The organism is Bradyrhizobium sp. CB3481, from assembly GCF_029714305.1.
In the GTDB taxonomy this organism is placed as follows: Bacteria; Pseudomonadota; Alphaproteobacteria; order Rhizobiales; family Xanthobacteraceae; genus Bradyrhizobium.
On record NZ_CP121647.1, the window covers coordinates 3,447,183 to 3,503,499 of the forward strand.

53 protein-coding genes, 1 tRNA gene and 2 pseudogenes are annotated in these 56,317 nt (G+C 63.2%); 38 read left to right on the forward strand and 18 right to left on the reverse strand.

Features of this window, described 5'->3' with window-relative positions:
• Positions 1–65 precede the first annotated feature (65 nt).
• Positions 66–374 carry an NIPSNAP family protein gene (locus QA643_RS16665; RefSeq protein WP_283034185.1) on the forward strand — a complete coding sequence of 103 codons (309 nt, stop codon included), beginning with the start codon at positions 66–68 and terminating at the stop codon, positions 372–374.
• Between the two features lie 67 nt (positions 375–441).
• Positions 442–1,254 (forward strand): isocitrate lyase/phosphoenolpyruvate mutase family protein, encoded by an 813-nt coding sequence (locus QA643_RS16670; protein WP_283034186.1) that lies wholly within the window; start codon positions 442–444, stop codon positions 1,252–1,254.
• Positions 1,255–1,318: 64 nt separating this feature from the next.
• Here the strand turns inward: QA643_RS16670 and QA643_RS16675 are convergent, their stop codons facing one another.
• Positions 1,319–1,729 carry a hypothetical protein gene (locus tag QA643_RS16675; RefSeq protein WP_283034187.1) on the reverse strand — a complete coding sequence of 137 codons (411 nt, stop codon included), beginning with the start codon at positions 1,727–1,729 and terminating at the stop codon, positions 1,319–1,321.
• 280 nt (positions 1,730–2,009) lie between these two features.
• Positions 2,010–3,245, reverse strand: coding sequence for a cytochrome c (locus QA643_RS16680; protein WP_283034188.1), 1,236 nt, complete (start codon positions 3,243–3,245; stop codon positions 2,010–2,012).
• Between the two features lie 277 nt (positions 3,246–3,522).
• Between QA643_RS16680 and QA643_RS16685 the strand changes: the two genes are divergently transcribed.
• The 10 genes from QA643_RS16685 (at position 3,523) to QA643_RS16730 (ending at position 17,701) form a co-directional block, all read left to right on the forward strand.
• A complete protein-coding gene (locus QA643_RS16685) occupies positions 3,523–7,029 on the forward strand; it encodes an indolepyruvate ferredoxin oxidoreductase family protein (RefSeq protein ID WP_283034189.1) in 3,507 nt (1,168 codons plus the stop codon).
• Between the two features lie 892 nt (positions 7,030–7,921).
• Entirely contained in the window at positions 7,922–9,079 is a 1,158-nt protein-coding gene (locus QA643_RS16690) for a thiolase domain-containing protein (RefSeq protein WP_283034190.1), read from the forward strand.
• Positions 9,079–9,468, forward strand: a complete 390-nt coding sequence (locus tag QA643_RS16695) for a Zn-ribbon domain-containing OB-fold protein (RefSeq protein WP_283034191.1) — start codon at positions 9,079–9,081, stop codon at positions 9,466–9,468. Before QA643_RS16690 ends, QA643_RS16695 begins: the two co-directional genes overlap by 1 nt.
• Positions 9,469–9,663: 195 nt before the next feature.
• Entirely contained in the window at positions 9,664–10,524 is an 861-nt protein-coding gene (locus QA643_RS16700) for a MaoC/PaaZ C-terminal domain-containing protein (RefSeq protein ID WP_283034192.1), read from the forward strand.
• A gap of 148 nt (positions 10,525–10,672) precedes the next feature.
• Positions 10,673–11,551 (forward strand): SDR family oxidoreductase, encoded by an 879-nt coding sequence (locus QA643_RS16705; protein WP_283034193.1) that lies wholly within the window; start codon positions 10,673–10,675, stop codon positions 11,549–11,551.
• Positions 11,552–11,572: 21 nt separating this feature from the next.
• On the forward strand, positions 11,573–12,025 hold the full coding sequence (locus tag QA643_RS16710) for a GNAT family N-acetyltransferase (RefSeq protein WP_283034194.1): 453 nt from the start codon (positions 11,573–11,575) through the stop codon (positions 12,023–12,025).
• Positions 12,026–12,093: 68 nt separating this feature from the next.
• Positions 12,094–13,047, forward strand: coding sequence for a dihydrodipicolinate synthase family protein (locus QA643_RS16715; protein WP_283034195.1), 954 nt, complete (start codon positions 12,094–12,096; stop codon positions 13,045–13,047).
• A gap of 4 nt (positions 13,048–13,051) precedes the next feature.
• Positions 13,052–13,852: an NUDIX hydrolase gene (locus QA643_RS16720; RefSeq protein ID WP_283034196.1), complete on the forward strand. Its 801-nt coding sequence runs from the start codon at positions 13,052–13,054 to the stop codon at positions 13,850–13,852.
• A 96-nt stretch (positions 13,853–13,948) separates the two neighbouring features.
• On the forward strand, positions 13,949–14,860 hold the full coding sequence (locus tag QA643_RS16725; protein ID WP_283034197.1) for an EamA family transporter: 912 nt from the start codon (positions 13,949–13,951) through the stop codon (positions 14,858–14,860).
• 162 nt (positions 14,861–15,022) lie between these two features.
• A complete protein-coding gene (locus QA643_RS16730) occupies positions 15,023–17,701 on the forward strand; it encodes a PAS domain S-box protein (protein WP_283034198.1) in 2,679 nt (892 codons plus the stop codon).
• A gap of 30 nt (positions 17,702–17,731) precedes the next feature.
• Here the strand turns inward: QA643_RS16730 and QA643_RS16735 are convergent, their stop codons facing one another.
• Positions 17,732–18,082 (reverse strand): GrlR family regulatory protein, encoded by a 351-nt coding sequence (locus tag QA643_RS16735; protein ID WP_283034199.1) that lies wholly within the window; start codon positions 18,080–18,082, stop codon positions 17,732–17,734.
• Between the two features lie 349 nt (positions 18,083–18,431).
• Here QA643_RS16735 and QA643_RS16740 point away from each other — a divergent pair, with 349 nt between their 5' ends.
• On the forward strand, positions 18,432–18,761 hold the full coding sequence (locus QA643_RS16740; protein WP_283034827.1) for a hypothetical protein: 330 nt from the start codon (positions 18,432–18,434) through the stop codon (positions 18,759–18,761).
• A gap of 33 nt (positions 18,762–18,794) precedes the next feature.
• Here the strand turns inward: QA643_RS16740 and QA643_RS16745 are convergent, their stop codons facing one another.
• A complete protein-coding gene (locus QA643_RS16745; protein ID WP_283034828.1) occupies positions 18,795–19,178 on the reverse strand; it encodes a VOC family protein in 384 nt (127 codons plus the stop codon).
• Positions 19,179–19,519: 341 nt separating this feature from the next.
• Here QA643_RS16745 and QA643_RS16750 point away from each other — a divergent pair, with 341 nt between their 5' ends.
• Positions 19,520–20,083 (forward strand): hypothetical protein, encoded by a 564-nt coding sequence (locus tag QA643_RS16750; RefSeq protein ID WP_283034200.1) that lies wholly within the window; start codon positions 19,520–19,522, stop codon positions 20,081–20,083.
• Positions 20,084–20,225: 142 nt separating this feature from the next.
• On the forward strand, positions 20,226–20,702 hold the full coding sequence (locus tag QA643_RS16755) for a hypothetical protein (protein WP_283034201.1): 477 nt from the start codon (positions 20,226–20,228) through the stop codon (positions 20,700–20,702).
• A 15-nt stretch (positions 20,703–20,717) separates the two neighbouring features.
• Here the strand turns inward: QA643_RS16755 and QA643_RS16760 are convergent, their stop codons facing one another.
• Positions 20,718–21,089 (reverse strand): hypothetical protein, encoded by a 372-nt coding sequence (locus QA643_RS16760; RefSeq protein WP_283034202.1) that lies wholly within the window; start codon positions 21,087–21,089, stop codon positions 20,718–20,720.
• A 323-nt stretch (positions 21,090–21,412) separates the two neighbouring features.
• Between QA643_RS16760 and QA643_RS16765 the strand changes: the two genes are divergently transcribed.
• From QA643_RS16765 to dapB, 5 genes and pseudogenes are all read left to right on the forward strand, one after another.
• A complete protein-coding gene (locus QA643_RS16765; protein WP_283034203.1) occupies positions 21,413–22,585 on the forward strand; it encodes a cupin domain-containing protein in 1,173 nt (390 codons plus the stop codon).
• A gap of 475 nt (positions 22,586–23,060) precedes the next feature.
• The gene (locus QA643_RS16770) at positions 23,061–24,068 is read left to right on the forward strand and encodes an alpha/beta fold hydrolase (protein ID WP_283034204.1); all 1,008 of its coding nucleotides are present in this window, start codon (positions 23,061–23,063) and stop codon (positions 24,066–24,068) included.
• 325 nt (positions 24,069–24,393) lie between these two features.
• Entirely contained in the window at positions 24,394–24,714 is a 321-nt protein-coding gene (locus tag QA643_RS16775) for a hypothetical protein (RefSeq protein WP_283034205.1), read from the forward strand.
• 679 nt (positions 24,715–25,393) lie between these two features.
• On the forward strand, positions 25,394–25,795 hold the full coding sequence (locus tag QA643_RS16780; protein WP_283034206.1) for a GNAT family N-acetyltransferase: 402 nt from the start codon (positions 25,394–25,396) through the stop codon (positions 25,793–25,795).
• Between the two features lie 41 nt (positions 25,796–25,836).
• Positions 25,837–26,563 (forward strand): annotated as a pseudogene (gene dapB, locus QA643_RS16785) (4-hydroxy-tetrahydrodipicolinate reductase).
• On the opposite strand, the gene QA643_RS16790 reads toward dapB, so the two are convergent.
• From QA643_RS16790 to QA643_RS16800, 3 genes are all read right to left on the reverse strand, one after another.
• Positions 26,560–27,273 (reverse strand): hypothetical protein, encoded by a 714-nt coding sequence (locus QA643_RS16790; protein ID WP_283034207.1) that lies wholly within the window; start codon positions 27,271–27,273, stop codon positions 26,560–26,562. The pseudogene dapB and the gene QA643_RS16790 sit on opposite strands and share 4 nt — an antisense overlap.
• 136 nt (positions 27,274–27,409) lie before the next feature.
• Positions 27,410–27,486: transfer RNA gene (locus QA643_RS16795), tRNA-Arg, on the reverse strand.
• 50 nt (positions 27,487–27,536) lie between these two features.
• Positions 27,537–27,794, reverse strand: a complete 258-nt coding sequence (locus tag QA643_RS16800) for a hypothetical protein (RefSeq protein ID WP_283034208.1) — start codon at positions 27,792–27,794, stop codon at positions 27,537–27,539.
• 331 nt (positions 27,795–28,125) lie between these two features.
• Between QA643_RS16800 and QA643_RS16805 the strand changes: the two genes are divergently transcribed.
• The gene (locus QA643_RS16805; RefSeq protein ID WP_283034209.1) at positions 28,126–28,572 is read left to right on the forward strand and encodes a hypothetical protein; all 447 of its coding nucleotides are present in this window, start codon (positions 28,126–28,128) and stop codon (positions 28,570–28,572) included.
• 24 nt (positions 28,573–28,596) lie between these two features.
• On the opposite strand, the gene QA643_RS16810 is transcribed toward QA643_RS16805, so the two are convergent.
• Positions 28,597–30,855: a cation:proton antiporter gene (locus QA643_RS16810; protein WP_283034210.1), complete on the reverse strand. Its 2,259-nt coding sequence runs from the start codon at positions 30,853–30,855 to the stop codon at positions 28,597–28,599.
• 147 nt (positions 30,856–31,002) lie between these two features.
• Here QA643_RS16810 and QA643_RS16815 point away from each other — a divergent pair, with 147 nt between their 5' ends.
• The 4 genes from QA643_RS16815 to QA643_RS16830 all read left to right on the forward strand — a co-directional run bounded on the left by QA643_RS16815 (position 31,003) and on the right by QA643_RS16830 (position 34,847).
• Complete coding sequence (locus tag QA643_RS16815) at positions 31,003–31,449, forward strand: DUF202 domain-containing protein (RefSeq protein ID WP_283034211.1); 447 nt, start codon at positions 31,003–31,005, stop codon at positions 31,447–31,449.
• Between the two features lie 156 nt (positions 31,450–31,605).
• Positions 31,606–32,481, forward strand: coding sequence for a DMT family transporter (locus QA643_RS16820; RefSeq protein WP_283034212.1), 876 nt, complete (start codon positions 31,606–31,608; stop codon positions 32,479–32,481).
• A 131-nt stretch (positions 32,482–32,612) separates the two neighbouring features.
• Positions 32,613–34,343 carry a Cache 3/Cache 2 fusion domain-containing protein gene (locus QA643_RS16825; protein ID WP_283034213.1) on the forward strand — a complete coding sequence of 577 codons (1,731 nt, stop codon included), beginning with the start codon at positions 32,613–32,615 and terminating at the stop codon, positions 34,341–34,343.
• A 102-nt stretch (positions 34,344–34,445) separates the two neighbouring features.
• Complete coding sequence (locus tag QA643_RS16830; protein ID WP_283034214.1) at positions 34,446–34,847, forward strand: DUF2177 family protein; 402 nt, start codon at positions 34,446–34,448, stop codon at positions 34,845–34,847.
• A gap of 113 nt (positions 34,848–34,960) precedes the next feature.
• Here QA643_RS16830 and QA643_RS16835 read toward each other — a convergent pair whose 3' ends face one another.
• A complete protein-coding gene (locus QA643_RS16835; protein WP_283034215.1) occupies positions 34,961–35,620 on the reverse strand; it encodes a peroxiredoxin in 660 nt (219 codons plus the stop codon).
• Positions 35,621–35,819: 199 nt separating this feature from the next.
• Between QA643_RS16835 and QA643_RS16840 the strand changes: the two genes are divergently transcribed.
• A complete protein-coding gene (locus QA643_RS16840; RefSeq protein ID WP_283034216.1) occupies positions 35,820–35,957 on the forward strand; it encodes a hypothetical protein in 138 nt (45 codons plus the stop codon).
• Between the two features lie 126 nt (positions 35,958–36,083).
• A complete protein-coding gene (locus QA643_RS16845) occupies positions 36,084–36,653 on the forward strand; it encodes a hypothetical protein (RefSeq protein WP_283034217.1) in 570 nt (189 codons plus the stop codon).
• A gap of 387 nt (positions 36,654–37,040) precedes the next feature.
• Here the strand turns inward: QA643_RS16845 and QA643_RS16850 are convergent, their stop codons facing one another.
• Complete coding sequence (locus tag QA643_RS16850; RefSeq protein WP_283034218.1) at positions 37,041–38,891, reverse strand: alkaline phosphatase family protein; 1,851 nt, start codon at positions 38,889–38,891, stop codon at positions 37,041–37,043.
• 180 nt (positions 38,892–39,071) lie between these two features.
• Here QA643_RS16850 and QA643_RS16855 point away from each other — a divergent pair, with 180 nt between their 5' ends.
• Positions 39,072–39,374 carry a hypothetical protein gene (locus QA643_RS16855; RefSeq protein ID WP_283034219.1) on the forward strand — a complete coding sequence of 101 codons (303 nt, stop codon included), beginning with the start codon at positions 39,072–39,074 and terminating at the stop codon, positions 39,372–39,374.
• A gap of 73 nt (positions 39,375–39,447) precedes the next feature.
• Here the strand turns inward: QA643_RS16855 and QA643_RS16860 are convergent, their stop codons facing one another.
• Positions 39,448–39,804, reverse strand: a complete 357-nt coding sequence (locus tag QA643_RS16860) for a hypothetical protein (RefSeq protein WP_283034220.1) — start codon at positions 39,802–39,804, stop codon at positions 39,448–39,450.
• Between the two features lie 150 nt (positions 39,805–39,954).
• Positions 39,955–40,863 (reverse strand): DUF6328 family protein, encoded by a 909-nt coding sequence (locus tag QA643_RS16865; protein ID WP_283034221.1) that lies wholly within the window; start codon positions 40,861–40,863, stop codon positions 39,955–39,957.
• Positions 40,864–41,015: 152 nt separating this feature from the next.
• On the opposite strand from QA643_RS16865, the gene QA643_RS16870 reads away from it, so the two are divergent.
• Entirely contained in the window at positions 41,016–41,462 is a 447-nt protein-coding gene (locus tag QA643_RS16870) for a PPC domain-containing DNA-binding protein (protein ID WP_283034222.1), read from the forward strand.
• Positions 41,463–41,515: 53 nt separating this feature from the next.
• Here QA643_RS16870 and QA643_RS16875 read toward each other — a convergent pair whose 3' ends face one another.
• The gene (locus QA643_RS16875) at positions 41,516–42,088 is read right to left on the reverse strand and encodes a phosphatase PAP2 family protein (protein WP_283034223.1); all 573 of its coding nucleotides are present in this window, start codon (positions 42,086–42,088) and stop codon (positions 41,516–41,518) included.
• A gap of 101 nt (positions 42,089–42,189) precedes the next feature.
• Here QA643_RS16875 and QA643_RS16880 point away from each other — a divergent pair, with 101 nt between their 5' ends.
• The 3 genes from QA643_RS16880 (at position 42,190) to QA643_RS16890 (ending at position 45,754) form a co-directional block, all read left to right on the forward strand.
• On the forward strand, positions 42,190–42,423 hold the full coding sequence (locus tag QA643_RS16880; RefSeq protein ID WP_283034224.1) for a hypothetical protein: 234 nt from the start codon (positions 42,190–42,192) through the stop codon (positions 42,421–42,423).
• 2 nt (positions 42,424–42,425) lie between these two features.
• Entirely contained in the window at positions 42,426–42,953 is a 528-nt protein-coding gene (locus QA643_RS16885) for a hypothetical protein (RefSeq protein WP_283034225.1), read from the forward strand.
• Positions 42,954–43,045: 92 nt separating this feature from the next.
• Positions 43,046–45,754, forward strand: a complete 2,709-nt coding sequence (locus QA643_RS16890; protein ID WP_283034226.1) for an EAL domain-containing protein — start codon at positions 43,046–43,048, stop codon at positions 45,752–45,754.
• A gap of 15 nt (positions 45,755–45,769) precedes the next feature.
• Here QA643_RS16890 and QA643_RS16895 read toward each other — a convergent pair whose 3' ends face one another.
• Together QA643_RS16895 and QA643_RS16900 are read right to left on the reverse strand one after the other, a co-directional pair.
• Entirely contained in the window at positions 45,770–48,229 is a 2,460-nt protein-coding gene (locus QA643_RS16895; RefSeq protein WP_283034227.1) for a PAS domain S-box protein, read from the reverse strand.
• A 56-nt stretch (positions 48,230–48,285) separates the two neighbouring features.
• Entirely contained in the window at positions 48,286–49,047 is a 762-nt protein-coding gene (locus tag QA643_RS16900) for a thermonuclease family protein (RefSeq protein ID WP_283034228.1), read from the reverse strand.
• A 203-nt stretch (positions 49,048–49,250) separates the two neighbouring features.
• Here QA643_RS16900 and QA643_RS16905 point away from each other — a divergent pair, with 203 nt between their 5' ends.
• The 6 genes and pseudogenes from QA643_RS16905 to QA643_RS16930 all read left to right on the forward strand — a co-directional run bounded on the left by QA643_RS16905 (position 49,251) and on the right by QA643_RS16930 (position 53,942).
• Positions 49,251–49,460 carry a hypothetical protein gene (locus QA643_RS16905; RefSeq protein ID WP_283034829.1) on the forward strand — a complete coding sequence of 70 codons (210 nt, stop codon included), beginning with the start codon at positions 49,251–49,253 and terminating at the stop codon, positions 49,458–49,460.
• 137 nt (positions 49,461–49,597) lie between these two features.
• Positions 49,598–51,613, forward strand: a complete 2,016-nt coding sequence (locus tag QA643_RS16910; protein ID WP_283034229.1) for an acetyl/propionyl/methylcrotonyl-CoA carboxylase subunit alpha — start codon at positions 49,598–49,600, stop codon at positions 51,611–51,613.
• Between the two features lie 108 nt (positions 51,614–51,721).
• A pseudogene (locus QA643_RS16915) lies at positions 51,722–52,587 on the forward strand (isocitrate lyase/PEP mutase family protein).
• Positions 52,588–52,887: an acylphosphatase gene (locus QA643_RS16920; RefSeq protein WP_283034230.1), complete on the forward strand. Its 300-nt coding sequence runs from the start codon at positions 52,588–52,590 to the stop codon at positions 52,885–52,887.
• 93 nt (positions 52,888–52,980) lie between these two features.
• Positions 52,981–53,394 carry a DUF6130 family protein gene (locus tag QA643_RS16925; protein WP_283034231.1) on the forward strand — a complete coding sequence of 138 codons (414 nt, stop codon included), beginning with the start codon at positions 52,981–52,983 and terminating at the stop codon, positions 53,392–53,394.
• Positions 53,395–53,576: 182 nt separating this feature from the next.
• Positions 53,577–53,942 (forward strand): VOC family protein, encoded by a 366-nt coding sequence (locus QA643_RS16930; protein ID WP_283034232.1) that lies wholly within the window; start codon positions 53,577–53,579, stop codon positions 53,940–53,942.
• 44 nt (positions 53,943–53,986) lie between these two features.
• Here the strand turns inward: QA643_RS16930 and QA643_RS16935 are convergent, their stop codons facing one another.
• Positions 53,987–54,139, reverse strand: a complete 153-nt coding sequence (locus QA643_RS16935; protein WP_283034233.1) for a hypothetical protein — start codon at positions 54,137–54,139, stop codon at positions 53,987–53,989.
• Positions 54,140–54,264: 125 nt separating this feature from the next.
• Positions 54,265–56,214: a diguanylate cyclase gene (locus QA643_RS16940; RefSeq protein WP_283034234.1), complete on the reverse strand. Its 1,950-nt coding sequence runs from the start codon at positions 56,212–56,214 to the stop codon at positions 54,265–54,267.
• Positions 56,215–56,317: the final 103 nt, after the last annotated feature.

The window sequence follows — 56,317 nt, forward strand, 5'->3', positions numbered from 1 at the left end:
GCGGAGGAATGGATTGCTTCGTCGCTTCGCTTCTCGCAATGACAGTCCAAGCATAGGAGAACATCATGACCGTCACCGTCTTCATCCGCTACCAGCTCGATCCCTTCAAGCGCGCGCTGTTCGAGCAGTATTCGAAGAACTGGCTCACCATCATCCCGAGATGCGGCGGCGATCTGCTCGGCTATTGGATGCCGCACGAGGGCACCAACAACATTGCGTTCGCGCTGATCTCGTTCGACAGCCTGGCGGCGTATGAAAGCTACCGAGCGCGGCTGCGCGCCGACAGCGAAGGCATGGCCAACTTTAATTTCGCCGAGGAGCACAAGTTCATTCTGGCCGAAGAGCGGACATTCCTGCGCCAGGTCGTGGCGTGACGTCTGGCGCAACAGGCGCTGCAGTCTTATCTACGCGGCGCCAACGAACACCGGAGGGAAACGACCCATGCTGACAACTGCTGACAAGCGCGCCGCATTCAGGAAATTGCACGAGAGCGGATGCTTCATCATCCCAAATCCCTTCGATGTCGGCAGCGCAAAGGCCCTGCAGCATCTCGGCTTCAAGGCGCTGGCCTCCACCAGCGCCGGCTTTGCCTGGACGCTCGGCAAGCCCGACAATCGCGTCACCGTCGACGACGTCTGCAACCATCTCGCCGCGATCTCCGCGGCGGTCGATATCCCCGTCAATGCCGATTTCGAGGACGGCTTTGCCCATGAGCCCGACAAGGTCGGCGTCAATGTCGCCCGCGCGGTGGAGACCGGCGTCGCCGGCCTGTCGATCGAGGACTATACCGGCGACAACGCCAAGCCGCTGTTCGATCGCGCGCTGGCGGTCGATCGCATCAAGGCGGCGCGCCATGCGATCGACGCCGACAACAGCGGCGTCCTGCTCACCGGCCGCTGCGAGGCGTTCTTGCGCGGACAGAAGGATCTCAAGCTCGTGATCGACCGGCTCACCGCCTATGCCGAGGCCGGCGCCGATTGCCTCTACGCGCCGGGCATTTCGACGGCTGAGGAAATATCAGCCGTCGTGAAGGCGGTGCATCCGAAGCCGGTCAACCTTCTGGTCGGCGCGGCCGGACCGTCGCTGAAGGCGGCGTCCGATCTCGGCGTGCGCCGCATCAGCGTCGGCGGCGCGCTGGCGCGGATGGCATGGGCCGGCTTCATGAAGGCGTCAAAGGAGATGGCGGAGAAGGGCAGCTTTGGCGAGTTCGCCAACGGCTATTCCGGCGGCGAACTCAACAAGATGTTTGGCTAGGCGAACACGGATCGAAAAACAGCGGGCCGTTTGGCCCGCTGCTCGTTGCTTCAAAGATCAACTCTTACTGCTTGGCGCGATCGACCTCGGTGCCCGTCGGGTTCGGTGAGGCCGGCGTCGGACGATTGGTCGCGGCGCCCGTGGTCGTTCCCGGCTCGGTGTTGGCCTTCGGCGTTACGTCACGCATGCCGGGAGGCGCGGCCGGATTGGCCGGGGTAGTCTGCGCGGTCTGGTTCGGCGGCGACGTGCCGGCCTGGTTCACGGTGGTGTTGTTCAGGCCATAGAACAGCGCGCCGAGCACGACGGCGATGGCAACGGCAAACATCGCGACCTTCGCGCCGGAGGGCGCCCCTTCGCCGAGCGCGGGATCGGGCTGCAACTCATTATCGAGGCTGTTGAGCTGGGCCTGACGGCGGATTTCTTCATCACTCAGGCCGGTACGGTAGGGATCGTTCGGGTTGGGTTGGTATGCCATGAATGGGTTCCTCCGTTAGCATCCCAAAGCTAAGTATTGGCGCGCGCGGATGTTCCGCGCCAAAGTTGCAACCCCGTAATGTTGGAACCTGTGATTCCCCATTGGTTCCGAATGTGAGGTTGCCATATCGAGCCTGCCGCCCGGCGAAGCAGCGCTAGTGTCTACGTTCCCCGGATGCTGCGCAGCGCGTAGCGGTGCGCTGCTGATCTGGGGTCCATTGTTGCCATGGGTCCCGGCTCTGCGGAGCACCGCTGCGCGCTGCACCGCGTCCGGGACATGATCATTTGCGTCGCGCCTTTGCGACTTCATCCGCCGCCACCAGCGGCGCTGCATTGCCCCAGGCATTGCGGATGTAGTTAGTGACATCCGCGATCTCCTGGTCGGTCATCTTCGCCGCGTAGCCCGGCATCGAACCCTTGTTCGGCGCGCGCGGCGTCGTCACGGTCTCGGCGCCGTCGAGAATGATGCGCAGCGTGCTCGTGGCGTCAGCCGATTGCAGATTGGCGTTGCCCGGCAGTGGCGGATAGATCCGCGGCGCGCCCGAGCCGTCCTCCTCGTGGCAGGCGACGCAGGCGCCGTTGTAGAGTTTTTGGCCAGCGGCCATCTGCGCCGGCGAGGGCGGAGTGGTCGTCGGCTCCGGCACACCGGCCGGCAGGCTTTTCAGGTACACCGCGATGGAGCGGACATCCGCTTCGCTCATTTTCGACGTCGAGTTGACCACGACTTCCGACATCAACTGGCCGGCATGGCTTTTCGCGTTGCGTCCGCTCTGCAGATATTCGGTGATGTCGTCCACGCTCCAGCTCTTCAGGCCGCTACGCTCGGCGCCGTCCAGCCGCGGCGCGAACATGCCTTGCACGATGCCGCCAGCCAACCTCTGGCTGCGGCCGCGCCTGTCGGCGCCGAACATGTTTTTCGGCGTATGGCAGGCGCCGCAATGCGCGACGCCTTCGACCAGATAGCGGCCTCTGTTCCACTCTGCGCTCTTGGTCTGGTCCGGCATCAAGATGCCCGGCTTGAAGAACAGCCAGTTCCAGCCGCGCATCACCAAGCGGTAGTTGAACGGAAAGCGCAGCTCCGGAGGGCGCGGCGGATTGTTCACCGGCGTCAGTGTCGCGAGGTAGGCGCGGATCGCAAAAATGTCCTGCCGCGTCAGCTTCGAAAAATTCGGATACGGGAAGGCCGGGTAATAGCGCGAGCCGTCACGCGCGACGCCGAAACGAAGCGCGTGGTAGAAATCCTCGTCGCTCCATGCGCCGAGCCCGGTCTCGCGATCCGGCGTCAGGTTGGGGGCATAGATGCCGCCGAACGGCGTATCGATCCGCTTTCCCCCGGCAAACGGCCTGTTCGGTTCGGCGGTGTGGCAGCTTGCACAGTCGCCGGCCACGGTCAGCGCCTTGCCGCGCGCGATATCCTCAGTGGTCGGTTCTGCCTTGGGTTCAGCACTGGATTGAGCTTGGCCGCCGACAGCGGCGAATGCAGTGCACAAAAATACGCCGGCGAGAATCGTCCGCATGGGTCCCTGCACCATATGGCCTCCGGGGGCGTTATAGCGCGAAAGAGGAGCGAGGAGGGACGTCATGCCATTTCGCGCGGGGGCTTCCAGACGACACAAACCGAAATGCCCCGCCGTTATTCCCGGCACGAAATTGCGATCTTTCGAACTGCGGCTTCGAAGCCGAGATTTGTGCTGCGCGCGCGGAAAAATCCGACATAGACTGGTTCTAACAAGCAGAGATGACTAGCTAAAAAACAGTCGTCGCGATCAAGGCTCACCGGCAAAGAGGGCTGCAATGGGAATCAACCAGGGTCCGATCAGTCTCGATCAGAAGTACACGCAAGGGACCGGCCACGTCTTCCTCACCGGTATCCAGGCGCTGGTTCGCCTGCCGATGGCGCAGATCCGCCGCGACCGCGCGATGGGGCTGAACACCGCCGGCTTCATCTCCGGCTACCGCGGCTCGCCGCTCGGCGGTTACGATCAGCAGCTGTTCGCCGCGCGAAAACATCTCGAGCAGTACAACATCAAGTTCCAACCCGGCGTGAACGAGGACCTCGCGGCGACCGCAATATGGGGTTCGCAGCAGCTCAACCTCTCGCCCGGCGCCAAATATGATGGCGTGGTCGGCATCTGGTACGGCAAGGGCCCCGGCGTCGACCGCTGCGGCGACGTGTTCCGCCACGGCAACACGGCCGGCTCAGCGAAAAACGGCGGCGTGCTCTGCCTTGCCGGCGACGACCACGGCGCAAAATCCTCCACCGTCCCGCATCAGTCGGACCACGCCTTCATCTCCGCCCTGATGCCTTATCTCTACCCCTCCAGCATCCATGAAATGATCGAGATGGGCCTTTTGGGTATCGCGATGTCGCGCTACTCCGGCTGCTGGGTCGGCATGAAGGTGATCACCGAGACGGTGGAGACCACCGCCGAGATCGACCTCACCGATGAGATGAAGCCTTTTATCATTCCCTCCGATTTCGAGATGCCGCCGGGCGGCCTCAATCTGCGCTGGCCCGATGACCGCTTTGCCCAGGATTTGCGCCTGCAGGACTACAAGGGCTACGCCGCGATCGCCTTTGCCCGCGCCAACAAGATCAACCGCATCACCATGGATTCGCCGAACGCCCGCTACGGCATCATGGCATCAGGCAAGAGCTACGAGGACATCCGCCAGGCGTTGCGCGAGCTCGGGATCACCGAGGAGATCGCCGCCAAGATCGGGCTCAGGCTCTACAAGATCGGTATGCCCTGGCCGTTGGAGCCGGAAGGCGTGCGCAATTTCGCCGTCGGCCTCGAGGAAATCTTCATCATCGAGGAGCGCCGCGAGATCGTCGAGAACCAGGTCAAGCAGGAGCTGTTCAACTGGCGCGACGACGTCCGCCCGCGCATCGTCGGTAAGATGGACGACCACGACAAGCGCTTCCTCACCTTCGCTGCCGAACTTAGCGTCGCTTCGCTGGCGAGCTCGCTGACCGAGCGCCTGCTTCGACTTAACCTCAATCCCGAAATCGCCGCGATGCTTCGCGCCAAGGCCGACTGGTTCAATGGCCGACAGGCGACTCAGATGCAGGCGGTCGCGCCGGTCACCCGCACGCCGTATTTCTGCTCGGGCTGTCCGCACAACACCTCGACCAAGGTGCCGGAAGGCAGCCGCGCCTTTGCCGGCATCGGCTGCCACTTCATGGCGCTATGGATGGACCGCAACACCGAGACCTACACCCATATGGGAGGCGAGGGCGTGCCGTGGGTCGGCGTTGCACCCTTCACCAAGGAAGAGCACGTCTTCGCCAATCTCGGCGACGGCACCTATTTCCATTCCGGCAGCCTTGCGATCCGCCAGGCGATCGCCTCGGGCGCCAACATCACCTACAAGATCCTCTATAACGACGCGACCGCCATGACCGGCGGTCAGCATGTCGACGGCGAATTGTCGCCACAGCAGATCACCTTCCAGCTTCACAGCGAAGGCATCCGCAATATTTATCTCGTCTCGGAGAATCCGCACCTTTATCCCACGTCCGACATCGCACCCGGCGTCATCACACGTCACCGCGACGAGCTCGACGCCGTCATGAAGGAGTGCCGCGAGATCAAGGGCACCTCGGCCATCGTCTTCGTGCAGACCTGCGCCGCCGAAAAGCGCCGCCGCCGCAAGCGCGGCCTGATGGAAGACCCGGCGCGCCGCGTTATGATCAATCCGGCCGTCTGCGAAGGCTGCGGCGATTGCTCGGTGCAGTCGAACTGTATTTCGGTCGAGCCGCTGGAGACCGAGCTGGGCCGCAAGCGCACCATCAACCAGTCGACCTGCAACAAGGACTATTCGTGCCTGAAGGGCTTTTGCCCGTCCTTCGTCACCATCGACGGCGGCAAGCCGCGCCGCCGCGCGCCGGCCAGCCTTGATAGTTCAGGTCTTGGCGATATCGGCGATCTGCCGGAGCCGGCCTCGTTGCCGTCGCTGGAGCGCCCCTACAACATCGCGGTCGGCGGCGTCGGCGGCACCGGCGTGCTGACCATCGGCGCGCTGCTCGGCATGGCCGCGCATATCGAGGGCAAGGCCAGCATGATCCTCGACATGTCGGGCCTGGCACAAAAGGGCGGGGCGGTGCTCAGCCACGTTCGCCTCTCCGAACACACCGCCGACGTCACCTGTTCGCGCATCGTCACCGGCACCGCCGATCTCGTGATGGCGGCCGATGAGGTGGTGGCGGTATCGAAGGATATGGTGACGCTGTGCGAGTCCACCCGCACCGTGGGCATCATCAACAGCCACGTCATTCCAACCGCGGATTTCATCCTCAACCGCGACTTCAATTTCCAGACCCGCAAGCTCAACTCGGTGCTGGAGACCGAGCTGCGCAGGGATTCGTCCTTCTTCGATTTCACCACGCCGGCTGAAGCATTGTTAGGGGACTCCATCGCCACCAACATCATGATGCTGGGCTATGCCTATCAGCGCGGCCTGCTGCCGCTGTCGGCGAAGGCGATTCTGCAGGCGATCGAGGTCAACGGCGTCTCCATCAAGATGAACACGCAGGCGTTCCAGCTCGGCCGGCTCGCTGCCGCCGACCCGGCGCGGTTCAAGGAGATGATGAAGGATCACGACGCCGTCGTCCCGGCGAAGACGCTTGATGCGATGTCACTCGACGAGATCATCACGCATCGGATGGGCCTCTTGACGGACTATCAGAGCGCGCGATTGGCCAAGCGCTACCGCAAGCTGGTCGACCGGGTGCGCAATGCCGCCACCGATGGCGGTTACGGCGAGGCACTGCCGCGCGCGGTTGCCATCAACTACGCCAAGCTTCTCGCCTACAAGGACGAGTACGAAGTCGCGCGTCTCTTCACCGACGGAAAGTTCGAACAGCAGCTCCGCGACCAGTTCGAAGGCGACTTCAAGTTCAGCTTCAACCTCGCACCGCCGATCCTCGGTGGGCCTAAGGATGCGCTGGGCCGGCCGAAGAAGCGCGCCTTCGGCGCGTGGATGATGCCGGTGTTCCGGACATTGGCAAAACTGCGCATCCTGCGCGGCACACCGCTCGACATTTTTGGCTACTCGGCCGACCGCAAGCTGGAGCGGGAGTTGATCGCAGCCTACGAGAAGGACGTCGAAACGGCACTCGGCCTGTTGTCGCCCGTCACGCACGACACCGCCGTCGAGTTGCTTTCGCTGCCCGATCGCATCCGCGGTTACGGCCCGGTCAAGGAGAAGGCGGTCGCGGACGCCAAGGCACGCCACGCTCAACTCACCGCCGATCTCGCCAACCCGCCGCCCGCGCCGAGGCAGTTAGCGGCGGAATGATCGAGTAGGGTGGGCAAAGGAGCGCAAGCGACGTGCCCACCATCGATCACTGAGTATGCCGCCAGATGGTGGGCACCCTGTCGCTTTGCCCACCCTACGGCAGCGGTGATTGTGACTGCCCGACGGGCAAATCACTTCCGATTTTCAGAAATTATGTCAAGCCAGGAATTTCTGAGAATCAGAAATATTCCGCTTCCGTTTTCACCCAAATCAGCGGCATAAATACCGCCGTCTCACCGCAGGATGAGGGGCGTTGGCCATCGTCACTGACGCGCGGGGAGATGCGATGGACGCCGAGGCCGTAACTGACGAGTGTGGCTGAGGCGTACGGTGAAGTCGTGTGGTTCTGGCGCCGTGGTGCTGGCGTTAAGCTCTCAAGACGCGAAAGCTGCTTGCGGGCGACGGAGGCAAAAGAGCCGTTCTCCGGGAAGAGCACGAAGTAAGCCGTAAAGCCATTGCGCAGGGAAGGCCGGGATGCTTCCGCCGAACCTGTATGCTCGTGTGCACCTCTTGCTATGCGCATAATAGCACACGAGACCGCGGGTGCGGCGCGCACCCGGTCTTCCCTGCGCCCTCAGATTGGAGGGGGCGAAAGTTATCAGGCAAACCTCGGGCAAATCATGTCGCGAGAACGCAGCCTCATATTCAGTTGTCATCCCCGCGAAGGCGGGGATCCAGTACGCCGCGGCTTATCGGTTCAATCACTGACGTCTCTGGAATACTGGATCCCCGCCTGCGCGGGGATGACGGCCGTGTAATGCGGCTCTCACACGGGCCCACCGACTTGAGTCCAGTCGCTACCGTCTCGCCCTGCGGAATATCATGGCGCTTGCCAAGGCCGGTCCGACAGGCCAGAAAAAACCATGAAGAAGAAACGCCAGCGGAGATCGATTTGACTATCAAGGGCAAAGCCTACATCGCCGGGATCTATGAGCATCCCACCCGGCACGCACCCGATAAATCCACCGCACAGCTCCATGCCGAGGTCGCCAAAGGCGCGATCGAGGATGCCGGCCTGACCAAGGACGACATCGACGGCTACTTCATGGCCGGCGATGCGCCGGGCGGGCTGTGGCCGATGGTCGATTATCTCGGCCTCAACACGAAAAAACTCCGCCATGTCGATTCCACCGAGACCGGCGGCTGTTCCTATCTGATCCATCTCGGCCACGCTGCCGAGGCGATCGCCGCCGGCAAATGCTCGGTGGCGCTGGTGACGCTCGCCGGCAAGCCGCGCACCGGCCCGATGCCGGCGCGCGCGGCCGGAGCGGAGGCCGATTTCGAGGCCGCCTATGGCGCGACCACCCACAACGCCTACGGCATGTGTGCCATGCGCCACATGCACGACTACGGCACTACCAGCGAGCAGCTCGCCTGGATCAAGGTCGCGGCTTCCCACCACGCCCAGTACAACCCGCATGCGATGCTGAAGGAGGTTGTTACGGTCGAGGACGTCATCAACTCGCCGATGATTTCCGATCCGTTGCATCGCATGGATTGCTGCGTCGTCACCGATGGCGGCGGTGCGATGATCGTGACCACGCCGGAGATCGCCAAGAGCCTGAAGAAGCCGCTGGTGCGCCTGATCGGCCATGGCGAGGCGATGAAGGGCCCGCGCGGCGGCAAGGATCTCGATCTCACTTATTCCGCCGGCGTCTGGTCCGGCCCGCGTGCATTCGAGGAAGCGGGCGTAGCGCCGAAGGACATCAAATACGCTTCGATCTATGACAGTTTCACCATCACGGTGCTGATGCAGCTCGAAGACCTCGGCTTCTGCAAGAAGGGCGAGGGCGGCAAGTTCGTCGCCGACGGCAATCTCATTTCGGGCGTCGGCAAGCTGCCGTTCAACACCGACGGCGGCGGCCTCTGCAGCAACCATCCGGTCAACCGCGGCGGCATGACGAAAGTCCTCGAAGCCGTCAGGCAATTGCGCGGCGAAGCGCATCCGAAAGTGCAGGTGCCAAATTGCGATCTCGCGATCGCGCACGGCACCGGCGGACTCCTTGGCGTGCGTCACGCCGCCTCGACCTGCATTCTGGAGCGCGTGTGATGGCTGAAGCAAAGAAGTATCCAGCACCGGTGACCAATCCGGAAACCGCGCCGTTCTGGGAAGCGGCGAAGGCCGGCAAGTTCATCATCAAGCGCTGCACCGCCTGCGGCGAGCGGCACTATTTCCCGCGCTCGATCTGCCCGTTCTGCGCCTCCGACAAGACCGAGTGGGAGGAGGCGTCCGGCGAAGCGACGATCTACACCTATAGCCTGATGCGGAAGTCACCGACCGGTCCGTACGCGATCGCCTATGTCACGCTGAAGGAAGGCCCGTCGCTGCAGACCAACATCGTCGACTGCGATCTGGAAAAACTGAAGATCGGCCAGAAGGTGAAGCTGGTGTGGAAGCCGACGGAAGGCGCGCCATTGCCGTTCTTCACCGCGGCCTAAAAAGTACCTTCCCCCCTTGCGGGGGAAGGTGGCGCGAAGCGCCGGATGAGGGGTTCTCTCCACGAGGGAGATGCGTTTGTGGAAGCAACCCCTCTCCCAATCGAGTTTGTGTTCGACGCCGGCGTAGCCCTCTCCCGCAAGGGGAGAGGGCGCTGCAACGGGCACCGCAAACAAGAGTTCGGAGGAACAACCGAAATGCCGATCAACTACGAACAACTGATGGCCCTGAAAAACCTCGGCCAGAAATATGCCTATACCGACCGCGAGGTGATGCTCTACGCCTACGGCATCGGTATGGGCGCCGATCCGATGGACGAAAAAGAACTCGCCTATGTCAACGAGGGCACCTTCACCCCGCGTCCGCTGAAGGTGGTGCCGACCTTCGCGTCAGTCGCGGCTTGGGGCTCGAATCCCGGCGAGATGAATCTGAACCGCGTGATGGTGGTCGACGGCGAGCGCGACATCACCTTCCACAGGCCGTTGCCGAGTGCGGCGAAGATCACCGCCGACTCGACCGTGCTCGACGTGTTCGACAAGGGCAAAGACAAGGGCGCCGTCATCCGTCACCAGACCGTGCTGAAGGACGAGAACGGAGAGAAGCTGGCAACACTGGTCGCCTCGCGCTTCGCCCGCGGCGACGGCGGCTTTGGCGGGCCTTCGGAAGGCCAGCCCGAACCGCACAAGGTGCCGGAGCGCGCGCCGGACAAGATCGTCGACATCACGACGCGGCCGGACCAGGCGCTGGTCTACCGCCTGTGCGGCGACCGCAATCCGCTGCACTCCGATCCCGAGTTTGCGAGGAAGGCCGGCTTCCCGCGGCCGATCCTGCACGGCATGTGCACCTACGGCATCACCTGCCGCGGCGTGCTGCAGACCTACGCCGACTACGATCCATCCGCCTTCAAGCAGCACGTCGCGCGCTTCTCCTCGCCGGTCTATCCCGGCGAGACCGTGACGATGGAATTGTGGAAGGACGGCAACATCGTCTCGTTCGAAGCCAAGGTGAAGGCGAGGGGCGTGACGGTGATCAAGAGCGGGAAGACGGTGCTGGGATAGGTCTCGTGCCCCGGATGCAGCGCAGCACGCAAGTGGTGCGCTGCTGAGCCGGGGCCCACGCCGGCCATAGGTCCCGGCTCAGCGAAGCAGCGTTTCACGCTGCATCGCGTCCGGGACACGAGAACGGAAAACAAAACGGGAGAACACCATGGGATTACTCGACGGCAAGGTCGCCATCATCACCGGCGCCGGCGGCGGGCTCGGTGAAGCCTATGCAAAGCTATTCGCGCGCGAGGGCGCGGCGGTTGTGGTCAACGATCTCGGCGGGCCGCGCGACGGCTCCGGCGCCGACGTGTCGATGGCGCAGAAGGTGGTCAATGCGATCAAAGAAGAGGGCGGCCGCGCGGTCGCCAACGGCGCGGACATCTCGACCATCGCGGGCGGGCAATCGGTGTTCGACGACGCCATCAAGAATTTCGGCCGCGCCGACATCTTGGTGAACAATGCCGGCATCCTGCTCGACGAGACGTTTGCGAAAGCCAAGGAAGCCAACTGGGACAAGGTGATCAAGGTGCACCTCAAGGGCACCTTCTGCTGCACCCAGCCGGTGTTCAAATGGATGCGCGAAAACGGCGGCGGCGTCATCGTCAACACGTCCTCGACGTCGGGCCTGATCGGCAATTTCGGCCAGAGCAATTACGGCGCCGCCAAGGGCGGTATCTGGGGACTGTCGAACGTGCTGGCGATCGAGGGCCGCAAGTACAACATCCGGATCTGGACGCTCGCCCCGGGCGCGCTGACCCGCATGACCGCCGACCTGCCGCGCTACAAGGAAAATCCCGGCGCGGCGCTCGGCCCTGACGGCATCGCCCCGGCGGTGCTCTACATGGTCAGCGATCTCTCGGGCGACCAGACCGGCAAGGTGCTCGGCGTCTCCGGCCCGCGCGGCGTGCGCGAGATGCGGATGATGGAGATGGAAGGCTGGAAGCCGCCGTTCACGGGCTGGAAGGCCGAGGATATCGTGACCCACGCCAAGGAGATCTTTTTCTCCGAAGAGCAGATCAAGATGGGCGCGCGTAGGTTCTGATTTGCCGGTGATGGAGGTGCCATGCTCGCATTGCGGCCCGCGCGCCCCGAGGAAGGTGCAGAGCTCACCGAGCTGTGCCTGCGCTCCAAGGCGGTGTGGGGCTATGACGATGCGTTCATGGCGGCGTGCCGCAAGGAGCTCACGTTGACGCCGGCCAGCATCCGGGCGTCGCAGGTGCAGGTGGCCGAACTCGACGGCCGCCTCGCCGGGATCGCCGAGGTGAAATCCGCAGGCCGCACAGCCCAGCTCGAAAAGCTGTTCGTCGAGCCGGCCATGCTCCGGACCGGAACGGGCCGAAGGCTGCTCGATTGGGCCAAGGCGGCAGCCCGCGCCGCGGGCGCCACGGCGCTGGTCATCGAGGCGGACCCCGATGCCGCCGAATTTTACCGCCGCATGGGGGCGGTTGATGACGGCCTTGTTCCATCGGGCTCGATCCCCGGCAGGCTGATTCCGCGGCTCAATCTGCTGCTTTGAGGGGGAGGTCGGTGATGCTATCCAAGACCGGAATATTCCGTCCCTAAGCCCCTGCAAAGAAGGTAATCATGAAGCTCACCGCCCAGGCCGCAGGCACCTTTGCGATCGCCCCGACGCCGTTCCACGAGGACGGCCGGATCGACGAGAAATCGATCGACCGGCTAACCGATTTCTACGCCGAAGTCGGCTGCGACGGCGTCACCGTACTCGGCATTCTGGGTGAGGCGCCGAAGCTCGACGCAGCCGAGGCGGAGCAGGTCGCGGTTCGCTTCGTCAAGCGCGCCAAGAACATGCAGATCATCGTCGGCGTCTCGGCGCCGGGTTTTGCCTCAATGCGCTCGCTCGCGAAAGCATCGATGGATGCCGGCGCCGCCGGCGTCATGATCGCGCCGCCGCCGCATTTGCGCACCGACGATCAGATCACGGGCTATTTCAAGCAGGCGCAGGAAGCGATCGGCGACGAGATTCCCTGGGTGCTGCAGGATTATCCGCTGACGCTCAACGTCATCTTCACCCCGGCCGTGATCCGCAAGATCGTGATGGATTCACCGTCCTGCGTGATGCTCAAGCATGAGGACTGGCCGGGCCTGGAGAAGATCACGACGCTGCGCAACTTCCAGAAGGACGGCTCGCTGCGGCCGCTCTCGATCCTGGTCGGCAATGGCGGCCTGTTCCTCGATTTTGAGATGGAGCGCGGCGCCGACGGCGCCATGACCGGTTACGCTTTCCCGGAACTGTTGATCGACGTCGTCAAGCTGTCGAAGGCCGGCAAGCGCGACGCGGCGCACGACCTGTTCGATGCGCATCTGCCGCTGATCCGCTACGAGCAGCAGCCGGGTGCGGGACTTTCCGTACGCAAATACGTGCTGCAGAAGCGCGGCATCATTTCCTCCAGCGCGCAGCGCAAGCCCGGCGCAACGATCACGGCGACTGCGAAGGCTGAGGTCGACTATCTGTTGTCGCGCGTGGCGCGCGTCGACCGCCGCGCCAATCTGCAACCCCAATCCAGCGCGGCGGGTTAGTCACATGGCTGAAACCGTCGCCCCGCGCCCTGCCTCCACCATCCTGCTGCTGCGCGACAGCGCCGAGCGCAAGGAGATCGAGGTCTTCATGATGGTTCGCCATTATGAGATCGACTTCAATTCCGGCGCGCTGGTGTTTCCCGGCGGCAGCGTCGACAAGGGCGACAAGGAGATCATCGCGAACCCTGCGCTCTATTCGGGCGGCGAGGGGCTCGATGAGGTCACGCTCAGCTTCCGCATCGCCGCGATCCGTGAAACGTTTGAGGAAAGCGGCATCTTGCTGGCGCGGCCGAAGGGATCGCAGGCGCTGGTCGAGGCCAGGCGCGCCAGCGAGATCGAAGCGGCGCATCGTGCCGACCTCTGCGACGGCAAGATCACCTTCCTGAAGGTGCTCGCCGACAACGGCATGGTGCTGGCGCTCGATGAGCTCGTACCCTATGCGCACTGGATCACGCCGGAGGGCATGCCGAAGCGGTTCGACACCTGGTTCTTCCTCGCCGCCGCGCCGCCCGAACAGGTCGGCGCCCATGACGGCAAGGAATCCACCGACTCGATCTGGGTCTCGCCGCGCGAGGCGCTGGAAGGCGGCGAGACCGGGCGCTTCAAGCTGCCGTTCCCGACCACGCGCAACCTGATCAAGCTCGGCAAGCACGCGAGCGTGGCGTCGGCGCTCGATGACTCCAGAGGCAAATCGATCGTCACGGTGACGCCGGTCATGACCAGGAACAATGGCGGCCGGCAGCTCCGCATTCCGATCGAGGCGGGCTACGACGGCGACGTGTTCGAGGTCGGCTCGGTCGGCTGAGTCGGCTGCATCCACACTTCGTCGTGCACCGAAGTATTGCGGCGCTGACAGGCTGTAATGTCCGGTCCTGATATTGATCGAGACCGGGTCGGAGACATGGGTAAGGAGCAGCATACGGGTATCGCGAGCGAACTGGCGCTGCTGCTGGTGCTCGCGACGCTGTGGGGCGCTTCCTACACATTCCTGAAGGTGGCGGTGGCAACGATCCCGCCGGTCACGCTGATTGCAGGCCGCACCCTGATCGCCGGACTGCTGCTGATCGCGATCATGCGCTGGCGCGGGATTGCCTTGCCGGCGGATGCCGCGAACTGGCGGCGCTTCCTGTTCCAGGCCTGTCTCAACAGCGTCATTCCCTGGACCATGGTGGCCTGGGGCACCCGAGCGCTGGATGCCGGGGTCGCAACCATCCTGAACTCGACGGCGCCGATCTTCACGTTCTTCCTGACCTTCGCGATCACCCGCCACGAGCCGGTGACGTTTCGTAAGCTGGTCGGCGTCGCCGCGGGGATGCTGGGCATCTGTCTGATCGTCGGCGTGCAGGCGCTGGCGGGGCTGGGCGAGCAACTGGCCGCGCAGATCGTCCTGTTGCTGGCCGCCGTCTGCTACGCGGGAGCGGCGATCTTCGGCCGCGCCTTCAGGGATCTCGATCCGATGACGCCGGCCGCGGGATCGCTGCTCTGCGGCGCCGCGGTCCTGATCCCGCTGAGCGTGGTGGTGGACCGGCCATGGACGCTGGCGCCGTCGACGAATTCGCTCCTGGCGCTATTGGGGCTCGCGGTGTTCTCCACGGCATTCGCCTTCGTGATCTACTTCCGTCTGATCCAGACGCTTGGTTCGGTCGGCGCTACCGCGCAGGCCTATCTGCGCGTGCCGATCGGCGTCGCGGTGGGGGTGCTGTTCCTCGGCGAGCAGCTCAGCCCGACGGTCTGGATCGGGCTTGGCTGCGTCGTCGTCGGTGTCGCCGCGATGACGATCCCCGCGCGCAAGTCGCCCCGCGCCGCCGCCTGAACGCGCCATACGGTGCAAAATTGCGGCGATAGTGGCCGCCAAGCCGGCCCAGGCGCGGCCTGGGACGGGGTTCGGCCCGGCTTTACCATCGTTCCCGGCATGTTCCCTAAGCCCCGAAAGGCGTTGTATATACTAGGCCGACTGGAGCCCGGCCCCGACCACATGACCGCTGAAACGCCGAATTCGACGCCGCCGCGATCGTTCTCGCTTTCGATCGGCCAACTGACCTTCGGCAGCTTCATGCTGGTGCTGGCGGTGATCATCATCACCTCGACCGCCAGCGTCATCGCCATCCGCCACATCGATTCGACCTTTGCCGAGTTGCAGCGGCTGCAGGCCGTCGGCGATCTCGCCGAAGATATCGACCGCCGCATGAACGAGTTGCGGCTGGCGGCGCGGGATTTCGTCACCGACCCCGGCAACCAGTCGCTCCAGGTCGGCGAGGCCGCGACCGCGCTCGGCGAGGTGCTGAAGAAGACCAGGCTGGAGCTTGCTCCCGAGCAGCAGGACATGATCGACGGCGTCACCGAGCGCCTGTCGACCTACCGCAGCGGGATCGAGCGGATTTCCGCGCTGATCAACCGCCGCGCCGAAATGATCGTGGCGCTTCCACCGCTGCGTGAGCAGTTCGACGCGGCGATTGCCGAGTCCACCGATCTTCATCTGGCGGCGAGCCTGTCCCAGACCCAGAGCCGCATCGCCTCGGCGCTATTGGCGCATAACCCCTCCGCGGCCGAACAGGCGGCGGAGAGCATGCGCTCGATGACGATCGCGGACCCGAAGCTGCGCGGCATTGTCGACGATTATGCGCTGGCGATCGCCAACATATCGATCCGCGAACGGCAGATATCCGACATCGACCGGGAAGTGCTGGGTGCCGAGGGCCGCCTGATCCAGCGCGTGACGGAACTATTGCGCGACGTCAGCGAGCGGCGGGGGCGTGTCCTCTCCCGCGATTTCGCCAGGACGCTGAGCGAGGCGAAGTGGCAGAGCATCGTGCTCGGCACCGCCGGCGTCCTGATCGGGCTGTTCGCCTCGCTGCTGGTGGTTCGCCGCACCGTCCGCCCGCTGGCCGCGATTGCTGGCTCGATCCGCGCGGTCGCCGGCGGCGAAAAGAACGCCTCGATCCCGGCGACAGACGTCGACAACGAGATCGGCGACATCGCCCGGGCCGCCGAAGTATTCCGGCAGACGCTGGTCGATGCCGATGCGGCGCGCGAGGCGGCGGTGCGCGCGCTCGCCGAGCAGCGGCTTGCGGAGGAGAGCTACCGCAAGCTGTTCGAATCCTCGGTCGACGGAATTTACGTCACGACGCCAAGCGGAGCGCTGCTGAATGCCAACCCGGCGCTGGCGCGGATGATGGGCTATGCCGCGCCGCAGGATCTGATGAGCGGCATCGGCGACATTGCGGAAGGTGTCTATGTCCATCCCGAGGCGCGGGCGGAATATGAGCGGCTGATGCAGCGCGACGGCATGGTGCGCGAATACGAATATCAGGTTCGCACGCGCACCGGCTCGGTGCTCTGGCTCTCCGACAGCGCGAGCGCCGTGCACAACGAGGCCGGCGTCATCATCCGCTACGAGGGAACGGTGCGCGACATCACCGACCAGAAGCGCGCCGAGGATGCGATCGCCGAAGGCCGCCGCTTGCTGCAAATGGTGATCGATACCGTACCCGCCGTCATCAACGTCAAGGACAAGAAGCTCCGCTATGTCCTGATGAACCGCTATATGGCCGGCATATTCGGCGTCGAGCCGAGCGATGCGATCGGACGTACCACGGCCGAACTGATGTCGCGCTACGGCGCGGAAAAGACCGACGAGCCCGACAAGCGGGTGCTGGCGGTCGGCAAGGAGCTCGGCTTCTACGAGGAGGAATACCGCGATTCCTCCGGCCAGATGCGGCAATGGCTGGTCAACAAGCTGCCGATCCTGGATGGGGCCGGCGAGATCGAGAACATCGTGACGGTCGCGCTGGACATCGGCGAGCGCAAGCGCGTTGAGTCCGAGATGCGCAAGGCCAAGGATGCGGCCGAAGGGGCGCTGCGTAACCTGCGCGAGACGCAGAATTCGCTGATCGAGGCGGAAAAGCTCGCGGCATTGGGTCGGCTGGTGGCCGGCGTCGCCCACGAGGTCAACAATCCCGTCGGCATCAGCCTGACGGTCGCGTCCGCGCTGGAACGCAAGACGTCGAACTTCGCGGCCGAGGTTGCCCGTGGCGAACTGCGGCGCTCCAGCCTGAACGATTTTCTCGACACCAGCCGTAACGCATCGTCACAGCTCGTCGCCAATCTCAATCGCGCCGCCGAGCTGATCCAGTCATTCAAGCAGGTTGCCGCCGATCGTAACTATTCGGACCAGCGCACCTTCGATCTCGGCGATCTCACCGAGCAGGTGGTGATGAGCCTGCGTCCGGGCCTGCGCAAACACAATCTGACGCTCAATGTCGAGTGTCAGCCCAATCTGATGATGAACAGCTATCCTGGGCCGTACGGACAGGTGCTCACCAACCTGTTCCTCAATTCGGTGGCGCATGCGTTTCCGGACGGCAAGCCCGGCACAGTCGACATCCAGGTGCGCGAGTCCGGCAAGGACAATGTCGAGGTGATCTTTTCCGACAATGGATGCGGCATGAGCCTCGACGTCCGCCGCCGCGCCTTCGATCCATTCTTCACCACACGCCGCGATCAGGGCGGCACCGGGCTTGGCCTGCACATCGTCTACAGCATCGTGACGACGCGGCTCGGCGGTCGGCTCGATCTTGATTCCGAACCGGGCGGCGGCACCCGTATCCAGATGATCCTGCCGCGCACCGCGCCGCTGGAGCAGGCGGCGGAGTAGGCGGGCAGGCCGCCTTGGTTGACCGTTGCGCTAGTTGATATCCGCCAGCTTGTGCAGCGTGGCGCCGAAAATCTGGCTGGCTTTGCCGACGAGCGCGGTTCCATTCATGGTAGCGCGGGTGTCGCTGAAGGTGCCGGATACGCCGATGCCGACCGGATTGGGTCCGCCGAACAGCGGATTGTCGTTGTCGCGCGGGGTAGTGTGACGCTGCACCAGCACCTCGCCTTTGAAGGTATCGCCCTTCACGGTGTAGCTGCCGGTATAAAATAGATAGGCGTCGCCGCCGAGAATCTGGCCATCCCGGAACAGAATAACGCCACTGCCCTTGCCGATGCGCCCATCCAGCAGGGTGACGTGGATCGAATACAGCCCGTTCTTCATGACGTCCCAAGTGCCGGCCGCAGCGCCCACCGAGGCCAGTCAAGGAGTTATGCCAAAGCGCGGCCGGCACCGTCAACGCGTCAGGTTGACTGCCCAGTTCCCGCGCAGGCGGCAAACCACCAACCATGTCACGCCGGCGTGACACTGGGATGACGGCGACTCAGCTTGGCCCGCGAAATGCATAGCTTGTTGCAGCACCGGCTGGTTGGTGCTGGAGCACGAGAAACAGGTGACCAACTGGATGAGTTCCGGCGGCCACGTGCCGTCTTCATACGCAGCGAATCGCAACCATCAAACCATGGGCCGCCATCGCGCGGGCCGCTGGAAAAAGCTGCTGATCGTCGGCGGGATGTTGCTGATCACGCCGCTGACCTTCGCGCCCGGCGAGGCCCGCGATCCCGATGGCCGTTACGCCAACTCACCGCTCAAGCAGTGGTTCGACAGCTTGAGAAGCGGGAAGGGGCCATGCTGCTCCGACGCGGACGGCAGTGCCGTCAGCGACGTGGATTGGGAATCCAAAGGCGGGCACTACCGCGTTCGCATCGATAGCGAATGGTATGACGTGCCGGATGACGCCGTCATCACCGAGCCGAACCGGGTCGGAAGAACCATGGTCTGGCCGGTTCGCGGCTATCAGGGATTGAGCATCCGCTGCTTCATGCCGGGCAGCATGACGTAAAGCGAGCACTGACGGCCGACACGCCAAAGCGCGTCACGCATATTTCTTGTCGCGCTCGAGCAGCTCGATCGAAATGCCCTGCGGCCCGCGGATGAAGCAGATGCGGACGCCGGGCCGGATGGTGGTTGGTTCCTTCGTGAACTCGACGCCCTTGGCCTTGATCTCGGCGGCGACCGCGTCGATGTCCTTTACCGTCAGTCCGAAATGATCGAGCCCCTGATAGGGCGTCACTGGTGGGCTGTTGACGCCATCGCCGGCGGTGACGGGTGCGATGAAGACATTGGCGCCGCCGAGCTTGACGTCGATCCGCCCCGGCGCGCGAATGATCTCGCCGCCGAGAATATCTTGCAGCCATGTGGCGGTCGCCTCGGGGTCAGGACTGCGCAAATGAACATGGTCCCAGATAACGGTCGGCATCTTGGTCTCCCCATTGTTGTTGTTGCGGCCGCTGAAGGCCGGCTGCGGCCAGCCGATCCAGCCGCCGGGCACAATCCATCTTGCAAGAATCCATGTTGCAGGCCCGTAGGCTGCATTCTGCAAACTTGCGCCGTCGCCGCAATATCGTCGAGGTGGCATGGAACCATTTCCTCCCCGGATGATTGTTGACGGGCGGCGGGATCCCGTAAGCGGCAGTCGTAGCAAAAGCCGTACGGAAAACGCCCGTAGGGCTTTTTTCATGCGCGGCGCGGCGATCGCCGGCGCCGCCGGGTGAGGACACGGCTATGAGAATCGCCGGGTGGTCGTTCGGGAAGCCCGAAGTGCGGCTCGCCGTGCTGCCAGCCATCGCCATTGCTGGATGCACCATCTGGCTGATGATTCCACAGGCAAGCGATGCCGAGAGCCATTCCGCGGCGACGCCGCCTGAAGTGAGCCGCCTCTCGCAAGACGCCTCCCGCGCGGACGACACGGCTGCGACTCAGGCGACGCTGTCGGGCACGCCACCATCATCGGCAGTACCCGCCGATGCCAATCCGGCCACCGCCGCTGCGCCGGTGGATATCGCCCCGGCGGAAACGACGATGCCCGGATCGCCGCTCGACGGTCTGAGAATCGTCTCGCAATCGTGGCGCAGGGGTGGGCTCGGCTCGAAAGCGCTGGTGACTTTCACGCTTCGCAATGCCAACGAATATGCCGTGAAGGACATCGAGATTGCCTGCACCTTCACCCGGCGCGATGGCAGCCACCTGACTGACCGCCGGCGCATCATTCCCGATACCGTGAACATGAAGAGCCGGAAGCGATATGCCGGCCTGCTGGTCGGGTTCGTCAACGTCAACGCAAATAAGGCGAAATGTTCACTGGTAACGGCCAGCCGTATTTAACCCTGCGCGCCAGAACTTCGCGCGCCACCCCGGAAAATCTGACCCGCGCCTTTGAACCTTGCCGGTTGAGCAGGAACTAATCTCTATATCGCCCGTTGGGGCGGTTGAACCGCGCGTGGCTCGCGCGGGGGGAGCGAGACCAATGCCCATTGCCCGTTATTTCCTGTTTGTCGGCGGCGTGCTGCTCGCCTTGCTGGTGGCGATCGACGCGCTATTCCCGCAACAGCAGCCGGCGGTGGTCAGCCAGGCCGTCCCCTCCATCGACAAGACCGTCGTGCGTATCCGCTCGGACCAGAAGCTGCCGGAGCGCGTGGTCTATGACACCAGCCTTCCGACCATTGTCCCACCGGTGGTGACGGCGAAGGCCGCCACACCGCCCGCGCCGGCCGCTACCCCTGTCGCGGTCGATGTCCCGGCCCAGGCCCGGATGAGGGAGACATTTGCCCAACTCGTCCCGGAAGCAAAGAAGCCCGAGCCGCAGGTCCAACAGCGCAAGCGCAAGGTGGCCAGAGTTCGTCAAGCGCCGATGCAGTTCGCGCAACCGCCGCAAATGCGGGTCGCGCAGCAGTCGCATTTCGGCTTCTTCGGTGGTGGTCCGAGCTGGAATTCCACCTGGTAGAGCACGCCGCGCTGTTTAGCGCGGCAGCTTCGGTATCTTGTCCGCAAAACCATTGAAGCAGGTCAACCGCTCGTCCTCCTCCTTGACGTGGCGACAGTCGCTGATGCTTTTCGCCGCCGCCGCCTTCGCTTTGGGCTGTGGCGTGTAGACGGCGTCATAGCAATTCAGGCGTTCCTTGGTGCCATCGTCGATATCCTGGCAGGCCTGCAGTTTTTGGGCGGCCGAAAGAGGTTTGGCCGGAGCTTCCTTCTTGCCCGCTGCCGCCTTCTTGGATCCGACCTGAACCAGGGGCTTGCCGCCGACGGTGGGAGGTTCGGCGGGGGCCGCGGTTTGCGCAAAGGCTGCGGCAGGATACAGCACCGCAAGCGCCAGTATGATTTTTCTCATTTGAAATGTCCGAATAGCCGTTAGCGACGCGCGCGCCTGGAGAGACCATCACTCCCGACCTCGGAATCGAAATCCCGCTCGGCGCCAGCGATCTCTAGCACCATCCCCGCGCGTCTGTCTAACCCGTTGATTTAATGGCTTTTCGAATCCACCGGCGGCAGACCGTAGGCTGTCGGGGGATATTTTGTGACCTCTGGTCGTGGGGATTTGACAGCCTGCCCCCGGCGGAGAGGCATCCGCCGGCATCAAACTTGTGCTCTATTGGACCGGCCTCGGCGTGCTCCTGAAGGCCGCCGGAGGTATTTGGTCCCAGGGAGTGCACCATGTCCGATCAGCAACGCCGCGCGTTTCTCGCCGCCGCAGGCATCGCCTCGCTGGCGGCGCTGGGCGCGGCCCGGTCGGCCGCCGCGGGCGATCCAAGCTTCATGAATAACGTTCCGGACCCGACGCTGGCGGGCAAGGATCTGCCGACCTTCAAATTCGCGCTCGAGAAGTCCGACGGCAAGGTCATCGGCAACAGCTACGGCAAGGAGGCGACGGTGACGCAACTGCCGATCTCCAAGGGGATCGCGGGGGTTTCGATGCGGCTGGAGCCCGGCGCGATGCGCGAGCTGCACTGGCACGCCACCGCCGCCGAATGGGCATTCGTCCTCGAGGGGCGGGTCCGCACCACCGTCGTCGATCCGAGCGGCCTTGCCGAGACCAACGATTTCGACCCCGGCGACGTCTGGTACTTTCCGCGCGGCCACGGCCACATGCTGCAATGCCTTGATGACAGGCCCTGTCACTTCATCCTGATTTTCGACAACGGCTATTTCTCCGAGTTCGGCACCTTCAGCATCACCGACTGGGTCGGACACACGCCACCGGCGCTGCTGGCCAAGAATTTCGGCCTGCCCGAGGCGACGTTTGCCAATTTCCCAAAGGCAGAGGTGTATTTCGCGCGCGGCAAGCCGCCGCCGGCAGCGCCTTCTGCGCCGTTGCAAGGCTGGAAGCTGCCGCCCGAGACCCACAAATACCGGCTGCTGGCACAGCCGCCGCACGCTACCTATCCGGGCGGCCGCGAGTGGCGCGTCGATTCCAGCCGCTTCCCGATCGCGAAGACGATCACGGGCGTCATCCTCGATCTCGATCCCGGTGCGCTGAGAACGCTGCACTGGCATCCGAACGCCGACGAATGGCAATACGTGATTGATGGTGAGGTGAGTGTCACTCTGTTCGGCTCGCACGGACGCTTCCGGACCGAGCGATTGGAGAAGGGCGATGTCGGCTACATCCCGCAGGGCTATGGTCATTCGATCGAGAATGTCGGCAGCCGCGTCGCGCGGATTTTGATCGGATTCAACGCCGGGATCTATGAGACCATCGACCTGTCGCAATGGATCGCGGCAAATCCGAAGGATGTGCTCGCAACGAATTTCGGCCAGCCGGCCGAACTGTTCGGGAAATTTCCCGACCGCGACGTGTTCATAGCGGCAAAAGACGGGAGCAGGTAGGGAAAGAGCGCTGAACGCTTCCGGAGGAGATGACCGCTCTCGCGTTCAGCGTATCTACAAGTGCGATGACGGATTTAACGCAGCCGATAAGCGTCAAATGCGTGAGCCAGGAATACACCGATGCTCACGAAGACGAGGACTGCTGTTACGACTTCTGTCATAGCCTTCCTCCCTGCATTGTCATGCCGACAAGGGCACGCTTGAGGAATTCGCGGTAAATGAGGTTCAGGACCGATACCAACATGATCTAACCCCGCTGTTCGACTGGCTGGACCGTAGCGGCCCTTTGTTTCGGGAGCGTTTCGCGGCGCGGGAGAATGGTTTCGTCGCGCGCCCGGGCGATCACAGAATCGCGACGGAACCGGAACGATCGATTCCTGTGAAGGATCTGGCTGTTACCCGCCCTTTTCTCGCCATGGTAATTCAGGAGACGTGCGGGGCCGGTGCTCAGGGGCGGGTTCCCAAAAGGTCCTACGTGATCGTCCGACAATTGCAGCAACACGAGACTTCTGCGTCCCGCCGTACATTCCTGCGCGGGGTGGTTTCCTCGGCCAGCGTGCTTGCGCTCGGCGGATGCACCAGCATGGCCGCGACCGGCGCGCGTTACGACGCCGCGTCGCTCTCGGCGGAGCCGACATTGCTCGTCGCGACCACGCGCAAGCCGGTGAACGGCGGGCGCACGAAGCCGTGGTTCGGGCCGGAGCGCGCGACAAGGATGACCGTCGCCCGCGCGAAGCTGGTGCCGCCCGACGAGAGCCGTTTCTCACTCGCCGCGGCCGGTCTCGGCGACTGGCGCCTAGATGCAATCGAGCCTGCCGGCGACATCAGCGATCTCCTGACCGGTGGCGACGTTCTGATCTACGTGCACGGTTTCAAGCAGACATTCGAGACCGCAGCGCTCGATGCCGCGCATCTTGCCGACGGCATCAAATTCCGCGGCCAGACCATGGCATTCTCCTGGCCGTCAAAGGCGGGGCTGTTCGATTATGCCTATGATCGCGACAGTGCGATGTGGTCCCGCGACGATTTCGAGCGCGTGCTCAATTCCGTGGTCACGAGCCCGAGCGCCGGACGCGTTCACATCGTCGCGCACAGCATGGGCACCATGCTCACGCTTGAGAGCCTGCGACAGCTCTATGCGCGACATGGCGATACCGTTTCGGACAGGATTGGCGCCGTGGTGTTCGCCTCGCCGGATATCGACATGGACGTATTCTCGTCTTCGGTTACCCGCATGGGGCCGCTCGGCCGCAAGATCACCGTCGTTGCCGCGACCAACGACCGCGCGCTGGCGCTGTCGGGGCGGCTGGCCGGCGGGATGACGCGGGTCGGCGCCGCCGAGAAGGCCGCCATCGAGCGGCTCGGGGTGCGCGTCATCGATGCATCCGATGCCGGGTGGGGCATCATCAACCACGATCTGTTCCTGTCCAACGCCGAGGTGCGGCGGGTGATACGCCGCTCGATTGATACGTCGGCGGCGTAAGTCCAGGTCCACTCATATCTGTGGCGCTGTGAAGGGCCACAACTCAAGCTAGAAGGCAACATGATCGCGACAGCCTGTTGCCATCGAGTGGCCGCCGCAACGTCACGTCGTCGTCACCCTTAATCTCGCCAAATTGAAGGAACATTTGTTCGTCGCCGGCACGATGGTGCCCAGTCTCGCCTTGAATCGCTAACGCTCGAACCACACAACGATAACAACGCCGACCGGTTGTCGGCGCGTGATGCTGTGCGCGTTCGACCAGGGCGATATGGGCGCCTGCCGGCGATCCTAATTGTTCGGTTGTTACAGGGGAGTTATAAAAATCATGCGTCAAACAACATCGAAGGTCGGGGCACTTGTGGCGGGTATCGCAGGTCTCACGCTGCTCGCGGGCGTTACCGCGGCCAACGCACAGAGCACTGGCATCGCCGCTTGCGACGAATTCCTGACCAAGTACGACGCTTGCGTCGGCTCCAAGGTCCCCGAGGCGCAGCGCGCGACGTTCAAGACCCAGATCGACCAGACGCGCAAGGTGTGGGTCGACATGGCCAAGAACCCGTCGACCAAGGCGACGATGGAAGCGACCTGCAAGCAGACGATGGATGCGACGAAGGCTTCGCTCACCGCGTATGGCTGCTCGTTCTGATCGGCACTTGCTCTGCTGAAAAGGAGCGGCCCCCCAAGTGAAAGCCGCTCCTTGACGGCGATGCGAGGACGGGCGACCCGGCGCGATGTTGGCCGCGCCGGGGCTTCCGGACCGCCGATCGAAACGGCATCTCCAGCGCATGCGCACGGTCCACGATGAGGCGAGCGTCCGTCCGGACGCCGTCGACGAACCTCCCGGCATTAACCTCTTGTTAACCATAACGCCCCACCATTGCCTCTCCGTAGAGAGTCGCCACGGACCCTCGTCCTAAGGCGCGAAATTGATCGTTCATCTTGGGGGCGGGCAAAAGCTCGTGGGGCTCCAAGGAGTAACGTCATGTCATCCTCCGTACGAGATCACGTAAGCCTGCTTTCGGAATTCGTCCCTGCGATATTCGGTGCGCTCGCGTTGGGTGTCCCGATTGCAATCGCGATTATTTGGATTTGTTCGTGAGGGGTGAAACGCCGGTCTCTTGGCCGGCCATCGAAGCTGTCTAGCCAGCATCGACGAAGCTGGTCGCGCAGGGCTGCGACTGGCCACTGCGTCGTTACGATGCTACCGTCCGGGAGCCGGTCAACAGGGGGCTGAGTTGCTTCCAGACGTTCTCGACCTTCATGGCCATGATTTGCCACGTAGCGCATTGCTTCGTGTGAACAATGCCAGTGTCCGTGAGACTTCGTTGCTGACGGCGGAGCGGTTCGACCGAATGATCGGCGCCGCCGGCATCGCGACGTTCATCGAGCCCGGTCAGGCATTTCTTCTCGCATTTGAACAGGCGGACGATTACGACGGCATCCACTTCAAGTGGTTTCGGAGCCGTTATGGGCGGTTTCTGTACGTCGACCGCGTCGTCGTCGCCGAGGAGGAGCGGGGCCGGGGGCTGGGCCGGACATTGTACGCCGACCTGTTCACGCGGGCCGGGCAGCTTGGCCACGATCGCATTGTCTGCGAGATCAACATGCAGCCGCCGAATCCCGGCTCGGACCGATTTCACGCGGCGCAAGGGTTTTGCGAAGTCGGCCGGGCAACGCTCGACGATGGAGCGAAGACCGTCCGCTACCTTCTCTGGTGTCGAAATTGACCGCGCCTTGCAAAATCGTGGTGGCCGGCGGGCATGGACATATGGGCCAGGCAGTCGTTTCCAACCTGCGCGATGAACCTGCCTTTCTTCACGTTGGCAATCTGGGGCGCTGCGGAAGCAGCGGCGACGGGGTTATCAACCTCGCCACCGCGCTTGATGTCGCGGATGTGATTATTGATTTTACGACGGGTGAGGCGGCAACCGCGTTATCGGAAGCATGCGCGGCAAGAGGCGGACCTGCGCTGGTGATCGGCGCCACGGGTTTTACGCCGGAGCAGCTCGGCCGAATCAGGAACGCGGCGCGCAGCATCGCGATTGTGCGTTCCGGCAACTTTTCGCTTGGCGTCAACATGCTGGTTGGCCTGGTCAGGCAGCGCAGGTCTTCCCGCGCGAGACATGGGACATCGAAATTTTCGAGGCCCATCATCGCCGCAAGGTCGATGCGCCTTCCGGAACCGCATTGATGCTGGGCGAAGCCGCCGCGCAAGGCCGCGGCGTTTGCCTCGCTTCCGTGGAGCGGCGCGGCCGGGATGGCGTCAGTGGTGAGCGCCCGATGGGCGAGATCGGCTTTGCGGTCATGCGGGGCGGGGCATCGTCGGTGAGCACAGCGTTACGTTCGCCGCGGCCGACGAGGTTGTGACCCTTTCACATCAGGCGCTCGATCGCAGCATGTTCGCGCACGGCGCGCTGGCGGCCGCGCGCTGGCTGATCGGGCGTGCGCCGGGTGAGTATGACATGCAGGATGTGCTGGGCTTGAAGCGTTACTAAAGAAAGCGGGGGGCCACCTCAAAGAGAAACGCGCGGGCTTCTTCCAATTCAGCGGGGGGAATCGGAACCGGATACTTTTCCGGATCGGGGGCGTGCCGGTAGCAGTTCGCGGTACGAAACATCAGCCGCCAATACGTCCAATCTGGCCCCAGAGAGGCCTTTAACGCACTTTCTCCACCGGCCAACCTCCGCACCAGTTCCGCCGACCTGAAAATATCGTGCCAATTGTCTGCCCGCGTCAGATGCGAGAACAGCGCGGCACGCTTGTCGTCAGCATCGGCTTCCCGTAGCCAGCGCTGTACGGACGACTCCGATGCGGTTGGTGTTGCGGAGATAGCCGCCGGCGTTCGATCTCGTGTTCTTTCCAGGTTCAAGGTGAGCTTGGCAGAAGCAGCGGAAAGAATAGGTATGCGCTTCCCTGCGGCATCGAATTTCAAGACAAGACCAATGCCGAGCGGCCTGGCGTCCCTGTGGATGAGAATAGCTGCCCCGTTCAGACGCTCAACGATCCGCCTGGCATCGCGCGTAACATCTGCCGCCTTGATGATCGATGCCCATGCCTTGGTCCGAAGCAGCGAAACAACTACGCCGTCGCCGGCCAGATAGTCCTCGATCCAAGGGTCGAATGGCGGTCGAAGAACTTCGCGGGCATCGTCGATGTCAATCGTTTCGCCTTTGAGCTCGATCGCCCATCCTTCCGCGTTCTTCATTGCAGCCCCCCACTGTACTGGCATGTCCGCACCGGTCGTCGACTCGGTCGAGCAACGTCAACAGCGTACAAGGTGCACGCAATTTCGGGTCTAAATTGGAATGAGAGGGAGGGATTGTCTGCAAGCGGCGAGGAAATGGCGCGCTCGGAGAGATTCGAACTCCCGACCCTCGGAATCGAAATCCGATGCTCTATCCAGCTGAGCTACGAGCGCCTCGCGCTGGCTCGTATCAGACTTGGTCTGATAGAGCCAGCCGCTCGATCCTAGTAGCAGGGATGCCGGCGGCGGTCCTGGCCGATATAGGCGGCGGCGCTCTGACGGCACAGGACCGTCGAGGGACCATCGTAGTAGGCAAAGGTGCCGGGTTGCGGGCCGGGGCCGTAATTGTGGAGGAAGCTGATCGGGTAGGGCAGGCCCCAATTGTGAAGGTGGTACCGATTATGGCGGGCATCCGCCAGGGTGGGGGCCAGGACCGCGATCGAGAGGAGGGCCGTGGCAACGCAAAACTTCGTTTTGGTCATTTCGATTCTCCGGAAGTCCCACTGGACGATCGCACTTTCGGGCGGGATGCCCGTTTGCGTGAAGAAAGTACGTCAAAACAACAAGATAGAGGCGTGGCCTCCGATTCGGTCGAAGCTGTTCCCTCTCATATTGTGCCTGATCCGGCCCCGTATTCTAGGAGAAGCGGGAGGAAAAGCTGCGGAAAAACCACCTTAACCCGCCCCTTTTTGGCCTCAAGGGATGCTTAACGAATTCCCAACACAGTCCGGCCAAACTTTTGCTGTCCGGTCCCTGAGCTAGCGGGCCGAGCTATCCCGAATGTGACGAGGCTACCCGGTTCCCGATCGACCCATGCGCATCACGCCCCTTGCCTTGCTGTTCCTCTCGCTCGCGGTTGCGAGCCCGGCGCGCGCCGATCTGCACATCACGCGCGATCACGGCGGCTATGTCGAGGAATACAAGACCAAGTACAAGCGAATCCGCGACCGCAAGGAGCGGGTGATCATCGACGGCATCTGCAATTCGGCCTGCACGCTGGTGTTCGGCATCGTGCCGATGAACAAGATTTGCGTTACGCCGAAAGCGAGCCTCGGCTTCCACCAGGCCTATTACGACAAGGCCTTCACCTTCGGCATCAAGGTCACGAGCCTGGAGGGGACGTCGGATCTGATGTCCTATTACCCCGATACGGTGAAGGACTGGATCCGCAGGAATGGCGGGCTCACCACCGAGATGAAGAAGATCAAGAACGGCACCGAGCTCTGGAAGATCGTCGATCCCTGCCCGGAAGAGTGGTGAGGCGCAGCGGGTTCTGCACCGGCGTCAATCTTTCCGGTTGGGCTCTCCATCCGCGATCAGCAAGACCGACACCTTCGATTTGCGGAGCACGGCGGCAGCGACGCTGCCAAAGCTCAGCAAATCCCCCTGGATCCGGTCAACACCCAGTACGACGAGGTTGGCGCTGCTTGTCCTGATTTCCTGAAGGATGGCCTCTTCAGGAGCCGCACTTGCGCGCAACGTTGTGTTCACGTTGACATCATAACGGGCCGCTGCCGCCGCGGCGTCCTTCAGGATGCTCTCCTCATTGGCGAGTGACATGCTGGCGCTATTCCGGCGCGTGCCCTTGTCCCGTGTCGTGGACACATAAACCACGTTCAGTGGATGCGTGCTCAAGCGCGCCAGTGCGACCGCAACCTCCCCGCCCCGTCGCGATACCGCGCTGCCGGAAACCGCAACGAGTATCTTGAACTCCGCCTTGGCGGGCTGCCTCAGGTGGATACCCTTTGCCGCAACGAGCGCAATTGGCCCCTTGAACCTTGAAGTCGCGTCTTCGACCTTCTTGTCGAAACCGTCCTTGCCCAGGACATTCTCTACTCCGACGACGAGAAGATCGAAGCCCTTTCGCGCCTCTTCCACAACGGCGTCGGTGGTCCTTTCGGCCCGGGCGCGCGTCGTGACCTCGACGTCGTGGATGTTCATCTGATCGGCTTCCGCGCTTGCGGTGGCCGCTTTCCTGACGACGGTCTCGTGGCTCTCCGCATCCTCGCGCCTTCCTTCCTGCTGCTTTGCCCGGGCACCCACATGCAGAACCGTAATCGGCAGTCCGCGCTCTCCCGCGAGAAGGCCGGCGACATGAGCCGCGAATTTCGCGTTCGCGCTCTCGTCCACCGCCAGCAGCAGGCGCTCGAGATTGGTGACAAAGCCCTTTTGTTCGAACTTCTCGCGCTCGAGCCGCACTTTCTCGTCATCGCCGAGCGGCAGGCGGGAAAGCGCGGCACGAAGCATCGGCGGCATCGCCATTGTCGTGAGGATTGCCATCGTCACGATCATCGAGAACAGGTTTTGGCTGAGCATGCCCATCGAAAGACCGATGGTTGCGATGATGACCTCGGTTGAGCCGCGCGCATTCATACCGCTTGCGAGCGCGTAGGATTCCTTTCGCGTAAGGCCGCCAAGCGCGCCGCCAGCGAAAGCGCCGCCGAATTTTCCGATGCTGGCAATCAGCACCAGTGCGATCGTCAGCAGCAGCAGGTTGGGGTCCCTGAGCACGGTCAGGTCTGCGCTCAACCCGGCCAGGCCGAAGAACACCGGCATGAACAGGCTGGAGATCAAGCCACGCAGCCGCTCGTCGATTTGGCGGGTAAGTATCGGCGATTCCCCGACCAGAACGCCGGCAACGAATGCGCCGAGCACGGTGTGAACGCCGATCAGGTGCGTGATCATCGCCATCGCGCTCATCAGCAACAGGATCACGGTGATGACCGCTGCCGAGCTCACGAGATAATCGTTGGTCCAGCGGATCAAGCGAAACGCCAGTCGCCGGCCGATCGTGAAACTGACCGCGAGGAAGGCGAGGGTGCCGAGCACGGCCTGGCTGACGGAAAAAATATCAAGCGTGCCGTGCGATGCCAGGCTGAAGATCATGGCGATGATGATCCAGCCGATGGTGTCGTCGATTATTGCTGTGGCAACAATGATCTGACCGACGTTGCGCCGCATGAAGTTCATTTCGCGCACGACGACCGCAACGATTTTCACCGACGAAATCGACAGTGCGGTGCCGAGAAACAGCGAAGCTACGAGACGGGACTCCGGATGCGGAAGCAGGCTCTGCGGCAGGAGCTGGCCGAGCGAGAAGCCGCAGACGAATGGAACCACGATTCCCGCGATCGATATCGTGGCGGCGGCCCGGCCGACCTTGCGGACAAGCTTGAGGTCCGTTTCCATGCCGGTCAGCAGCAACAGCAACAATATCCCGAACTGCGCGATGCCCTCGATCAGCGCTTTCTGTTCCGGCGAGGGGGGAAAGATTGCGGTGTGCGCAGCCGGCCAGAGCCATCCGAACAGGGAGGGGCCGAGCAACAGGCCACCCAACAGTTCCCCCATCACCGATGGCTGGCCGATCCGCTGCATCAGTTCGCCGAGCCCGCGGCCAACCACTATCAGGAGCGCGATCTGGGCGAGCAGCAGGAATTCGGACGGGCGGGTGGATTTTTCGCCAGCGGCGTCGGCGAGGGTCGTCGTCAGCAAGCATGCAGCGAACGCCAACAACACTATCTGCAGCCGCCGTCCCGCCGCCATCCTTGATCCCCGACGCGCCGATTGCGCAATTTCATCAGGTTCCGAACCTTCCGGGGGTCAATTGCGTTCATTCCGATTGGTTTCACCAGACGACGGGCCTGGCACTCCATCAGGCGCGGCGAATGCGAATTTCATTAACGGTGATTCATGGGCAAGAAAGCTGCGTCTACGGCGGTCGACATCCAAACCGCAAAAGTCGCCGACAGTGCCAAGAAGCTGAAAGAGAGCTCGGTCCGGATCGAGGACAGCGCCGATCGCCGCACCGAACTCGCGTCCAACCGCACCGCGTTGGCGGCCGAGCGGACCTATAGTGCCTGGATCAGAACCGGGCTGTTTGCGCTCGCAAGCGGCGCAGGCGCGAAGACCGTGCTCACCGGTCTGATGCCGGCCTGGATCATCCAGATCAACGGAAGCGCGTTGATCGTCTTCAGTATCTTCTGTTACGTCGCTGCCGTGTGGCGTTTCATCCATTCGGGCGCTGCCCGGCCAGCGCCCGACGTACCACGCATCGACGCGCGAATATTGACGGCGATGAGCGGATTCCTTTCGATCATTTCGATGGTAGCGCTGGTGGGGCTCTGGCTGGAGTACTAGTCACCACGTGATGAATCGACACGCGGTTCATCCGCTCGTTGATCTCGTTCCTGGTTCGAAATCTTCGATATGACAGACTTCAGCATGTAGTCACGCCGTGGTCCGGCGCGATCAGTCCTTGCCGCATGGCACATGATCGGGCAACAGGGACGCCAGATGACCGGCGACTTCGAAAAAATTGCCGCACGCGCGGCGCCCGCGATCTTTGTCGTGCTGTGGAGCACCGGCTTCATCGGCACCAAATATGCACTTGGTGGCGCCGAGCCGCTGACCTATCTCGCGATCCGCATGGCCTGCGTCGTCGGGCTGATGGCGATCATCGTCGCGGTCGCGCGGCCACGCTGGCCTGATCGCATCGGTATCGCGCACAGCGCGGTTGCCGGCGTTCTGGTGCACGGCATCTATCTCGGCGGCACCGCGATCGCAATCGCCCATTCCATTCCGGCCGGGCTCTCGGCTTTGATCCCGGGGCTGCAGCCGATTCTTACCTCGACCATTGCGAGCCGTTGGCTCGGTGAGCGCGTCACGCCGCTGCAATGGGGCGGATTGCTGCTTGGGCTCGCCGGCGTCGGGCTGATCCTGCATGACCGGCCGATGGGCGGCGAGGCGGGCTGGGGCTGGTTCGCCTCGGCGGTCTCGCTAGTCAGCATCACCCTGGGGACGCTCTACCAGCGGCGCTATTGCAGCGCGATCGACTGGCGGTCCGGCAATCTCGTGCAATACGTCGCGGTGACGATCTTCTTCGGCCTCGGCGCCTGGCTATTCGAGACCAATGTGGTGCACTGGACCACCGAGTTCATCCTGGCGCTGGCCTGGCTTGCGGTCGTCCTGTCGATCGGATCGATCGGGCTGCTCTATTGGCTGATCCGCCGCTCGGCCGCGACGTCGGTAGCAAGCCTGTTCTATCTGGTGCCGGCGGTGACCTCGCTGATGGCCTTTGTCCTGTTCGGCGAGCGGCTCGACGCCGTCTCGGTCGCCGGTATGGCCGCCTGCGCAGCCGCGGTGCTGCTGGTCAACCGCCGCTCAGTTTGAAGTAGAGGGTTCCGGCGCCATACACGCATAAATTTCATGAGACATGTCAGTAGTTTCCCTGAGTTGTGGCCATTAAGGCGATCGTAAGCAAAACGAGGCAGATTGGGCCCGGTTTTGGGGGATTTCTCATTATGACCACGCGTTCCAAGTTTCTGCCGGCACTCAAGCTGCGGCTCGGCACCAAGGCTGTGATCTCCGCCATTCTCCTGATTGCGGTAAATACCGCGCTGGTGGTGGGAGCGGCCCATTGGTCGCTGACCTCTGAGTTCGGCGACCGGGCGCTCCGCGACATCGAGATCAACCTCCGTACGCTGGGTCTGGCGTTCGCCGAGACCTACAGCGACGCCAAGATCACGATCAAGGACGGGGCCGTCGCCCGCGCCGAAATTTCCAAGATGCCCGAATTCAAGGACCACGCGATCGTCGACCGCGCCGTGGGCTATACCGGCGGCAACGCCACGCTGTTCGTTTATGACGAGGCGAGCAATCAGTTTGTTCGCCGCACCACCAATGTGAAGAAGGAGAACGGCGACCGCGCCGTCGGCACCCAGCTCGCGCCCGACCATCCCGGGCAGGCGGTGGTGCGCCGGGGCGAGGCCTATCGGGGCCCGGCGACGCTGTTCGGCAAGACCTTCATGACGGCCTATTATCCGATCATGAATTCGGCCGGCAAGGTGATCGGCCTTCTCTATGTCGGTATTCCGATGGCGCACTACGAGACCATGCTCTCGCACGCCATCCAGAACATGGCGATCGCCGCCGGCATCGCCGCGTTAGTGGTGATGCTGCTGACCCTGCTGCTCGTCCGTCGCGTGACCAAGCCGCTGACCTCGGTCACGGCTTCGCTCACTGCGATCGCAAATGGCAAGGCCGATGTCGAGATCGCCAGCGATGACCGGACGGACGAGATCGGCGAAATTGCGCGCAGTCTCGTGATCTTCAGGAGCAACTCGCTCGAGCGCCGGCGCATGCGCGAGGAACAGACTGCGGCTGCTGTGGCCTCGGCCGAGCAGCGCAAGGGCGAACTGCGCGGCTTCGTCGAAGAGTTCCAAACCAGCGTCGGCAGCATCATCGACAAGGTGATGAACGCCTCCGGCGAATTCGAGCGCGTCGCACGCCAGCTCACCGAAACCGCGCGCACCACCGCGAGCCTGTCGGGCAAGTCGGCCGGCGCGTCCGAGACGGCCTCCGAGCACGTCCGCACCGCGGCAACGGCTTCCGACGAGCTTTCCAGCTCGATCGCCGAAATCACCCGCCGCGTGCAGGAATCGAATGGTATCGCCGCTGACGCCGTCAAGCAGGCGGCGGCCACCGACCAGCGCATCAACGAATTGTCAGAAGCCGGCGCCCGGATCGGTGACGTGGTGAAGCTGATCACCTCGATTGCCGAGCAGACCAACCTCCTGGCCCTCAACGCCACCATCGAAGCGGCGCGGGCGGGCGATGCCGGCCGCGGCTTTGCCGTGGTGGCGCAGGAGGTCAAGAGTCTCGCCGGCCAGACCGCGAAGGCGACCGAGGAGATTTCCAGCCAGATCGGCAGCATGCAGCTGGCGACTGAAGAGTCGGTCAGCGCCATCAAGGCGATCGGCCAGACCATCGAGCGCATCAGCGATATCGCCACCTCGATTTCGGCGGCGGTGGAGCAGCAGCGCGGCGCGACCCAGAACATTGCCCAGAGCGTTCGCGCGGCCGCCAGCGGCACGGCCGATGTCGCGGCCAACATCCGCAACGCAGCGCAGGGCGCCGAGGAGACCGGCGAGACGTCGAGCCAGATGTTTGCATCGGCGCAGAATCTGTCGAGCGAGAGTCTGCATCTGAAGGCCGAGGTCGATAAATTCCTCGACCGCGTCCGCGCCGCCTGAGCCGCGGCGGCGCACCGCCGCCGCTGAAACCTGAAGCTTCCGCATTCGTAGTTTGCCTATACTTGCGAATGTTTGCCCTCGCTGACGGGCCGGAGGCTTTCCGTGAACCGATACGCCGCGCTCTATCTGGTGACGCTGCTCGTCATCGTGCCGCTCGATTTTCTGTTCCTTGGCGTCATCGCCAAGGACTTCTTCACCTCAGAGGTCGGCAATATGCTGGGCGAGATCAGGCCCGTGCCGGCGGTTCTGTTCTATCTGCTCTATGTGGCGGGTACCGTGATCTTCGTCAGCGGCGGAGCAGGGGCCTCGTGGCCATCGACGCTGCTCTATGGCGCGCTGTTCGGCTTGTTTTGCTACGCGACGTTCGACTTTACGGCACTGGCGCTGCTCAAGCACTGGAGCTGGAAGGTAGCGGTCGTCGATGTCGCGTGGGGAGCGGCGGTAACGGCGATCGCGTCGACCGCCGGATTATTGGTGGCGGATTGGGTGGGCGCCAAGACCTAGGCTGTCGTTCCGGGGCGATGCGTAAGCATCGAACCCGGAACCTCGAGATCCCGGGTCTGGTGCTAGCGCACCATCCCGGGATGACGGTTGCGATTGCTCTGCAATCGCAACCGTCACTTCGGCTGCGGCACGATCCGGATGTACGGCTTCGGCGATTTCCAGCCTTGCGGATAGATCGTCTTCGCCTCGTCGTCGGATACCGAGCCCGCGATAATGACGTCCTCGCCCTGTTTCCAGTCGGCCGGCGTCGCGACACGGTGCTTGGCGGTCATCTGCAGCGAGTCGATCGCCCGCAGGATTTCCGCGAAATTGCGGCCGGTGGTCATCGGATAGACCAGCACCAGCTTGATCTTCTTGTCCGGTCCGATGACGAAGACGTTGCGGACGGTCTGGTTGTCGGCGGGCGTGCGCGTCAGCGGATCGCCCGAGGTCGAGGCCGGCAGCATGTCGTAGAGCTTGGAGACATTGAAATCGGTGTCCCCGATCATCGGATAGTTCGGCGCCGCGCCCTGCGTCTCCTTGATGTCTTCGGACCACTTCGAATGCCGATCGACCGGATCGACGCTAAGCCCCATCAGCTTGACGCCGCGCTTGTCGAATTCCGGCTTCAACTTCGCGAGAGCGCCGAGCTCAGTGGTGCAAACCGGGGTGAAATCCTTCGGGTGCGAGAACAGCAGCGCCCAGCTATTGCCGATCCAGTCGTGGAACTTGATTTTGCCTTCCGTGGTCTCGGCTTCGAAATCGGGGGCAGTTGCGCCAATCTGGAGTGCCATGATGTGACCTCATCTTGTTCTAGTTACAGAAGAATTTGTCTTTGACAGTATAGGAGCGTGAAGCGGTTAAGTGAACCGGTTAGCGTAAAAGGTGAGATCCTTCTCCGCGAGCCCGGAACTCCTAGCATCTTCTTTTGGACCGCGCCTCTGCGATGAAACGAACCGCTCCGCTCCTGCATTCGAGGGAGGTTGCCAGGCTTTGGCGATAACCTACGGCCTGATCGCGATCTTTTCATCACCGTTCCAGCTTTTTGCCGTCGCTGCCCCGATATTGCCTTTTATCGCCCCCATCACGCCGGGCCGCTTTGCAGGCGGGGTGCATTGGCCTGAACCGTGACCGACCTCACAGCGACCAATTGGCAACCATCTAACAATCTCGGCATGCGGGATTTGAATCGTTAACCGCTCGTTCATGCCCGGTATGGAAATTCTGGACTGAAATTAGAAATTGAGAAGTGCAATTATGTCTGCCCCGACTACCGCTGAAATCACCAGCGCCCTGCAACCCTCCTGCTGCCAGACCGCTGCCCATGCGCTCACCATCGTGCGCGACGGCGTGATCACTGGCGAAGGCCCTACCACCAAGGGCCGCATCCATTTTTCCCGCGCACTCGATGCCGATGACGCCGCCTGGTGCGCGCGCATCCTGACCGCGAGCGCGGTCGTGCACGAGCCGCTCAGCCGCGCCGAGATCGAAGTGCTGTTCGAGATCAGCGACGCCGCTGCCGAGCGCACCGACGACGGCCGTTTCGACGATCTTCTGGCCAAGGCAGTTGCCCATCATGCGGCTTCCGAGTCCGGGCTGCCGGTGCCGCCGCGCACGGTCGCGCTGTCGCCGGATACCGATATCGAGAGCTGGGCGCCGACCAAGGCGGCCAATGTCGACACCAAGGTGCTGGAGTGGATTGCCAGCCAGATGCGCGGCAAGCGCCACAGCAACCAGCGCCTTGCCGCGCTGGTGGCAACCCTGATCGGCGTCGCTGCGCTGCCGCTCGCGCAACTGCCGGGCATGCTGGATATGGGAATGCTGTAAGTTCATCCGGCGATCATCGATTTCAGGACGGCGGGGCAGGGCCTCGCCGTTTTTATTTCGTAGGATGGCTGGAGCGCAGCGATACCAATCAATCCCCACGCGGTGAGATGATGGGTTTCGCTGCGCTATCCATCCGAGCTGTCATCCTCCGCGCAGGCGGAGGATCCAGTACGCCGCGGCTTCTCGATTCAATCAATGCTGTCTCTGGAATACTGGATCGTCCGCTTTCGCGGACGATGACAGCTGAATGTGAGGCCGCCTTCTCGCGAGATGGTGACGCCCTTTGTCCATCCACGACTTCGCAGTGTAGTCCGTATGAGCGTCGCGATATGCGGGGATGCAGTTCGACCGGATTTCGCTGCACTCATCCGGGCTAGCGGCCCCGCGCTATTTCCCCGCTGTCTTCTGCTTGCCGTCGCCCGCTTCCAGCCCCAATGTGCGGCCCGGAAAACCTGCGGCATCGAAATAGCGCTGCGAACCGATACGCTGGAAGTTCAGCACGGTGCGGAGGCCGTTCGCCGCCGGCTTCGAACTCACGGTGCCGGAGGAGGCTTTTGGCGTAACGCCGTTCGGCATCGCTTCGGTCATGACGCGGCCGAGCAGCTTGCCTTTGGCCTTTTGCGTGAGGCCTAACAGCTTCGCCGCGGTGGCGCCGACGTCGGCATTGCTGACGGGGAGGGGATCGATGTAGCCCGCTTTGAAGTCGGGCCCGATCGCCGCCGTGAAGTTCAAGGTGTCGCCGCGGCTGAAGCTGCCATGCATGCCCTGGCCCTGGCGCAGCACGGTGTCCGCAATGTGAACCGAGCAATTGGTGGGCACGTCGCAGCCCGACGACCAGGAGCGGAAATTGACCACGATCGACGGGTGCGGCACCACCGCCTTGCCCTTCAGGCCGAGCTGCGACATCGGCAGCGTGCCCGGGAAACTGCCGAACTCGTCGTCGACGAAGATGCCGCTGACGTAATCCTGCGCCAGCAGCGCCTTGATGACGCGATCTGCAAGCTTGCGGTCCTTGCCGGGGATATAGATCAAATCCGAGCCGCCATTGGTCGCGACCACGACATCGGGCTTGGTGGGATCCTTACCGAGCAAACCGTTGCCGGCACGGGGATGCGCGTTATCGGCGACGTGGGCGTTTTTATCGTTGGGATCGAACAGCGGCAGGTCGAGCGCCTTGGCCAGATCAATGGCGACAAAGCCCATGGGGAGGAAATCCTTCGGCGTATCCTCATAGGAGATTTTTGCCGCGGGACTGGTCTTGCTCTCTTTTGAGATCGTCGAAAAACCGTGATCGGAGGAGACGATGATATTGGTCGACGCGGCAAGCCCGAGCTCGTCCAGCGCCTTGCGGATCTGGGCGAGGTTATTGTCGGCGTTCTTGATGCCGGCCATCGAGGTCGGCCCGTTGATGCCGGGCGTGATGGTGTTGAGGCTGTCGCCGGTATTGTGCTGGCTGCCGTCGGGGTCGCGCGACCAGAACACCAGCACGAACGGCTTGTTGCGCGCCTTGAACATCGGCAGCACGACTTTGGCGGCGACGTCGGCCATGTAGGCCTGCTGCGCGACATTGGCGCTGGTCGTGCCGGGCGTCTTGGCGTCGCCGGCCTTGGCATTCTCGCCGCGCGAGGGCGTCTCGTGCGGCAGGCCCGCCTTGGTCAGCGCTTCCTTCATTTCATCCGACAGCGGCACGCCGTTCTTGCCGCCGGTGGCATCGTCGATGATGACCGAATGCAGGCCGGCGGTGCCGACCTTGTCGGTATGGTCGAAGATGAAGGTCGGACCATGCTTGCCGATGGCCGCGGTGCTAAAACCCTTTTCGCGCGCCATCTTCAGCAGCGTCTCTTCGTTCAGATAGTCGCCGCCGAAATGCTCGTCGACCTCGAGCAGGACGGGATTGACTTCGAGGAACGGGGTGACGGTGTTGTTGGAATGGGCAATCGGGCGGGCGGTATAGATCGTGTTGCTGAAGGTGCCGGTATCGCCGAGGTAATGGCCGCTGGCCATCGCCGAGCCATTGGCCATGGTGAAGGTCGGAAACAACGAATGCGAGTTCTGGAAATTGACGCCCTTGTCGCGCAACTCCGCCATGGCGGGGGCCGTCTGCGGCGTCACGATGCGTCCGCGCAGGCCGTCCGGCACGAACAGGATCAGGTTGCGCGGGGTGGCGTTTTGCGCCGAGGCGGCGCTTGCGGTCAGCGCAACTAGGCCGGCGGTCAGCAGTATGATTGTGCGGCGCATAAATTCTCCCCCTCGAGGAAAGCGGTTGTCGGCGGTCCGCCGTCGCTCCCGTCTAATTTCGCTCTGCGACAGGATTGTTACATTGTGCGGAACCGGCCTCAAGGGTGGAGAGGGGCGGCTTTGGCCATGCCAACGGAAACATTGCTGCCTGACGCCGTTCTTGGTTGGAAGGAGGCCGTCATGAGCAAGTTCCAACAGAAGGCCGAGGCTCAGGCCAAACAGATCATCGGGCAAATGCTCGGGGATCAGCTGCTGGTGGAAGAAGCGAAGGAGCAGCAACGTCTGGCGACCGAGCCGGGCGGTGATCACCACGATCAAGGCATCATCCGCGACGAGCGCGGACAAGAGCAGCCCAAAGACAAGGAACGCGCCCAGCGAGTGAGCCGGGTGGACAAAGGCAGCGATCCACCGGGAAAGAAGGGCAAGAACGGGGAAACTGCCTCTGGGCGTACGGGATCAGCGACCGACCAGGGGACGGTCTGACCCCCACAAAACAAATCGCACAAAAGAAAAGAGGCGGCCGACGGCCGCCTCTCGAGTATCATGTGCGTTCTCGTTACTGACAGATGTGGCGTCGGCCGTCGTCGCCCATGAACGTCGTGCCGGGCTGACAGACGAAGCCGCTGTTGTAGCCGCCGTAATAACGACGTCCGTAATAGCCGTCATTATAGGCGTAGACGTCGTTTCTAAACGGTGCGGTCGCGATCGCGCCGGCCGTGCCGACCGCGCCGCCGACAACGCCGGCGGCTACGTCAGCCGGCCAGAATCCGCTGTTGTAATGATGATAGACCCGTTGCTGGGTTTGCGTGTTACGGATGGCGTCGGACCTTCCGTGAGAGTCCTGCGCCAGCGCCGGCGCCGCGAGCGCCGTGGAAAGAACTGCGGCTGCGGTCAGGAACTTCAAGTTCATCATGTGCCTCCGTTTGCAGTGACGTGAGGCCAACAAATAGCGATAGCGGCCGTTCCGATATCGTGGTGGCAGCTTTTCAAACGGATGTGAGGTTTCAGTTCCGGTTTCATGCGCTGAACATGCAACCATCGTTCCCGTCGGATCGATTGGGCGTTAGGCTGGCTGCCGCTCGGATCGTACCCGGTGCCAGACCGGATACGCCAGCCAGAATCCGAGCAGCGCTACCAACGCAGCCACGCCGGCGCTCAAGGCAACGCTTGTGCTTTCCGTCGTCTTGAAGAACACCACGGCAACGTCGGAGGAGATGCCAATGGCGAGCGGGATCGAGGCGGCGATGACGAGGCGCGAGCCGATCTTGAAAAACTCGGAATCGTCCTCGCCCTGGAAGCCGAGGCGGTGGACCGCGGCGGGCGTCATCAGCAGGACGACGGCCAGCGCGACGGCGCACAGTCCGGCGCAGTGAATGTACTTGAAGAGTGCGGGCAGTTCGTTGAACGCCTTCGTCAGGGTCGCGACGAGCTGGAAGCCGAGCAAGGCCTGACCGCCTGGGATTATGACGCGCGCTTCCGTCAGCATCTGCTCGATCTTGGTCTTCAGCGGCGTCGCTTTCGAAGTTTCCTGCATGGGCTTTTTCCGATCCCGTTTCAGCGCAAAGCCTAGTCCGTAAAGTAGCGCGAGACCGACCACTGTGAAGGAAGTGCCGATCGCGACTCCCAGGGGACGGCCGAACAAATGCTCGAAGATCACAAAGGCGGATATCCCGAGCCCGACCGTCAGCGGCAATAAACTGGCGCCTGCCAGCAGCGTCGCGGCATCGATTGCGGCCCGCCGGCTCTCGCCGCGGAAAATGATCTGGTGAAACAGCGAAGGGGCGATCAGAAGGCTGATGCTGATCAGCATCAGCACGAGCCCTGCGTTATGAATGAGCTGGCTCTCTGCGGAAATCTCCGGAAAGCGTTCCTGAAACACGGCTTCGAACTGGAATCCGAACAGAACTTGGGCGCCAAGGATCAGGAGCCTTGATTCATCCAGGGCAGTCTTCAACCGGCTGTCGATATCCATTGGGGTCCTCCGCCCATCAACAATCCTGTCATTGCCGGGTTCCTGGGTGGCTTGGGCCGGACCGGTCGGGAACGATGTCGCGCAGCGTCCATTGAGGGGATGGAAGGCCGGCGCCAAAACGCCGCGGCGGCTGATCGCATGCGAGGTTTCCGATGAAAAGCAAACGCGTCGGCGCCGATGAGGAGGCCCAGGTCCATGTCGTGGTTTTGGATACCGGCGAGGAAGCGTTCGGTGCGCTGAGCCGCTTCGTCAACGAAGCGAACATTTCCGCGGCCTCTCTGACCGCGATTGGCGCTTTCAAGCGGGCGACCGTCGGTTGGTTTGATGTTGCTTCGAAGAGCTATCGCAAGATCGAGGTCAACGAACAGTGCGAGGTTCTGAGCGCGATCGGAGACGTCGCCGTCGGCGATGACGGTAAGTCCAGCCTTCATGTCCATATCGTGCTCGGGCTTGCCGACGGCTCGACCCGCGGCGGCCACCTGCTGGCAGGCACGGTGAGGCCCACGCTGGAGGTGATTCTGACCGAAGTTCCGTCAACGCTACGACGAAGGAGGAGGGCGGAGCTAGGCATCGCACTGATTGATCTTGGAAGCGGGTGAAACGGGATGTGGCCCTGCGTCGCGCACCGCTGGGGCTTGCGATCTTTCTCGGATCATTTCGGCGCTTCGCGGCGGGCCAATCCGAAACCGGTCCAGTGCCGCAGCAGACGCTCGACCGCGGCGCCGATTGCAAGGCCCGCGATCACGTCGGTGGTCCAGTGCGCCAAAAGCACGATCCGTGTCAAAACCAAACCGGCCCCAAGTGACCAGACCAGATTGCGTTTGCCTGAAGGCAGCACGGTCGCCGCTGAAGCCATCGCGCCGACATGGATCGCATGGCCCGACGGGAAGGCGTCGTCCGGCTTTCCCGAGAAGGGCACGCCGTGCAGATGGCCGCGGATCATCACGCGGTCGGGCCGTTTCTGGTCAAAGATCGATTTGAGCAGATGCGGCAGGAGCGTTACCGCGACCGTCGTGAGCAGGATATGATTGCTGCTGGTGCGGGCCTGCTCGCTGTTTCGCCTGCAGTACAGCCACCAGGCGATTGCGAGCGCGCAAACGACATGCTCGTCGGCGCCCCAGGTCAGAATCTTCGAGAGCTGTTCGACCTGCGGGCTGGCATGATCGGCAATCCGCTCCGCGATCTCGATGTCGGCTCGGGTCGGCCGTATGCGAAACAACGCCATCGTCCGCCTTGTCGCCTGTCCAGACAAAAGGAGCCCCGCCAACCCCGTCGATGGGATTTTTCGCGGGGCTCTAGTTCGACGTTGCGGGGGAGGAAACGCCGATGCGGGAAAAACCCAAAGTGCGGCCGATCGTTCCTGCAACGGGGTGGTTCCGGAGTTCGGGAAATGCCTGCGTCAATGCCGAAACTGGAACGAAGCGCTTTGGTAAAACGCCCGCCGAGGTAGTAATTTTACGTGACCGAACAAATATTTGCACTGATCACCGCAACGTAAGCAAACGTTTAGCGGCTGCCCGTAAAATACCGGCATCAATATTTGCATTAACCTCTGGTTAGTCATGCGCCTTCTGCCGATGAAAGAGCCGGACAGGTCCTGGCGAGCGATCAAGGGCCAATGGAAGAAGGACGCTGAAAGCGTCGGCGAAGACTTTTCGACATTTTCGACGGGAATCTTCGGAGCCTACGACGCCCTGACCAAGGACGGCGACAATCCCAACCTTCATTGCCTTTCCGACGGCGAGCGGGTCCATGCGGCCTGCCAGGTCAGCCGCCTGATGATGAGCAAGTTTCCCAACCCGATCCTGCGCGCGCGCTTCATCGTGGTGTCGCCGATCTACGAGCTGGGGATCGCGGACGCCTCGCAATATGCCCAGATGATGGTCGCGCTGTTCTCCGGCATCGTCTGGCTGTCGCGGGACACGATGAGCGCAAGCCATATCCGCTTCTTCCTGAAGAGCCCCGGGGATGCGCAGTTCTTTGCGGCGCTGCGGGCTTCGGCGCCTGGCTCGCTGTTCTCGGAGTTCACGATCGGCGGCGCGCTGATCGAATGCAGTCTCAAGGAAGCTGAGGTGGCTGAACCCGCCTGATTCTCAGGCCGCCTTTACCTTTCGATAACTGGCTTTGCTAACGCCCTCTTGGGTTGTGCTCCCTACAAGAAGCGCCTGTGGGGGCAGCGAAAATGCTAAAACGTTCATCGCTAGACGTCGCCGCGCAGAGCCGTGCCGGCATGCCGTGGCGGGCTCGGCTCGGGGCCATCCAATGGCTGATCCTGAGCGCGGGGACGCTGGTGCTCGCGATCATGCTCGGCACCTTCTATTTCGCGATGCAGTACCGCGAACGGGCCCTGGAAGTTGCCGAGCGCGGGCTCAACAATACAGCGCTGCTATTGTCGCGGCATTTCGACCAGCAGCTGAGCGATCTCCAGCACGTGCACGAGGACGTCGTCGCCGGCATGTATGCCGACGGCATAGATACGGCCGACGAATTCGAACAGCGAATGTCAAGCTTGAGTGCGCACGAGATGCTGCGCGCAAAACTCGCAACGCTGCCGCATGTCGGTGCGCTTAACCTGTGGAACGCCAAGGGGTGGCTGATCAATTCCTCGGAAATGTGGCCGGTGCCCGACGTGAGCATTTCGGACCGCCAGTATTTCAAGGATTTCCGGTCGGGTCGGCCGATGCCCGATGTAATCGTCGAGCCAGTGGTCAGCAAGGTAACGAAGAACTGGACTACGCTGTTCGCGCGCAAGATCGCCGGCCGCAACGGCGAGATCATCGGTTTCGCCAGCCGCGGCGTCGAGCCTTCGCATTTTGATGCGTTTGTCGGATCGCTGGAGTTGGGCAGCGATACGGCGATCTCGATGATTCACCGGAGCGGCACCATCATCGCCCGCTACCCCAAGGACGACAGCCTGATCGGCTTCAATGTTGCCGGCACCGAGGCGTTTGAACGCGCACTGGCGGTCGACGGCAATCTCTCCGGACGCTTCACTAGCGCGAGGCTGTCGGAGGACAAGGTCGGCGCGGTCAAATCCCTCAAGCATTTTCCGATCCTGATCGTCGCGACCACACGGACAGCGACGGCGCTTGCCGACTGGCGGGCGCAGACCAGGCTGCAGTTCTTCGCCGCGACGCTGGCGATCGTCGTCGTGATCGTCATGGTCTTCCTGATCGTGCGCCAGCTCCGCCGCCAGCATGCCGCCGCGCAGGCGAAGCTTTCCGAGAAGAGCCAGCACCTCGACGCCGCGATCAACAACATGACGCAGGGCTTGCTGCTGTTCGATTCCACCGGCCGCCTGGTGATCTGCAACCGCCGCTATATCGACATGTTCAACCTGTCGCCCGACGTCGTCAAACCGGGTTGCGATCTGCGCGACCTGATCCGCCATCGCCAGGAACGTGGCTCTTTCGTCGGCGATGTCGACGCCTATTGCGCGCGCTTTCTCGATCCCGATGGCAGCCTGGTTCAGGACACCGTGACCTCGACGCCCGACGGGCGCACGATCCGCCTGATCTTCAAGCGGTCGCCGGACGGCGGCTGGGCCACCACGCTAGAGGACGTCACCGAGGGGCGGCGCGATCAGGCGAGGATCGAGCATCTTGCCCATTACGACGCGCTGACCAATTTGCCGAACCGGACCCTGTTCCAGCGTCACGCCGAAGGCTTGTTGCTGGAAACCGAGGGGCGGCAGTTTGCGATCCTCTATATCGACGTCGACGAGTTCAAGCGGATCAACGACACGCTGGGCCATCTGATCGGCGACGAGTTCCTCAAAGGCGTGGCGGAGCGGCTGCGGCAGTCGGTCGGCCCCGACGACTTCATCGCGCGCCTCGGCGGCGATGAATTCGCCATCCTTCAGAACGGGGTTGATAGCGCTGAAGACGTGCATGTGCTGGTGACGCGGATCTATTCTGCGCTGCGCACGCCGTTCGATTGCGACGGCCATCAGCTCTCCAGCGACGCCAGCATCGGCATCGCGATCGCTCCGCGCGACGGCTCGGATCTGCTCGACCTGCTGAAGAACGCTGACCTTGCGATGTATGCGGCGAAGGCAGCGGGGCGCAGGACCTATCGCTTCTTCGACCCCGAGATGGAGCAGGAGGCCAATCACCGCCGCGAGCTGGAGGCCGATCTGCGCGAAGCCCTGGCGCATGGTGGTTTCGAATTGCACTATCAGCCGCAGGTCGATCTCGGCAGCGACCGCGTCACCGGCTGCGAGGCGCTTTTGCGCTGGCGCCATCCGCTGCGCGGCATGGTCTCGCCAGCCGATTTCGTGCCGGTCGCCGAGGAGACCGGCCTGATCGAGGAGATCGGGCAGTTTGTGCTGCGCACCGCCTGTGCCGAGGCAGCAAAGTGGCCAGCGCATGTCCGCATCGCCGTCAACGTCTCGCCGGTCCAGTTCCGTTCCGACACGCTGTCGCTGAAGGTGGCCGCCGCGCTCACCGAGAGCGGGCTCGATCCGCGCCGGCTCGAGCTGGAGATCACCGAAGCCGTGCTGATCGCCGACGACGATGCGGCGCTGGCGACGCTGAACCAGCTCCGCGCGCTCGGCATTCACATCGCGCTCGACGATTTCGGCACCGGCTATTCGTCGCTGCAATATCTGCAGCGTTTTCCGTTCGACAAGATCAAGATCGATCGCTCCTTCGTCAAGGAAGTGACGCGCAACTCCTCGTCGGCCTCGATCATCCGCGCAGTGGTCAGCATCGCCGCCGATCGCCACATGGTCACGACGGCAGAGGGCGTCGAGACGACGCAGCAGCGCGAGACCGTACAGAATCTCGGCTGCACCCAGATGCAGGGTTATCTGTTCAGTGCGGCGCGTCCGGCTGAGGAAGTCCGCGCGCTGCTGGGAGCGGGAGAGGGCGCCGTTGAGGCCGCGGCGTGAAGCGTTCGCTTCGGCTTATGCCTGCGGCCGGGCCTCTGAGATTGCCTTCCTGAGAATTCGCGACAGCAGCTCCACCGAATAGGGTTTCTGAATCAGCTCGAAGCCACGATGGGCGCTCTCGGCGAGCACGTTGCTGTAGCCGCTGGTCAGGACCACGGGCAGGCCGGGATAGCGCTCGCGTATGATGCCGGCGAGCTCGACGCCGTTCATGCCGGGCATGATGACGTCGGAAAACACCAGGTCGGCGGAGAACTCGTCCTGGGCGAGGATCGCGAGCGCGGCGTCCGCGCTGGCGACGCGGCGAACGGTGTAGCCGAGGTCTTCGAGCAGCTCGGTGGAGAACTGGCCGACGTCGTCATTGTCCTCAACCACCAGCACGCGGTAGCCGCGGCCGCGCGTGGCGGGTTCGCTGCCGGTCGCCGCCGCCTGCACGGCATCGGCCGGCGCCGGGGCCTGCGGCAGGTAGATCGTGAAAGTTGCGCCCTCGCCAGGCTCGCTCATAACAGCGATGTCGCCGTCGGACTGCTTGGCAAAACCGAAGGCTTGGCTGAGCCCGAGGCCGGTACCCTTGCCGACTTCCTTGGTGGTGAAGAACGGCTCGAAGATGGTCTCGAGCAGGGCGGACGGGATGCCGATGCCGGTGTCGGTCACGGTGATGGCGACGAAGTCGCCGCTGCGGGCGGGCTGGGCGCGCAGCGGCGGAATCGCGTTCACCTTGCGGACCTGGATGGTCAGGTGGCCCTCGCTGTCCATGGCATCGCGGCTGTTGACGGCGAGGTTCATCAACGCCGTCTCGAACTGCGCGACGTCGGCGATCGCAAAACAGTTGAGATCGGCAATGTCGACATCGATCCTGATGCGGGCGCCGACGAGGGGCCGGATCAACTGCGCGACTGATTCAACCTGGGTGCCGACATTGAACACCTGCGGCTTGAGCGGCTGGCGGCGCGCGAACGCCAGTAGTTGCCCGGTCAGCTTGGAGGCGCGCTCCACGGTCTCGCCGATCGCGTCGATGTAGCGCCGGCGGCGCTCTTCGGGCAGCTCGCGGCGGCGGAGGAAGTCGGTCGCGGAGCGGATGATGGTCAAGAGGTTGTTGAAATCGTGCGCGACGCCGCCGGTCAATTGCCCGACCGCTTCCATCTTCTGTGATTGGCGTAGCGCCTCCTCGCCCTGGCGGCGCTCGGTGACGTCGATGGCTTCGGGCACCGCGCCGATCACGGTGCCATGGCGGTCGTGCAGCGGGCGCATCGCGAAGTCGAAATAGCGGTCGCCGATCGGCAGATGCAGCAGCATCTCGATCCCGACCTCTTCGCCGCGCATCGCGGCAATGAAGGCGTTGTGAACGGCATCGCGCATGCCTGGCGTCGCGGAGAACCATGGCGTGTCCCAGAACGGCTGGCCGACCACCGCGCTCGCCTCGTGGCGGATGCCGGCGAGCGCCGTGCGGTTGGCATAGAGCACGTCGCCATGCTGGTTGAGCAGCGCCTGATATTGATGGCTGGTCTCGAAGATTGCCCGCATCTGGGCTTCGCTGGACTCGAGCTGCGCGGTGCGCTCGGTGATCCGCATCTCGAGGGTTTCGTTCAACCGGCGCAGATCATGCTCGGCCTGTTTCGCCGCGGTGACGTCGTGGGCGACGCCGATGAAGCCGATATGATTGCCGTTCGGGTCCCAGCGCGGCTGGGATTCCGAGCGCAGCCAGCGCCATTCGCCGTCGGCGCGCTGGTAGCGGGCTTCCAGCACGAACGGCTTGAGCGAGGCCTCGCCTGCAATCGACTCCTGCACCACACGCGTCATGTCGTCCGGATGCAGCCGCTTGCGCCAATCGAATGTGATCGCCTCCTCAAACGGCAGGCCGAGGAAATCGACATAGGCCTGGTTGGCAAAGGAGCGGGTGCGGTCGAGCTTGGTGACCCAGATCGGCACCGGCGCAGAGTTGGCGATCAGGCGGAAGCGCTCCTCGCTTTCGCGCAAAGTCTCCCGCGCCATCATTTGCGCGGTGACGTCGAGATCGGCGCCGACCAGGCGTAGCGCGTGGCCGTCGCGTTCGCGCTCTATCTTGGCGACGACGCGGATCCAGCGGACCGTGCCGTCATTCGGCCGCACGATGCGGTATTCGGCCGAATAGTCCTCGCTATCGCTCTTCAGCACGTTGAACAAATGCTGGACCGTTCGCTCGCGATCGTCGGGATGGATTCGGCTGACCCATTCCTCATAGGTTTCATTGGCCGCCTCGGGCGGCAGCCCGTGCACCAGGAGATATTCGGGAGAGCGGCGATTCCTGACGCCGTCACGGAAATCGATTTCGAGGCCGCCAACGCCGGCGATACGCTGGATGCGCGCGAGCTCCGCCTCGCGCGCCTGCAGGTCGCGATGGACTCTGTCACGCTCGTTTGCGATTTCCTGCAGATGTTGCCGCAAGCGTTGGGCGGCGGCAGCATCGGCCAGGACGTTCGAACTATCGGAAGGGGTCATGCGTGCCGGCAACCTCTGCCAGCACTTTCACACAGGACGCGGCGGATTTTCCAGCTTCATTTGCTCTTGGACGGCGATCTGCAGTTGTAGGCCCGCCGGAACCCGGCCGCCTGCGCGTCGTCCTCGGAGCAGAACCAGCGATCCTGTTTCAACCCGGGATAGGAGCGGCAGCCCTGCAGATGATAGATGCCGAGGTTCCCGGTGACGCGCGCACGCACCGCATATTTGCCCTTGATGGGGCAGCCCGGCGGCATCGCCCGATCGTCGGGGAACATGGCCTCGCGGATTTCGCGGTCGCGGTCGGCGCGGCATGCGGCCCCAAGCAGGGCACCGTCCTGCTTGCCCGCGCGGAACTCGCGCGGCGCGACGAAGCAACCCTTCCAGAGGCCCTGGCGATCGTCCCGGGCGCGGGCTTCATCCGCCTTGAAGCGTCCGCTTGCGGAGGTTTCGATGTTCAGCGCAAAACCCCTTTGGACCAGCGATTGGCTCAGGCTGGTGGTCTCGCCCTCGATCTTGCAGACGCCGATGCGTCGTTTCTTGTAGGTCTGATCGACGCCCAAATCATCACAGCGGACCTGCTTGCCGTTGATCAACGTGCTCAGCTGATCTCGCGCCTCGATCCCGCAGGTCCAGACGTCGGCTTGCTCATCGATGCAGAGCTGGTCGATGGTCGGCACATCGACGCCGTCGAGCCGGAAGGTGACGTTACCGACTTGAAGCGTACTGCCATCCCGGACGATGGCGGTGGCGGCCGAACCCTGGCTGGTCGGAAGGACGATCGACAGCAACGCCGTAAACAAGAAAATTCGTGACCGCATCTGTTTCATTTCAAATCAATTTCCACCGCAGTCGCCTTCTAGCATAAGGCGGTGTGATTGAACCTAGACACTCGTGCTAATCGACCTGTCGAGGGACTTGGGGAAAGCTGTCGCTAATTATGCCACCACATCGAACGGCGCCATTGACTTCGTGAGAACAAAATAAGAACATGCGCGCCGTCTCCCAATATGGAATTGCCGCCATGTCATCCTCTTCACGGCCGAAATTTGAAGAGGGCGATGAGCTGGAATCCGCTGTAGATCAGGCCATTTCCGCCTGCGGCGGCAACATGCGGGCGACGATCCGGGCGCTGATCGTGGCCAACGAATATCTGGAATCGGAGGTCGCCGAGCTGATGAAGGCGGTATCCCGCGCCTACGCACGCGGACGGTTCAATTCCTATTCGGGGTGAGTGGCTGGAAGCCGCGCCACCAAGCCGATACGAGACCGTTGCCTCCATCGATTTTTGCTGTACGACAAGTGGGTTGCCCGCGTCCCGCAATTCTATTGCGGGGGAAGATCCTGCCCTAGAGCTCAAGCAAGAAGAACATGTTCAAGAGAATTCTGATCGCAAATCGCGGCGAGATCGCCTGCCGGGTCATCAAGACTGCGCGGCGGATGGGGATCGAGACGGTCGCGGTATATTCCGAGGCCGACCGCGATGCGCTGCATGTCGAGATGGCTGACGAGGCCGTGCTGATCGGCCCGCCGGCGGCTGCCGAGAGTTATCTTCTGATCGATGGGATCGTCGAAGCCTGCCGCAAGACCGGCGCGCAGGCGGTGCATCCCGGCTACGGCTTTCTGTCCGAACGCGAGGCGTTTCCGCGCGCGCTCGAAAAAGCCGGCATCGTCTTCATCGGTCCGAACCCCGGCGCCATCGCCGCGATGGGCGACAAGATCGAATCCAAGAAGGCCGCCGCGAAGGCGAAAGTGTCGACGGTGCCGGGCCATCTCGGCGTCATCGAGGACGACAAGCACGCGGTGAAGATCGCCGACGAGATCGGCTATCCCGTGATGATCAAGGCCTCCGCCGGCGGCGGCGGCAAGGGCATGCGAATCGCGCATTCGAAGGCCGAGGTCGCCGAAGGTTTCAATCTCGCCAAGGCCGAGGCCAAGTCATCCTTCGGCGACGACCGCGTCTTCATCGAAAAGTTCATCGTCGACCCCCGCCACATCGAAATCCAGGTGCTGGGCGACAAGCATGGCAACGTGATCCATCTCGGCGAACGCGAATGCTCGATCCAGCGCCGCAACCAGAAGGTTATCGAGGAGGCGCCGTCGCCGCTGCTCGACGAGACCACCCGCCGCAAGATGGGCGAGCAGGCGGTGGCGCTGGCCAAGGCCGTGAATTACGATTCCGCCGGCACCGTCGAATTCGTCGCCGGCCAGGACAAGAGCTTCTACTTCCTGGAAATGAACACCCGTCTGCAGGTCGAGCATCCCGTCACCGAACTGATCACCGGCATCGACCTCGTCGAGCAGATGATCCGTGTCGCCGCCGGCGAGAAGCTGTCGATCGCGCAGAAAGACGTCACGCTGACCGGCTGGGCAGTGGAATCGCGCGTTTATGCCGAAGACCCGTTCCGCAACTTCCTGCCGTCGATCGGCCGTCTGGTGAAATACCGTCCGCCGGCGGAAGCAAGCCTGGACGGCGTCACCGTCCGCAACGATACCGGCGTGCAGGAAGGCGGCGAGATCTCCATCCACTACGATCCGATGATCGCCAAGCTGGTCACGCACGCGCCGTCACGCGCCGCGGCGATCGAGGCGCAGTCCACCGCGCTCGACGCGTTCTACGTCGACGGGATCAGGCACAACATCCCGTTCCTGTCGGCGCTGATGAATCATCCGCGCTGGCGCGAGGGCAAGCTCTCCACCGGCTTCATTTCGGAGGAATTCCCGAAGGGCTTTGCGGCGCGCGCGCCGGAAGGCGAGGTGGCGCGGCGGCTGGCGGCCGTGGGGGCCGCGATCGATCACGTGCTCGGCGAGCGCAAGCGGCAGATTTCCGGGCAGCTAACCGGCCGTCTGGTGCAACGCGAACGCCGCCGCGCGGTGTGGCTCGACCGTGATGAAATCGGGCTCGACGTGGCCCGTGAAGCCGATGGCATCGCGGTGCGCTTCATCGGCGCCGATGGCCTGCCGGGCAATCCGCACAATCTGGTCTCTAGCTGGACGCCGGGCGAGCCGGTCTGGCAGGGCACGATCGACGGCCATTTCGTCGCGATGCAGGTGCGGGCGATCCCGAACGGCTTCCGCCTCGCGCATCAGGGCTATGAAGTCGCGGTCAACGTCTTTACCGAGAGCGAGGCGACGGCCGCGCGGCTGATGCCGGTGACGTCGGCGGCCGACACCGGCAAGAAGCTGCTCTGTCCGATGCCCGGCCTCGTGGTCTCGATTGCCGTGAGCGAAGGGCAGGAGGTCAAGTCCGGCGAGACGCTGGCCGTCGTCGAAGCCATGAAGATGCAGAACGTGCTGCGCGCCGAGCGCGACGGCACGGTGAAGAAGATCCACGCCGCCGCCGGCGCGACGCTGGCGGTGGATGCATTGATCCTGGAGTTTGCGTAAGCTTAACCGCGTCATTGCGAGCGCAGCGAAGCAATCCATCGCGCGGCAAAGGAAGTATGGATTGCTTCGTCGCTGCGCTCCTCGCAATGACGAAGGAGGAGCCTTGTGATGTCCTTCCACAAACGCCGCGAAGCCTTGCGCGCCATCCTCGCCGGCTCCACCTGCATCCGGCCGGGATCGGTCTATGACGCGACCTCGATCCGCATTGCCGAGGACCTCGGCTTTGAGCTCGGCATGTTCGGCGGCTCGGTGGCCTCGCTGGTCGTGCTCGGAGATCCCGATATTGCCCTGATCACGCTGACCGAACTTGCCGAGCAGATGCGCCGGATGTCGCGCGCTTCGAGCCTGCCGGTGCTGGTCGATGCCGACCACGGCTATGGCAACGCGCTCAATGTCCGCCGCACCGTTCAGGAGCTCGAGGCCGCCGGCGCGGCCGGGCTGACGATCGAGGATACGCTGCTGCCGCAGGCGTTCGGACAGGCCGGCATGCAGTTGATCCCGCTGGAGGAGGGCGTCGGCAAAATGAAGGCCGCGCTCGATGGGCGCAGCGATCCATCGCTGGTCGTCATGGGCCGCACCGGCGCGGTCTCCATCACCGGCTCGACGACGCCATCGCGCGGGCGAAGGCCTATGAGGCGACCGGCGTCGACGCGCTGTTCTTCACCGGCATCAAGCGCCGCGGCGAGCTGGAAGCACTCTCTGCCGCAACGAAACTGCCGATCGTGCTCGGTGGCGCGCCGGAAGAGATGACCGCGCTTGACTATCTCACAGGCCAGCGCGTGCGGATCGCGCTGCAGGGGCACGCGCCGTTCGCGGCCGCGACCCAAGCCGTCTATGATACGCTGAAGGCGCTGCGCGAGGGCACTTCGCCGAAGAATCTCAGGGGTCTCGCATCTGCAGAACTCACGGGACGCGCGATGCGCGAGAACGACACGAAGGCGCGCAGCGCCGCGTTTCTGGGCTTGAAGAAATAGATGAGCGAACAGGTCCGCCACGTCACAATCCGCGGCCGGGTACAGGGCGTCGGCTATCGTGCGTGGGTGGAGGATGAGGCGACTGCGCGGGGGCTGGAGGGCTGGGTGCGCAACCGCCGGGACAGCAGCGTCGAGGCCGTGTTCGCCGGGCCGGACGATGTCGTGACTGATATGGTCGCCGCCTGCCGGCGCGGACCTTCCTCGGCGCGGGTCGACGCGGTTCAGGACGAAGCCGCCGGCCCCGACATGCTGGGGCTGCGGCGGGCAGGGGAAGACTTCTCAGTGCTGCCGACGATCTGAGCTTCCCGATGCGCGGACAGGCGCATCGCCGCATGCTATCATCCGATCGCCAAGTCCGCGCACAGCATTCAGGCGAGTCAGGGAGAAGCTGACATGACCAACGCCTTCATTGCCGTTGTCGTAGCGATCGCCATTTGGTGGACAGCGAACGCCGCCGCGCAGACCGCGGAGCCGCAGCCTGCGGCGAAACTCGTGGTCGATGCTCCGTTACCCGAGCCGTTGAGCCGCGGCGTCGTGTTCATCCAGTACCGCACCGAAAACCTCCAGGTCGTCCCGGTGTTTGGCGCGAACGCGCTCGATGTTTCGCCCCGCATCGGGCACCTGCATGTGGCAATCGATGGCGCGTCCTGGGTCTGGGCCGAAACCAGCGGCGGGCCGATCATTATCGCCGGTCTTCCCGAGGGAGAGCACAAGGTCGAGATCACGCCCGTCAACGCCAACCATCAGCCGGTGGGCCAAAGCGCCGTCCTCGAATTCGTGATCCCCGCGCGAATGGCGACGAAATAGGGACGATGGCGGGCGTTGCTACCGGCTTCGAGGTGCCCAAGCTGCGGGGCGGGCAGACGGGCGCTTGATGCGATATCTGGCCGAAAACGCAACCACGAGCTGAGCGAAACGCCGCGCTCATTGAAACGTGGCGCAGACCTGTGCGTTGATGCTCCAAGTACGGCAAAGGTGGAGCGTGGCCCATGGCATCCATCCGATACATTGTGACGAACATCGATCGATCGGTCGAATTCTATCGCGATAAACTCGAGTTCGCGGTGGATATGCATAGTCCCGGCAAGTTCGCGGCGCTGATATGCGATGATCTGACGCTCTACTTGAGCGCACCGGGCGCGGGGAGTGGAGGAACCGCCGGCGGCAATCCGGAGCCCGGTGGCTGGAACCGGTTCATGATCATTACGAAAGACATCGACGGCCTCGTTGGCCGGCTGAACGCTGGCGGGGCCAAATTTAGAGGAGAAATCAGCGAAGCGGGAGCCGGTCGTGCCAGGCTTCTGGAGGATCCGTCGGGTAACCTGATTGAGCTGTTTGAATTCAAGAAGAAATAACAGACGTCACTGCGTCTCTGCCGCCCGCTGATGGCTAAGCGCGCCTAGAACAAACCCGGGCTCAGATCGAGGCCGTAGGTCAGCATCAGCAGGGCAACGAACAGGCCGGCCGCGCAAAAAAGCACGAGCTGCTTGAGAATCTCGACGTCGTTGATGGTGCCAATGACGCGCGAAAACGCCCGTGTGATAGCGGTCATCATGACCCTCCATGCGTTCTGGCGCCCGAGCCATGATAGCGCGGCAGGCTCCGCATGGATGTGATCTGGTCCACCTGCCGGCCCTTAATCGAGCGGCTCGGGCATTTGCTGCCGAAGGTTTCGCGCTAATGCGCGCGCTCACCGGCCGCGACCTTGCCGTCGTGCTGGATCGAGCCGCTCTCGACATATTGCAGATTGACCGAAGAATAGACGACGCTGCGGTTGCGGCCGAGGCGCTTGGCTTCATAGAGCGCGGTATCGGCTTCGCCGACCAGCGCGGCCTCGTCGATCGTCGCGTGCATCTTGGTGGCGACGCCGGCACTGATAGTGATGTACCCGCGGCTGGACGCCGTGTTCGGAATACCCAGGGCACGCACCGTGAGGCGGATCGCTTCGGCGACCTTCAAGGCCTCCTCTTCCGTGGCGTGCGGCAGCACGATGGCAAATTCCTCGCCGCCATAGCGGGCGGACAGGCCCGACGTGTCGCGCGTCGCGTTCCCGATGGCCTTGGCGACCGCCTGCAGGCAGCGGTCGCCGGCCTGATGGCCGTAGGTGTCGTTGTAGCCCTTGAAATTGTCGATATCGAACAGCAGCACCGCAATTTCTTCGCAAGCCTCGTATTCGCGCCGCAGGAAACTGTCGAAGGTCCGGCGGTTCGTCAGCCCGGTCAATCCGTCGGTCGCGGCAAGCTGGGTGAGGCGGCGGTTGAGCTGCGTTAGCTCGTCTTCCATCCGCTTGCGTTCGGTGACGTCGCGGATCACGCAAAGAAACTCCTTGCTCTTGGCACTGCCGGTCTCCCGCGCCAGCTTGAATTTGCTCTCGACCCAGGCCAGCGTTCCATCGCCGCGATAGTGCCGGAATACGACCGTGCTGACGCCGGCCGTATCGCCAAGCCGCGTGGTGGCCTGCATGACGCTTTCTCGGTCTTCGGGCGGGACCAGAGCAAAGCACGATTTTCCGATCAGGTCCTTTGCGCGCAGCCCAAGTACCGGCTCGACGGAACGGGAGACATAACGCAGCAGGCTATTGGCATCGATGACGATAATGATGTCGGCGATATTGTCCGCCAGTAGCCGATAATGCGCCTCGCGTTCCCGCAGTGTGCGCTCGATCTTGTTGCGGAAGCGGAATTGCAGGGCAAGTACCGCCGCCAGCATCAGGACCATGTTCAGCAGCACACCGGCGACGATGGCGTCGGTGCGCAACCCCTTCCACCATTCGGCAAGCAGCGAGTGTTCCGACATGGCGACAGTGACCACCATGGGATAGTTCGGCGTTTGCTCATAGCCGAGGTGTTTTACGATGCCGTCGAAGGGCGAGATGATCTTGTAGTAGCCGACCGGGCTCTGCTTGAGATGCTTGGTGAACAGGGCGGTCCTGGAAAGATTCGTGCTCCGATCGGCCTGCGGCCAGCGTATCAGCAGCGTGCCATCGTTTCGTATAAGGCTGATGCCGCCGTCCGGGCCTAACTGGAACGTCCGATAAAAGCCGTTGAAGTACTCCCTGTCGATCGCCGCGGCGACGACCCCGCCGAAGCTGCCGTCGACCTTGGTGATGCGTTTCGACAGGACGATCATCGAAGATTGCCCGTCGCCAGGGGACTGCAGCAACTCGCTGATCCGAAGCGCGCTGTCCGGCGTGTCGCGATGGTAGGCGAAATATTCGCGGTCCGAGATGGTATGGCGCGGCAGTTCCGCCAATGACGAATAGGTCCAGTTGCCCTTGGCGTCGGCGGCGCCGATGCCGCGCAATTGCGGCAGCGTTTTCGCCGTGTCCGCCAGGTATCTGTTGAACCGGTCCGGCTCGGGATTCCTGTATTTCAGCAGATCGACCATTCCCGCCATCGCGATGTCGACCGCCTGCATGGTGTGCGAGGCATGTTCGGAAAGCGAATGAGCGAGGTTCTGGATGTCGGCGCCGCCGCTCGACAACGCCGCTTTCTTGGCGTCGAGCGCCTTCCAGGCCATGACGCCCAGCACGCAGGCCGTCATGACGAGCGCAAAGATGATGACCACGGCGGTCGATGTCACCCGTCGCAGCGGCCCGCCGGGGTCTGGGAGATCTCGATGGGGCATTTCGTGCCTTGATGACCGTGCCGGACCTCGTTGCCGCCGGTGCGCGTGGAGGAATCTTAGGACGCGACCGGTACCGAGTGGTTAACGGCTCGGCCGGGAAAAC

Excerpts from the sequence above, each read along its gene's own strand:
- QA643_RS16870 (WP_283034222.1), top strand. The coding sequence starts at position 41,016 with ATGAAAAGCAAACGCGTCGGCGCCGATGAGGAGGCCCAGGTCCATGTC.
- QA643_RS16695 (WP_283034191.1), top strand. The coding sequence starts at position 9,079 with ATGGCTGAAGCAAAGAAGTATCCAGCACCGGTGACCAATCCGGAAACC.
- QA643_RS16700 (WP_283034192.1), top strand. The coding sequence starts at position 9,664 with ATGCCGATCAACTACGAACAACTGATGGCCCTGAAAAACCTCGGCCAG.
- QA643_RS16850 (WP_283034218.1), bottom strand. The coding sequence starts at position 38,891 with ATGCGCCGCACAATCATACTGCTGACCGCCGGCCTAGTTGCGCTGACC.
- QA643_RS16875 (WP_283034223.1), bottom strand. The coding sequence starts at position 42,088 with ATGGCGTTGTTTCGCATACGGCCGACCCGAGCCGACATCGAGATCGCG.
- QA643_RS16745 (WP_283034828.1), bottom strand. The coding sequence starts at position 19,178 with ATGCCGACCGTTATCTGGGACCATGTTCATTTGCGCAGTCCTGACCCC.
- QA643_RS16675 (WP_283034187.1), bottom strand. The coding sequence starts at position 1,729 with ATGGCATACCAACCCAACCCGAACGATCCCTACCGTACCGGCCTGAGT.
- QA643_RS16740 (WP_283034827.1), top strand. The coding sequence starts at position 18,432 with ATGTTGCTGATCACGCCGCTGACCTTCGCGCCCGGCGAGGCCCGCGAT.
- QA643_RS16705 (WP_283034193.1), top strand. The coding sequence starts at position 10,673 with ATGGGATTACTCGACGGCAAGGTCGCCATCATCACCGGCGCCGGCGGC.
- QA643_RS16855 (WP_283034219.1), top strand. The coding sequence starts at position 39,072 with ATGAGCAAGTTCCAACAGAAGGCCGAGGCTCAGGCCAAACAGATCATC.
- QA643_RS16900 (WP_283034228.1), bottom strand. The coding sequence starts at position 49,047 with ATGCGGTCACGAATTTTCTTGTTTACGGCGTTGCTGTCGATCGTCCTT.
- QA643_RS16845 (WP_283034217.1), top strand. The coding sequence starts at position 36,084 with ATGTCTGCCCCGACTACCGCTGAAATCACCAGCGCCCTGCAACCCTCC.
- QA643_RS16665 (WP_283034185.1), top strand. The coding sequence starts at position 66 with ATGACCGTCACCGTCTTCATCCGCTACCAGCTCGATCCCTTCAAGCGC.
- QA643_RS16825 (WP_283034213.1), top strand. The coding sequence starts at position 32,613 with ATGACCACGCGTTCCAAGTTTCTGCCGGCACTCAAGCTGCGGCTCGGC.
- QA643_RS16720 (WP_283034196.1), top strand. The coding sequence starts at position 13,052 with ATGGCTGAAACCGTCGCCCCGCGCCCTGCCTCCACCATCCTGCTGCTG.
- QA643_RS16715 (WP_283034195.1), top strand. The coding sequence starts at position 12,094 with ATGAAGCTCACCGCCCAGGCCGCAGGCACCTTTGCGATCGCCCCGACG.
- QA643_RS16725 (WP_283034197.1), top strand. The coding sequence starts at position 13,949 with ATGGGTAAGGAGCAGCATACGGGTATCGCGAGCGAACTGGCGCTGCTG.
- QA643_RS16755 (WP_283034201.1), top strand. The coding sequence starts at position 20,226 with ATGCCCATTGCCCGTTATTTCCTGTTTGTCGGCGGCGTGCTGCTCGCC.
- QA643_RS16895 (WP_283034227.1), bottom strand. The coding sequence starts at position 48,229 with ATGACCCCTTCCGATAGTTCGAACGTCCTGGCCGATGCTGCCGCCGCC.
- QA643_RS16890 (WP_283034226.1), top strand. The coding sequence starts at position 43,046 with ATGCTAAAACGTTCATCGCTAGACGTCGCCGCGCAGAGCCGTGCCGGC.
- QA643_RS16940 (WP_283034234.1), bottom strand. The coding sequence starts at position 56,214 with ATGCCCCATCGAGATCTCCCAGACCCCGGCGGGCCGCTGCGACGGGTG.
- QA643_RS16865 (WP_283034221.1), bottom strand. The coding sequence starts at position 40,863 with ATGGATATCGACAGCCGGTTGAAGACTGCCCTGGATGAATCAAGGCTC.
- QA643_RS16710 (WP_283034194.1), top strand. The coding sequence starts at position 11,573 with ATGCTCGCATTGCGGCCCGCGCGCCCCGAGGAAGGTGCAGAGCTCACC.
- QA643_RS16905 (WP_283034829.1), top strand. The coding sequence starts at position 49,251 with ATGTCATCCTCTTCACGGCCGAAATTTGAAGAGGGCGATGAGCTGGAA.
- QA643_RS16790 (WP_283034207.1), bottom strand. The coding sequence starts at position 27,273 with ATGAAGAACGCGGAAGGATGGGCGATCGAGCTCAAAGGCGAAACGATT.
- QA643_RS16670 (WP_283034186.1), top strand. The coding sequence starts at position 442 with ATGCTGACAACTGCTGACAAGCGCGCCGCATTCAGGAAATTGCACGAG.
- QA643_RS16835 (WP_283034215.1), bottom strand. The coding sequence starts at position 35,620 with ATGGCACTCCAGATTGGCGCAACTGCCCCCGATTTCGAAGCCGAGACC.
- QA643_RS16760 (WP_283034202.1), bottom strand. The coding sequence starts at position 21,089 with ATGAGAAAAATCATACTGGCGCTTGCGGTGCTGTATCCTGCCGCAGCC.
- QA643_RS16860 (WP_283034220.1), bottom strand. The coding sequence starts at position 39,804 with ATGATGAACTTGAAGTTCCTGACCGCAGCCGCAGTTCTTTCCACGGCG.
- QA643_RS16820 (WP_283034212.1), top strand. The coding sequence starts at position 31,606 with ATGACCGGCGACTTCGAAAAAATTGCCGCACGCGCGGCGCCCGCGATC.
- QA643_RS16925 (WP_283034231.1), top strand. The coding sequence starts at position 52,981 with ATGACCAACGCCTTCATTGCCGTTGTCGTAGCGATCGCCATTTGGTGG.
- QA643_RS16885 (WP_283034225.1), top strand. The coding sequence starts at position 42,426 with ATGCGCCTTCTGCCGATGAAAGAGCCGGACAGGTCCTGGCGAGCGATC.
- QA643_RS16680 (WP_283034188.1), bottom strand. The coding sequence starts at position 3,245 with ATGCGGACGATTCTCGCCGGCGTATTTTTGTGCACTGCATTCGCCGCT.
- QA643_RS16810 (WP_283034210.1), bottom strand. The coding sequence starts at position 30,855 with ATGGCGGCGGGACGGCGGCTGCAGATAGTGTTGTTGGCGTTCGCTGCA.
- QA643_RS16730 (WP_283034198.1), top strand. The coding sequence starts at position 15,023 with ATGACCGCTGAAACGCCGAATTCGACGCCGCCGCGATCGTTCTCGCTT.
- QA643_RS16920 (WP_283034230.1), top strand. The coding sequence starts at position 52,588 with ATGAGCGAACAGGTCCGCCACGTCACAATCCGCGGCCGGGTACAGGGC.
- QA643_RS16815 (WP_283034211.1), top strand. The coding sequence starts at position 31,003 with ATGGGCAAGAAAGCTGCGTCTACGGCGGTCGACATCCAAACCGCAAAA.
- QA643_RS16880 (WP_283034224.1), top strand. The coding sequence starts at position 42,190 with ATGCGGGAAAAACCCAAAGTGCGGCCGATCGTTCCTGCAACGGGGTGG.
- QA643_RS16735 (WP_283034199.1), bottom strand. The coding sequence starts at position 18,082 with ATGAAGAACGGGCTGTATTCGATCCACGTCACCCTGCTGGATGGGCGC.
- QA643_RS16775 (WP_283034205.1), top strand. The coding sequence starts at position 24,394 with ATGCGTCAAACAACATCGAAGGTCGGGGCACTTGTGGCGGGTATCGCA.
- QA643_RS16765 (WP_283034203.1), top strand. The coding sequence starts at position 21,413 with ATGTCCGATCAGCAACGCCGCGCGTTTCTCGCCGCCGCAGGCATCGCC.
- QA643_RS16910 (WP_283034229.1), top strand. The coding sequence starts at position 49,598 with ATGTTCAAGAGAATTCTGATCGCAAATCGCGGCGAGATCGCCTGCCGG.
- QA643_RS16685 (WP_283034189.1), top strand. The coding sequence starts at position 3,523 with ATGGGAATCAACCAGGGTCCGATCAGTCTCGATCAGAAGTACACGCAA.
- QA643_RS16930 (WP_283034232.1), top strand. The coding sequence starts at position 53,577 with ATGGCATCCATCCGATACATTGTGACGAACATCGATCGATCGGTCGAA.
- QA643_RS16805 (WP_283034209.1), top strand. The coding sequence starts at position 28,126 with ATGCGCATCACGCCCCTTGCCTTGCTGTTCCTCTCGCTCGCGGTTGCG.
- QA643_RS16935 (WP_283034233.1), bottom strand. The coding sequence starts at position 54,139 with ATGACCGCTATCACACGGGCGTTTTCGCGCGTCATTGGCACCATCAAC.
- QA643_RS16800 (WP_283034208.1), bottom strand. The coding sequence starts at position 27,794 with ATGACCAAAACGAAGTTTTGCGTTGCCACGGCCCTCCTCTCGATCGCG.